Origin of the sequence: Trinickia sp., assembly GCF_051961175.1 — a bacterium.
Taxonomy (GTDB): Bacteria; Pseudomonadota; Gammaproteobacteria; order Burkholderiales; family Burkholderiaceae; genus Trinickia.
Map to the genome: position 1 here is coordinate 1 of NZ_JBQCDN010000145.1, position 40,597 is coordinate 40,597.

Genomic DNA, 40,597 nt, shown 5'->3' on the forward strand with positions numbered 1-40,597 from the left:
GTCATGGCTTCGGCCGCGGCGGTGGCTTCGTCGAGCAAGGACGCATTGGAAATGGCGAGGCCGGTCAGATCGACCACCATCTGCTGAAAGTTCAGCAGCGCTTCCAGACGGCCCTGCGAAATTTCCGGCTGATACGGCGTGTAAGCCGTGTACCAAGCCGGATTTTCCAGCACGTTGCGCAGGATCACCGTCGGCGTGTGTGCGTTGTAATAGCCCTGCCCGATGTACGAGCGGAACACCTGGTTCTTGTCCGCCAGCTCGCGCAGGGCGGCGAGCGCTTCGGCCTCGCTTTTCGGCTGCGCGAACGGGCCGAGCGGCAGCGGCTCGGTGCGGCGGATCGTCTTCGGAATGACGGCGTCGATCAGCGCCGCGCGCGACGCAAAGCCGAGCGCTTCGAGCATGGCTTGCTGGTCGGCCGAATCCGGGCCGATGTGCCGTTCGGCGAAGGCGTCATGCACCTCGAGCGCGGCAAGCGAGAGAGGAGTGCGGTTCATCAGACGATCCGGGTGTTCGAGCTTCATGATAGGGCGGCGTGTGGTGCGCGGCGGCTCGTCACGGAAATGACAGGCAAGCGACAAGCGCCGCGCGGCAAAAACAAAAGGGAAAGATCAGCCGACGAGCTTTTCGTAGGCGGCGGCGTCGAGCAGGCTGTCGATCGAGGCCGGATCGGCCAGCTTCACCTTGAACAGCCAGCCGGCGTAGGCATCCGAATTGACTTCGTCGGGCGCGTCGACGATCGCCTCGTTGACAGCAACGATCTGGCCCGTCACCGGCGCGTAGATATCGGAAGCCGCCTTCACCGATTCGACGACGCCCACGGCGTCACCGGCCTTGATTTCTTTGCCGACTTCCGGCAGTTCGAGGAAGACGATGTCGCCGAGCGTCGCTTGGGCGTGATCGGTGATGCCCACCGATACGGTGCCGTCGCCTTCGGCTTTGACCCACTCATGTTCGTCGGTATATTTCAGATCGGCCGGGACGTTGCTCATGTGTTGCTCCTGGTGAGATAGGAATAAGAGATGCGTTGAATCGAAAGCGTAAGGGTGGACGTCTCGCGCGCGAGGGCCGCGTTCAGGCCACGAGCACCTTGCCGCCCCGCACGAACGGCAGTTTTACCACGCTTGCGGGCAACGCCTTGTCGCGAATCAGCACTTGCACGATATCGCCGGCGCGCACGCCGTTCGGCACGCGGGCGAACGCGATCGATTCCTGCATGGTCGGCGAAAACGTGCCGCTCGTGATTTCGCCGTCGCCGTGGGGCGTCACGACTTTCTGGTGCGCCCGCAGCACGCCGCCAGCCTTGCCGTTTTCCTTTTGCAGGATGAGGCCGACGAACGCCTGCCGGGAGCCGTCGCGCTCCAGGGCGGCGCGGCCGACGAACGCGCGCGGTGCGGTCAGGTCGACCGTCCAGGCCAGCCCGGCATCGAGCGGCGAGACGTTTTCGTCCATGTCCTGGCCATACAAGTTCATGCCGGCTTCAAGCCGCAGCGTGTCGCGCGCGCCGAGCCCGCAGGGGCGCACGCCGGCCGCTTGCAACGCTTGCCAGAGTGCGACGACGTGCTGCGCCGGCACGATGATTTCGAAGCCGTCCTCACCGGTGTAGCCGGTGCGCGCGATGGTCAGCTCGCCGTAGGGGGCCGCCTCCACGCGTGCGGCATTGAACGGCTTGAGCGGTTCGGTGGCTTCGCGCACGGAAGGCAGGACTTGCCAGCACTTCGCACGCGCGTTCGGGCCCTGCACCGCGACGATCGCCAGGTCGCGCCGCGGCGTGATGGCAAGGCCGAAGCCGCGCTCGGCATTCAAGCGGCTGAACCAGGCGATGTCTTTCTCGGCCGTGCCGGCGTTGACGACGACGCGGAAAAAATCATCGGAAAAAAAGTAGACGATCAGATCGTCGATCACGCCGCCGTCTTCGTTCAGCATGCACGAATACAGCGCCCGGCCCGGCGTTTGCAGCTTGCCGACGTTGTTGGCGGTCGCGTATTCGAAGAATGCGCGGGCTTGCGCGCCGGCGAAATCGACCGCGCACATATGCGAGACGTCGAACATGCCGGCATCGGTGCGCACCGCGTGGTGTTCGTCGATTTGCGAGCCGTAGTTGACAGGCATATCCCAGCCGCCGAAATCGACCATGCGGGCATTGAGGGCGCGGTGAGCGGCGTTCAGGGGGGTGTTTTTCAGTTCGGTCATTGGGGGCCTCGGCGCGCAAAGGTGTCGCGAAAACAAAAAAAGGGCCATGCCGACCGACACTCGCGAGGCCCGATGCCTGCGGCGAATGCGATGCATGACCCCTCTGTCCTCGGTACCTGAGAGATTGCGCCTACGGGGACGAATATCGTTTCCCCGATCGCTGCGCGCGCCCCTTCGGTGGGCGGCTTGCCCGCGCGCGCTGCCCTGACTCGGTGCGCCGCTGCGAACTGCCACCACTCTCCAGAGTGCGAAAGACCCGCCTGGCAATGCAGATAAGCCTTTCGACGCGGTCGGTCCTTTTGCCTGAGAGTTTCTGGGTGTGCCCCTTCGGCGGCGTTCCCGGCAGGCGAAAAGCCCTACCGCGAGCGCACTCTCCCGACGCGTGCGCGAAATTTACGCGAGCGTAAGTGCGTTGTCAAATGAGGGGGAGTCGACTTGTGCGTGCAATGCATGCGGCAAGCATGGCCAAGACGCGGTAACGTAGATGCCATGGAGGAAAAAGCTCATGTCGCCTTTGTCGAATCGCTTCAGCCCCACGGATCAAGACATTCGCCTGCTCGCCGCGGGCCGCGTCACCTTCGCCTCGCGCCACGCGCTCGAGCGCGCGATGCCAATGCTGATCGAACGTGCCCATGCCGTGCCCACGGGCACCCTGACTGACGTCTACCGCGACGTCGACCAAAACGCCTTGCTCTTCGTCGCCGCCTGGCGGGTGAGCCGCTTCGAGGCCGCCGAGCGCACGGTTGTCGATGCGATCGCGCACGCGATCGAACCGCTTGCCGGAGAGGCCGTGCCCGAGTGGGTCGATGTGGCTGTGCCGGCCGGCGGCTGGACCTCCGGCCGCAGCGGCCCCGGCGAATGCCTCGTCGTCGTCCGGCAATCGCTCCAAAAGCCGAGCGGCGTCATCCAGGCGAGCTGGATCGATAAGGTCATGCTCGCGCTCAACGGCGATGCCGAACCGCCCGACGGCCACATTTCGGCGAATTTCTTCGCCACACGGGACGAAGCGCACGTGTTGAACTTCGCGCGGTGGACGCAGGCGCAAGCGCACCGTCACGCGGCGGCTCGCGGGCATCACGGGCACGACGGCAACGTCGACGCCTCGCCGCTGTGGGAGGCCACGCGCCGACATCCCGGCGTGCATGCCGAGCACGAGGTCGGGCGTTACGAGTGTGTGTCTTAGCCGCGGCCTTGCGCAACGGCACAACGGCACAACGGCACAACGGCGCAACGGCGCAAAGGCGTAAAGGCGCATGAGCGCGCGCCTTTACCCTTTATGCCTGTTCAAGCTCAGTCGAGCACGCCGACGCGATACTTCGTCACTTGCCGGTACGGCTTGTCGGGCCGCGAGATCACGTCCTCGCGGTCAGCCATGTTGATTTGATTCGGGAACCCGCCCGCTTCGAGACACAGCCCCGCGTGGCGCGCGTACACCGCCCCGTCGCGGCCGCGCACGCCGTCGAGATAGTTGCCGGTGTAGAACTGCAAGCCGCGCTGATCGGTCGAAACCGTCATCGCGCGCCCGCTCGCCGGATCGTACAGCCGCGCCACGTCATACACCGGCCGCTCGCCCTCGCCGCCATGCCCGGCGGCATTAGCCTCGCGCAGCACGTAGCAATGATCGAAGCCGCGCGCGAGCGAAAGCTGTTCGTGCGGCCATTCGAGCCGCGCGCCGATCGGCGCTGCCTCGCGAAAGTCGAACGCGTTGCCCGCAACGGCCGTTTCCCGGATCGGAATCAGCGTCGGATCGACTTCGAAAAACGAATCGGCATCGATCGACAATACGTGCCCCCGGATATCCGCGCCGGCCTGCGCCGTCAGATTGAAGTAGCCGTGGCTCGTGAGGTTCAGCGGTGTGGGCGCGTCGGTTTTCGCCCGGTAGTCGATCGTCAGTTCGCCGTCGTCGTCGAGCGTATAGCGCACTTCGACGTGCACATTGCCGGGGAAACCGGCCTCCCCCTCTTCCGAATCGAGCGTCAGCACCAGGGCGCCTTCGTCCTCGCGCGCCTGCCAGATCGCGCGATGAAAACCCATCGATCCGCCATGCAGCGAGTTCTCGCCCTCATTGCGATCGACCGTATAGGCGATGCCGTCGAGCGTGAAGCGCCCGCCGGCGATCCGGTTCGCCCAGCGGCCGACGAGCGCACCCATGTAGGTTTTCGCTTCCCGGTAGTCCGCAGGCGTATCGTGCCCGAGCAGGATGTCGCCGAGCCGCCCCGCGCGATCGGGCGCATGCCAGGAAACGAGCGTTGCGCCGAGTTCGCTGACGGACACACGCATCCCGTGCGCATTGCGTAGCGTGAAGAGGTGAACGGTGCGTCCGCCGGGCAGCGCGCCCCAGGGTTCGTGCGACAACTTGGCAGTGCTGATCATAGGGTCGTGAGGTAGTGAAAACGAAATTCGAAAAAGTGCCGGAGCTTCGCCGGGTTAAACAGCTTCGCGCGTGCTGGCGCGATCTTGATACTCGCGCGGCGTGCAGCCGAGTTCGCGGCGAAATACCGCATGCAGATACTGGACCGATTTAAAGCCGCAGCGCACGGCAACGTCGGCGCTCGAGACATCGCGTTTGACGAGCAACGCTTTGGCCGCATCGAGTTTCTGCCGAAGAATGTCCTGATGCACGGTGCAACGGAGTTCGCGCCGAAAATGCTCTTCCAGCGACGAACGCGACACCCCGACGTAATCGGCAACCTGCTCCGTCCGAATCCCCTGGCAGGCGTATTGCCGGATAAAGTGACGCGCACGGGCGACATACGGGCTGGCCAGCGGTTGATGCTTCGTCGAATCGAGCACGTTGATGCCCACGGGCGGCACGAGAATCCGCCGGCCCGGAAAGCGCGCGCCATGCAGCATCTGATGAAGCATGTGCGCCGCCGTCCGTCCCATCTCCTCGGTGCCTTGAATCACCGACGACAGCGGAATGCGCGTCAGTGTCCGCGTGAGCGGATCGTTGTCGATGCCGATGATGGCGACGTCTTCCGGCACCGGGATACCGGCGATCAAGCACGCCTGCAAGAGCTGCCGCGCCCGCGCGTCGGTCACCGCGATGATACCGACCGGCTTGGGTAGCGCATGGAGCCACTGGGTCAACTGTTCGATCGCCTGATTCCAGGTGGGCGCGCTTGTGGACAGCCCGCGATAAATCTCGGTATCGATCTGCTCCCGCCCAATGCCGTCCGTCTCGCGCAAACGCGCAAACGCCAATTCGCGCTGCTGCGCCCAACGATGCTCGTTCGACTGCGGCAGGCTATACAGCGCGAAGTGTCGCAGCCCGGCACCGATCAAATGCGTATAAGCCAGCGAGACGAGCTTCACATTGTCGGTGGCGATATACGGCACATTGTCCGGATAGTGGGACGGGTCTTCGAACGAGGAGCCGACAGCCACCACGGGCAGCGGGCAATGCGCCAGCGCCTCGCACACGAGCGGATCGTCGAAGTCGGCAATGATCCCGTCGCCGTCGAAACGCTCGATGCCACCCAGGCGGCAACGGAAATCCTCCTCGAGAAACAGGTTCCAGCTCACGCGCGTCGACAGCAGGTACTGCCCGACGCCCGTGATGATTTCGCGGTCGTACACCTTGTTCGCATTGAACAGCAGGGCGATGCGATGCGCCTTTTGCGGCGCGGGGGCGCCCGCCCTCGTCATCGTCGCACCCCGGAGCGGATTCCCGCCGCGGGTCGCGCGAGTCGCACTTCGCACATGGTGTCGTCTCCTGTCGATCGTGGCGCGCCGCGCTTCATGCGCCTGCTCGCCGGCCGAATTTCACCGCGGGTGTTTCCGCGGTTGTCTCTGCATTCGTTTTCGTGATTCTAGGCGCGAACGGGACGCCTGCCCCTACCTTTGCCACCCTCCGGCAAGAAACGTTAGTCCCGCTGCGCAATTTCGCAATTGTGGCGAGCGCGCCGCCGCTGCACCATGGCCCGTCGGCAAACCCAAGCGACGCACGAAATCCCAACATATAAGACAGGAGTGGAGACATGGCATTCGCAAAACGGCGTTCCATTTTAGGCTCGTTCATCGCAAGCGCGGTTCTGGCAGGCTTGACGCTCGCCGCCCCGCTCGCCCACGCAAGCAAGGACCACCCCGTCATCGGCTTTTGCATCGACGATCTGCGCGTCGAACGCTGGGCGCGCGACCGGGACTACTTCGTCGCCGCGGCCAAGAAGCTCGGTGCGACCGTCTCCGTGCAATCGGCCGATGCCAGCGAAGAGCGGCAGATTTCGCAGATCGAAAACCTGATCTCTCGCGGCGTGGATGTCATCGTCATCGTGCCGTTCAATTCCAAAACGCTCGGCAATGTCGTGGCGGAAGCGAAGAAGGCCGGGATCAAAGTCGTGTCCTACGACCGCCTGATCCTCGACGCCGACGTCGACGCCTACATCTCGTTCGACAACGAGAAGGTCGGCGAGCTGCAAGCCAAGGGCGTGTTCGATGCGCAGCCCAAGGGCAATTACTTCCTGCTCGGCGGGGCCCCCACCGACAACAACGCCAAGATGCTGCGCGAAGGCCAGCTCAAGGTGCTGCAGCCCGCCATCGACCGCGGCGACATCAAGGTCGTGGGCCAACAGTGGGTGCCCGAGTGGAACGCCGCCACGGCGCTGCGCATCGTCGAAGATGCACTGACGGCCAACAGCAACAAGATCGACGCCATCGTCGCGTCGAACGACGGCACGGCCGGCGGCGCCATCCAGGCATTGGCGGCGCAAAAGCTCGCGGGCAAGGTGCCCGTCTCGGGCCAGGACGCCGATCTCGCCGCGGTGAAGCGCGTGATCGCCGGGACGCAGACGATGACGGTCTACAAGCCGATCAAAGTCATCGCGTCGCAGGCGGCGCAACTTGCCGTGGATCTCGCGCAAGGGCACAAGCCGGCCTTCAACGCCCAATACGACAACGGCAAGAAGAAGGTCGATACCGTCCTGCTCCAGCCGATCGTGCTGACCAAGAAGAATGTCGACGTCGTCGTCAAGGACGGCTTCTACACGCAAGCGCAGCTCTCGGGCCAATAACGCCAAGGCGGCGCGCGGCGCTCGCCTGAACAGCGGCACCGCGCGCCAGAGCGTGCATCGAACAAGGAACGAGACGCATGGTGGAGAAGGAACCGTTGCTGTCGCTGCGCGGCATCGTCAAGACGTTCTCGGGCGTCAAGGCGCTCGACGGCATCGATTTGTCGGTCGCCCCCGGCGAATGCCTGGGCCTGTGCGGCGAAAACGGCGCCGGCAAATCGACGTTGATGAAGATCGTCTCGGGTGTCTATCCGCATGGCACCTGGGACGGCGAGATCCTCTGGGATGGCGCCCCGCTGCGCGCCTCGAGCGTGCGCGAGACCGAACGCGCCGGCATCGTCATCATCCATCAGGAACTGATGCTGGTGCCCGAATTATCCGTCGCGGAAAACATCTTCCTCGGCAACGAAATCACGCTGCCCGGCGGCCGGATGAACTACGCGGCGATGCACCAGCGTGCCGACGCATTGCTGCGCGAACTCGGCATCGAAGGGATCAATGTCGCCCAGCCCGTCATGAACTTCGGCGGCGGACATCGACAGTTGATCGAGATCGCCAAGGCGTTGAACAAGCAGGCGCGGCTGTTGATTCTGGACGAACCGTCCTCCTCGCTGACGGCGGCCGAGACACGTGTGCTGCTCGACATCGTGCGCGATTTGAAACGGCGCGGCGTCGCCTGCATCTACATCTCTCACAAGTTGGAAGAAGTCGAAGCCGTCTGCGATACGGTCACCGTCATTCGCGATGGCCGGCCCGTACAAACAGCGCCGCTCGCCGCGATGCCCGCCTCGCGCATCGTCGCGTTGATGGTTGGCCGGGAGATTACCAATCTCTTTCCGCGCGAGCCGCATGAGATCGGCGAAATCGTCCTGGAAGCACGCAACGTCACCTGCTTCGATGTGACGAATCCGCGCCGGAAGCGGGTTGACGACGTCTCGTTCGGCGTTCGACGCGGCGAAATTCTCGGCGTGGCCGGGCTCGTCGGCTCCGGCCGCACCGAACTGATGCAGGCCGTCTTCGGGGCGTATCCAGGCACGTATCGCGCGTCGGTCGTCATGGAAGGGCGTGCCATCGCCGTGCGCTCGCCGGGCGATGCGATCCGGGCGGGCATCGGCATGGTGCCCGAAGACCGCAAGGCGCATGGGATCGTGCCCGACCTCGGCGTCGGCCACAACATCACGCTCGCGGTGCTGCAGCGATTCGTCAAACGCGGCGCCATCGATGCGGCCCTCGAACTCGACACGATTCACCAATCGATGAAGCGGCTCTCGGTGCGTGCCGCGCATCCGTTTCTTCCGATCGCTCACCTGTCGGGCGGCAATCAGCAAAAGGCCGTGCTCACGCGCGTGCTGCTGACCGAACCGAAAGTGCTGATCCTCGACGAGCCCACCCGTGGCGTCGATGTCGGCGCGAAGTACGAGATCTACAAGCTTATCTTCGCGCTGGCCAAGCAAGGCATCGCGATCATCGTCGTGTCGTCGGAACTGCCCGAGGTGCTGGGCCTGTCCGATCGCGTTCTCGTCATGGGCGAGGGCGAGCTGCGCGGCGACTTCGCGGGCGACGGACTCACGCAAGAGGCCATTCTTTCGGCCGCGCTCGAACCCACACAGCGGGCCGCGGCCGTTCACTCCAACGAGACCTTCGAAGCATGACACCGGACCTTTCCCCCGCCCGCGCGGCCGCCAGCGCGTCGCCCGCCGGCGCCGACCGTATTCGCCAATGGTTCGCGCGCTACAAGATCCTGGCGCTGCTGTTGGCCGTCGCGCTGATCTGGCTGTTTTTCACGGTCCTCACGCACGGCGCATTCGCCACACCGCGCAATTTGTCGAATTTACTGCGACAGATGGCGATCAGCGGCATGCTCGCGTGCGGCATGGTATTCGTCATCATCGCCGGCGAAATCGATCTCTCCGTAGGCTCGCTGCTGGGGCTGCTCGGCGGCATCGCCGCGATTCTCGATGCGAATCGCAACTGGCCGATCGAAGCGACGATTCCCGTCGTACTGGTACTCGGCATGGCGGCCGGCTTGTTCAACGGCTGGCTGTCGACGTATCGCCGCGTGCCGTCGTTCATCGTCGGCCTCGGCGGCATGCTCGCCTATCGCGGCATCTTGCTCGGCATCACGGGCGGCTCCACGATCGCCCCCGTCTCCGATCGCTTCGTTTTCCTCGGCCAAGGCTATCTGCCGCGGCTGGCGGGCAACGCGCTGGCGTTGCTGCTGTTCGCCGTCCTGGCCTACGTGACGGCGCGTCAGCGCAGTAACCGCCGCCGCTATGCGCTGCCCGTGCCGCCGCTTTGGCAAGACATCACCAAGATCGTCGGCGCCGGCGCCGTCATCCTCGCCTTCGTCGCGACGCTCGACAACTACGGCGGCATCCCGGTCCCTGTATTGCTCGTCTTGCTGATGCTCGGCATCTTCACGTGGGTGGCCACGCAGACGGTGTTCGGCCGCCGCATCTACTCGGTCGGCTCGAACCTCGAAGCCACGCGCCTCTCAGGCGTCGATACGAATCGCGTCAAGCTCGCGATCTTCGCGCTGATGGGGCTCATGTGCGCGTTCGCCGGCATCGTCAATACGGCGCGGCTCGCGGCCGGCTCGCCGTCCGCCGGCAACATGGGGGAGCTGGACGCGATCGCGGCCTGCTTCATCGGCGGCACGTCGATGCGCGGCGGCTCCGGCACCGTCTATGGCGCGCTGATCGGCGCGCTCGTCATGGCGAGTCTCGATAACGGCATGTCGATGCTCGATGTCGATGCCTACTGGCAGATGATCGCGAAAGGCGCGATCCTGGTGCTGGCCGTCTGGATCGATGTCGTCTCGCGCTCGAACCGCCGCTGACGCGCGGCACGAACGAAAGACCCGTTTCGCACACCCGGCCTGCTGCGGCGCAATACTCAAGGCGCATGCCGCGCAGCCGGCAATTTCTTCAAACTTGGAATTTCGCATGTCGTACGCCATTTTTCCCAGCTTGGTGGACAAGACCGTCGTGGTCACGGGGGGCGGCAGCGGTATCGGCGCCGCGATTGTCGAAGCGTTCGCCGCGCAAGGCGCGCGCGTCTTCTTCCTCGATATCGCCGAGGCCGATTCGCGCGAATTGGCCGAGCGGCTGCGCGATACCCGGCATCCTCCCGTCTTCCATCATTGCGATCTGCGCGATATCGGCGCGATCGAGCGTGTATTCGCCGCGATCTGCGCCGAAGGCGGAACGATCGACGTGCTCGTCAACAATGCCGCCAACGACGACCGCCATCCCTTCGGCTCGATCACGCCGGCTTACTGGGACGAGCGCATCGCCGTGAACTTGCGGCACCAATTTTTCTGCGCGCAATATGCGGCATCCGGCATGAAGGCTGCGGGCCACGGAGTGATTCTGAACCTCGGTTCGATCTCGTGGCACCTCGCGCTCGCGAACCTCTCGATCTACATGACGGCCAAGGCCGGCATCGAAGGGCTCACGCGCGGGCTCGCCCGCGAGCTCGGGGCACATGGGATCCGCGTGAACGCGATCATCCCGGGCGCCGTGCGCACGCCGAGGCAGATGAAGCTGTGGCAATCGCCCGACAGCGAGGCAAAGCTTGTGGCCGACCAATGCCTACCCGAGCGGGTCGAGCCCGAGCATGTGGCCCGCATGGCCTTGTTTCTCGCATCGGACGACGGCTCGCGCTGCTCGGGACGCGAGTACTTCGTCGATGCGGGATGGTACGGAGCATCCTGATGATTTCACCCGAATGTATCTGGCCCTTGGGCGCCGAACTCGGCGAAGGGCCGGTCTGGAGCAAAACCGATAAAGCCGTCTACTTCGTCGACATCAAGCGCAAGCACGTGCACCGCTACGCAGCCGGCACGCGCGAGACGATGACCTGGCCGGCGCCGAGCGAACCTTGCTTCATCGTGCCGGCATCCGATGGCCTGTTCGTCTGCGGACTGCGCAAAGGGCTCTACCGGTTCGACGCCCGCACGGGCTCGTTCGACAAACTGGCGGACGTGGAGCGCGACCGCGCGGGCAACCGCTTGAACGACGGCTTTGCCGATCCGTTGGGTTACTTGTGGTTCGGCTCGATGGACGACGACGAAAGCGAGCCGACCGGCGCGCTCTATCGTGTGGCCGACGACGGCCGGGTCGAGCTGCGCGACGACGGCTACGACATCGCGAACGGTCCCGCGATGAGCCCCGATCGCCGGACGCTCTACCACACCGACACGCGCGGGCGCACGATCTACGCGTCCGATGTCGACGAACAGGGCCGGCTGTCCAACAAACGCGTGTTCATCGAAGTGCAGGGCACGGCCTACCCCGACGGCATGGCTGTCGATGCCGAAGGCTGCCTGTGGGTCGCACTTTTCGGCGGCGGATGCATCGAACGCTATGGGCGCGACGGAAAGCAAATCGATACCGTGGCCTTCCCTTGCTCGAATATCACGAAGCTCGTGTTCGGCGGCGACGATTTACGTACCGCCTACGTGACGACGGCGATGAAGGGATTGAGCGAGGCCAAACGCGAGCGGGAGACGCTGGCGGGCGGCTTGTTCACGTTTCGCGCGCCCGTGCCGGGCCTGCCGCAGAACGTGCTGACGCGCGGCCTCGTCCGCGGACACTGATCAGGAGAACGAAACACCCATGTCACCGACTCCCCCGCGCAGGCTGCGCAGCCAGAACTGGTTCGACGATCCGTCGCATGCCGACATGACGGCGCTCTACGTCGAACGCTTCATGAACTACGGCCTCACGCGCGAGGAACTGCAATCGGGGCGGCCGATCATCGGCATTGCGCAGACGGGCAGCGACCTCGCGCCCTGCAATCGCCATCACATCGAGCTGGCCGCCCGCACGAAAGCCGGTATCCGCGATGCAGGCGGCATTCCGATGGAGTTTCCCGTCCATCCGCTGGCCGAGCAAAGCCGGCGGCCGACGGCCGCGCTCGATCGCAATCTCGCCTATCTCGGGCTGGTCGAAATTCTGCATGGCTATCCGTTGGACGGTGTCGTGCTCACCACGGGCTGCGACAAAACCACCCCAGCTTGTTTGATGGCGGCCGCGACCGTCGATCTGCCCGCCATCGTCCTGTCTGGCGGCCCGATGCTCGACGGCTGGTTCGAGGGCAAGCGCGTGGGATCGGGCACCGTCATCTGGCACGCTCGCAACCTGCTCGCGGCGGGAGACATCGACTACGAAGGCTTCATGCGGCTCACTGCGGCCGCCTCGCCGTCGATCGGGCATTGCAACACGATGGGCACGGCGCTGTCGATGAACAGCCTGGCCGAAGCGCTCGGCATGTCGCTGCCCGGCTGCGCGTCGATTCCCGCCGCCTATCGCGAACGCGGACAGATGGCTTACGCGACGGGCAAGCGCATTGTCGAACTCGTGCGCGACGATGTGCGGCCTTCGTCCATTCTCACCAAAGCGGCATTCGAGAATGCGATTGTCGTCGCGTCCGCGCTTGGGGCATCGACGAATTGTCCGCCGCACTTGATCGCGATCGCGCGCCACATCGGCGTCGAATTGACGCTCGACGATTGGCAACGCCTCGGCGCCGATGTCCCGTTGCTCGCGAACTGTATGCCGGCCGGCGAATACCTGGGGGAAAGCTTTCACCGTTCCGGCGGCGTGCCGGCCGTGTTGCGGCAGCTTTCGCAAGCGGGCCTGCTGCATGGCGAATGTTCGACGGTATCGGGGCGCACGATTTCCGAAATCGTCGAACAGGCGCCCGAGGCGGATGGGGACGTCATTCGTTCGTACGCCGAACCGTTGAAGCATGGCGCGGGTTTCATCGTGCTGTCGGGCAATTTCTTCGATAGCGCGATCATGAAGATGTCGGTCGTCGGGGAGGCATTTCGTCAGGCGTATTTGAGCGAACCCGGTGCCGAGAATGCGTTCGAGGCACGTGCCGTGGTGTTCGACGGCCCGGAGGACTATCGGGCTCGTATCGATGATCCTGCTCTCAACATTGACGAACGCTGCATCCTCGTCATGCGCGGGTGCGGCACGCTGGGATATCCGGGCAGCGCGGAGGTGGTCAACATGGCGCCGCCGGCCGAGCTGGTGAAACGCGGGGTGACGTCGTTGCCTTGCATGGGCGATGGGCGCCAGAGCGGCACCTCGGCGAGCCCGTCGATCCTGAATATGTCGCCCGAATCGGCGGCCGGCGGCGGCCTCGCGCTGATGCGCACCGACGATCGCGTCCGCGTCGATCTGAACGCACGGCGCGTGGAATTGCTCGTCGACGAAGCGGAACTCGCCCGACGACGGGGCGAAGCAGCGCCGAGCGTGCCGCCGTCGCAAACGCCGTGGCAGGAGATCTACCGGCAGTTTGTCGGTCAGCTGTCGACGGGCGGTTGCCTGGAGCCCGCCACGCTTTATCTGAAAGTCATCGAAACGCGCGGCGATCCGCGCCATTCGCATTGACCGCGAATTCACCGAATTCCCCGAATTCATAGAACTCACCGTTTTATTCATCGCGAGACCTGATCGTCATGCCTATCGATTTCGCTGCTTGTCTGCCCTCCGACCTCGATCGCGCGCTGCTCGTCGGGCGCGTTTGGCGCGGCGCGCCCCACAACGGGCCGTCCGTCGTCGTCGTGCGCAATGGCCAAGTGTTCGACATCACGGCCAGCGCGCCGACAACGAGCGACTTGTTCGATCGCGACGACGCCGCAGCCGTTGCCCGGTTAGCACCGGGCGAGCTGCTGGGGCCTGTCGATGCGCTGTTGCGCGGCAGCGCCGAAACGGGCGAGGAGCCGCACGAACCCGGCGCCGTTCGCTTGCTCGCCCCGTGCGACGTGCAGGCGATCAAGGCGTGCGGCGTCACCTTTGCGGTGAGCTTGCTCGAACGCGTGATCGAAGAGCAAGCTGGCGGCGATCCGGGCCGCGCCGCGGATATCCGCGATTCGCTGCACGCGTTGATCGGCACGGACCTCGCCAAGATCCGGCCGGGGTCGGCGGCGGCGATGCGGCTCAAGGAAGAACTGAAACGCCGTGGCGCGTGGTCGCAGTACATGGAAGTTGGGATCGGCGAGGATGCCGAGGTGTTTACGAAGTCGCAGCCGATGTCGGCGGTGGGCTTCGGTGCCCAGGTGGGTTTGTATCCGACGTCGGCATGGAACAATCCTGAGCCCGAGATCGTGCTGGCCGTGAACGCGGCGGGACAGGTCGTGGGTGCGACGCTCGGCAACGATGTCAACTTGCGCGACATCGAAGGGCGTTCCGCCTTGCTGCTCGGCAAAGCGAAGGACAACAACGGTTCGTGCGCGATCGGCCCGTTTATTCGGTTGTTCGACGGCGATTTCACGCTCGACACGATCCGCGAGGCGAGCGTTTCGCTGCTGATCAAGGGCGAAGACGGCTTCGTGCTCGAGGGTGTGAGCCATATGCGCGAGATCAGCCGTGATCCGCTCGATCTCGTTTCGCAAACCTGCGGCGCGCATCATCAGTATCCGGACGGCTTCATGCTGTTTCTCGGGACGATGTTCTCGCCGATCAAAGACCGCGATGCGGCGGGCGGCGGGTTCACGCACCATCTCGGCGATACCGTGACGATCTCGACGCCGGCGTTGGGGGCGCTCGTCAATACGGTGCGGTTGTCGACGGAGATCGCGCCGTGGCATTTCGGCGTGCGGGCGTTATATCGGAATCTGGCGCGGCGGGGGGTGTTGGCTTGACGAGCGGGGTAACCGTATGCGCCCGACTCCCCGTCGATTGTGACGGGAGAACCCGCCGCCCGAACATCTCGCGGTGCCGGACGGCCTGAACCGCAACTTCTAAGCTCGGAGCACTGCCCGCCTGCTCCGTGGCGCGACTCCTTGTCGCCACGGGCAGACAGCTATCCGCTCTGATTCACGGCAAGTGGGGCACTGCGGTCTTCCCACGCTGTTCAAAATGCATTTGTCTTGTTCTTCCGGACCCGCACCGTTGGGGCAACCGCTGCTCCACCAGCGCCAAGCCGATTTCGTCCTGCCCGGCACCAAGCAGTTCGTCGAGCCTGCCAAGCTCGCCGAAAAGGTGTAGCACCCGCGCCAGAACGTGAAGTTGCATGCGCGGGTCGCCAGCTTCCAACCGCTTCACGGTACTCAAATCCCACGCCCTCCCGTTCAGCGAGCGACTGCTGAGTCAGCTCCCGCAAACGTCGAGCACGATTGATGTCTGCGCCGAGCTTTTTGAGCGCTCGCTAAGCCAGCCAAGGTCACTCAGACCACCGGAAGGTCATGAGAGGCCACTTCAGGTCCATTTAATGCCACTTGAATACCAATCAAAGACCACCTAAGATCCTCCAGTGACCGGGCCGTAGCTCATCTATCGCCCAGTCGCCCAGAGGCGCCTCGCCACGCGAGCCGCCCCTTCTCAGCACGAAAGCTTCCTTGAAAGACCCGATAGCAGCGACGTAACCCTGCGGCGTCGTATCGCCGTTTTTTTCCGAGGAGCATGGAATGAATCGAATCGCGCATGTCTTGCGCGTCGGCTTGTTAGCCGCGGCGGCGACCGTCGTGTCGACCGCGGCCAAGCCGGCACCGCTTGCCGCATCGAACTCAGCCGCCCTGGCGGCCGACGCCACTACCAAGAGCCCAGCCGCACTCACCGCCTTCCTCGCCAGCAGCCTCGCGCTGCGCGTGGCCATCGACAACAATCACGCGAACGCAGCCGGCCTGCCGTGCGCCGATCTCGGCGCCGACGGCGCCGCCTGCGCCACCGGACATCTGATCCTCACGAATCAGGGCAAGAAAACGATCTGGGCCGGCGGCTGGAAGCTTTACTTGCACAGCATTCGCCGCCTGCTCAGGCTCGATAATCCCAACTTCGCCCTCCAGCATCTGACGGGCGATCTCTACTCGCTCACACCGCTGCCGGGCAAAGTGTTTCTCGCGCCCGGGCAAAGCGTGACGCTGCCGTTCGTCGCCGAGTACTGGTACCTGCGCTATAGCGATTTGCTGCCGCGCCCGTTCGTCGCGGTGGACGGCGCGCCGCCTGAAATCCTGCAATTCGACGACACCGACGACGAAACACGCTATGTCGTGTCGCTCCCGGCCGACGCCCAGAACAATTCCACGGGCAACGCCCCGCCCGTCTCCGCGCAGCCCATCGCCACTCGCGCGCTACCGAGCGTGAAACGCGAGCGCGCACTCGGCGGCTCGCTCGACCTGCACGGCGTGCAGTTCCAGCTGGCGGGCCTATCGCCCGGACAAACCGATGCGCTGCGCGATCGCGCGCAGACGCTCGGGCTCGACGATTCGCGTACGCCCGTCGTCGGCGTCGTCGCGCCGCAGCGGCTCCCCGCCGACATCGCGACCCCGGGCGGCTACCGCCTGACGATCACGCCGCGCGGCGCATTCATCGAAGGCGACGATCCGGCGGGCGTGTACTACGGCGTCCAGACGCTCTTCTCCCTGACGCCCGTCGGCGGCGGACGCATTCCGGCGATGCGCATCGAAGACGCGCCGCGCTTCCCGTACCGCGGCATGCATGTGGACCTCGCGCGCAACTTCAAGCATCCGCCCACGCTGCGCCGGTTGATCGATCAAATGAGCGCGTACAAACTCAACCGCTTGCACATCCATCTCTCCGACGACGAAGGTTGGCGCATCGAAATTCCCGGTCTGCCCGAGCTGACGGAAGTCGGCGGACGCCGCTGTTTCGATCCGAGCGAGACGCATTGCCTGCTGCCGCAGCTTGCCTCGGGCCCCGAGAATCAATCGGGTGGCGGCTATCTCACGCGCGACGAATTCGTCAAACTGCTCCGCTACGCGGCCGATCATTTCGTCGAAACGACTCCCGAGATCGACATGCCCGGGCACGCGCGCGCGGCCGTCATGTCGATGGAGGCGCGCTATCGGCGTCTGCATGCCGAGGGGCGCGAATCGGAGGCGACGCAGTACCGCCTGCTCGATCCACAAGATGCGACGAACGTCACGACGGTGCAGTTCTACGACCGCCATAGTCACATCAACCCGTGCGTGCCAGGCACGCTGAACTTCACGGGCAAGGTGATCCACGAGATTGCGTCGATGTACGCGGACGCGCAGGTCCCGCTGCGCACGTGGCAGTTCGGCGGCGACGAGGCGAAGAACATCTTCCTCGGCGGCGGCTTCCAGCCGCTGAACGGCACCGATCCGAACAAGGGCCGCGTCAATCTGGCCATTCAGGACAAACCATGGGGACGCTCGCCGGCCTGCATGGCGCTGTTGCAGCGAGGGGAAATCAAATCGATCGACGAGCTGCCGACGCGTTTGGCCAAGCAAGTCAGCGCGCAAGCCGCCGCGAACGGCGTCGATACGATGGGGGCATGGGAAGACGGCTTGAGCGGTGCTAACGGCGCGTCCGATTTCGCCACGCGTCCCGTCATCGCATCGATCTGGGATACGGTGTTCTGGGGCGCGACAGACAGTGCACGCAACTACGGCGCAAAGGGATTCGAACCGGTGCTCGCGCTGCCCGATTACCTGTACTTCGATTTCCCCTACACCCTGAACCCGCATGAACGCGGCTACTACTGGGGCTCGCACGCGACCGACGAGTACAAGGTCTTCTCGTTCGCACCCGAGAACCTGCCGCAAAACGCCGAGGTATTCGGCGATCGCGACGGCAATCCGTTCTCGGTAACGAGCACGGGCGCCGCGCCGCCTATCCATGGCATGCAGGGACAAGCCTGGGGCGAAGTGATGCGCAACGATCGCTTGCTCGAATACATGGTGTATCCGCGCTTGCTGGCACTCGCCGAACGCGCCTGGCACGAGGCGGACTGGGAGCTCCCGTACACGGCCGGCGTGACCTATGAGTTGGGTGTGACGCACCATGTCGATATCGCTGCGCTCAATCGTGATTGGGCGGGCTTTGCGACCGTGCTGAAAGAACGCGAACTGCCGAAGCTCGCGCGTGCCGGTGTCGGCTACCGGCAGCCGACGTTCACGTTGACGGGAGACTAAACGTCTCCGATGACCGCGGTGAGCGATCGCCCGATCGCTCACCCTGTGCCCCGCGCCACTGATCGAGCCAGGCTTCGAGCTGCTCCGGCGGCAACGGCCGGCTCAAATGAAAGCCTTGCGCTAGATCGCAGTGAAGATCCGCCAGTCGCGTCAGGGTGGCCTGCGTTTCCACGCCTTCCGCGACCACCTTCAGCCCCATGTTGTGCGCGAGGTCGATCGTCGAGCGCACGATCATCTCGTCGTCGCTGTTCTCGGTCATGCCCATGACGAACGACTTGTCGATCTTCAATTCGTCGACCGGCATGCGCTTCAGGTACGACAACGACGAGTAGCCGGTCCCGAAGTCGTCGACGGCAAGCCGGATACCGAGCGCATGCAATCGATCGAGCGTTTCGATCGCATGATTCGGATCGTCCATGATCGCGCTTTCGGTGATCTCGATCCACAGCATGTCCGCCGGGACATCGTATTTGCGCAGCAGCGCCGCGAAGGTGTCGGGCAGCGAAGACTGAATCAACTCTCTCGCCGACACGTTGACGGAGATGGCCAATTCGATCCCCGCGTTACGCCATATCGCGCACTGCCGGATAGCCTTGTCGGCCACCCAATAAGAGATGGCTTTGATGTAGCCCGTCTGTTCGGCGAACGGAATGAACTGATCGGGCGAGACGTAGCCGCGCGCCGGATGATCCCATCGAACCAACGCCTCGACGTATTTCACCGTACGCGTCGAGAGATCGACTTTCGGCTGGTAGAACAGCAGCAGCTGGTCCTGTTCGACCGCACGCCGCAATTCACTCATCAACGAGAGCCGCTCGGCGCTGCTGTTATCGTGCCGCTCCTCGTAACGCGCCACACCGAGATTCGAACGTTTCGCGACATACATCGCGATATCCGCCCGCCGCAGCAGCACGTTCATGTCGGTGCCGTTATCGGGGAACGTGACGATGCCGATACTGGCACCGACGTCGACGGGCTGCCCCTCGATCGAGATCGGCTGTTCGAGCGCCTTCAGGATACGGACGGCCACGCGCTCGGCGCCGACGATATCGTCGTCCGGCAACAGCACGGCGAATTCATCGCCGCCCAGGCGAGCGACCAACCCGGCATGATGCGCCAGTGTCTCGCGCAGCCGCTGCGCCACCTCGCACAGCAGCAGATCGCCGATCGGATGACCGAGCGTATCGTTGACGTACTTGAACCGGTCCAGGTCCATCATCATGACGCCGAACGCCCGCTTCTCCGGCAATGCCTCGGCAATACTCTGCTGCAATCGATCGCTGAACATAGCGCGGTTGGGCAGGCCTGTCAGCCGATCGGTGTAGGCGAGTTCAGTGATCCGATGCTCGCGCCGCGAGATGCCCTCCTGCATGCGATTGAACGCCTGCGCAAGCTCGCCGATCTCGTCCTCGTGCCGCACGGCGATCGGCTCCGCGTAGTCGCCCGAGCCCACCCGGCGCGCGAAAATCATCAGCGCCGCGATCGGCCGCGTCACGCTTCTCGCGGTCACAATGCTGCCGGCGATCGACAACAACACGCCGAATAAGGTGATCGCCAGCAGCGCAGACTGCAGCCGATGAAACGGCGCCAAGGCAGCCGTCAACGAACGCTGGAGCACGACGACCACCTGCGCGCCCGTCGACGTCAGCGAGATCACGCGCGTGGCGTAGCGATCGTCGACACCGTCTTCCGGGCTCGCCCGCTCGGCCCATTTTGTCGGCAGCGTGCTAGCCAGCGTGAGCCAGCGTCCGTCGGGCAGTCGATCGAGAAAGGAAACGTCGAGCGACGTCAGGCTCGCCATGTCATGCGCCATCCGGTCGTCGATCAGGAAACCCATCGCGACCCAAGCCACCGGCAGCGGCGCCTTGACGGGGACGGCGACGAGTTGATACAGCCGGCCGTCGATGACGCCGATAGCGGCACGCTCGCGCCCGTGCGTCGCCGTCTGCATCAACTCTTGAAACGGGAATGCCTCGCGCCCATGCACGTAGCCGCGGCTATCGGCGATGAGCTTACCGTCGAGATCGGCCAGGATGACGATATCGGCATCGATGCGGCTGCCGTGGTTCCTCAGCGCCGAAACGACCGTGCTCTCGTGGTGCGTGGCGACGGCTTCGCGGAATCCAAAATCGGCCGCCACGACGGTGGCCGCCTGCGTCAGCTTTTCGCCGTTGGTGCGCAGCACTGCCCGGAAGACACGTTCGGCCACGGCAAGCTGCTGCTCGGCGTTACTGACAGCATTGCGCTCGATCACCGAGCTGATGACGACATACGCGGCCGCTTGTGCCGCCAGCATCAGCAGCACGACGACGAACGCGATCCTGGCACGCAAGCTTTTGAATCGCATGGCGCTCACCTATTCGCTCCTGAGTTGCAGCGAGAACGACGCAACCTCGCCGCGCCCGGCCGAGACGATCTGCGACGGTGGAGGCTCGGGCTCGGCCATCCGGTAGTGCCAAACCGACAGCCGGTAGGCACCGTCCCGGATGTTCCCGATCGACGCCTGGCCTCGCGCATCGGTCTTGGCGAACCAAGGCGTGTCGACGACAAGCAAATACGCGATCATTTGATCGTGGATGTTGCAGCCCATCACCACCAGCCCCGGCTTGTCGAAGACAACAGGCTTGGCCGGCATCCCGTGATAGAGATGCAGCTCGAAGCGCTTCGCCGGCGAGAACGAATAGACGTCGTGTTCGATGTTGTCGCGGTTCGGAAACGAAACCGCGGTGCCTGTCTGCACGACCGATACCAACGGCACAAAGCGCCGCTTGATTTGATCGATGACGGCTTGGGGCTGTTTCGCCGGGGGCGCTTTGGCATTGACGTCGACCGGCACGGCATAGACGACGGCATCGGCAACCGGAGCGCCCGCTTGATCGACTACCGACACGCGCAACGGCTCGGCGCGCGCGCTGGCGACGTGCAAGCCGACGACGGCGAGTAACCCGGCGAGCCAGGCTCGCATCACTATGCTCATCTCGTTCCCCCGTGCGGGCGACACGCATTCGCGCACCCCGCGTCACCGCACAACCGCCTCGGACTCGTCACGGGCGATCTTGAATATCGCGGGCCATCGGCATGAGCTTGGCCAGCAGCTTATTTTGCGCATCGATCGGGATATGGTTCTTGTTCATCGCCAGCTTCAGATCTTCGATGCCCGCGGCGAATGCTTTACCGTCGATACCCAATCCCTCATGCGCCCGTTTCATCGAGCGGCCGGTATAGGCACAAGGCCCGCCCGTCAGCGCACAGAATTGCTCGTTGAGCAGCTTCTCGATACGGGGAATCGAAGCGCCGTCGAAAAACGATTTCGTCCGGGGATCGTCGAGCATCCGGTCGTAGAAATCGTCGATGACGTGTTCGATGCCCTCTTTACCGCCGAATTGCCGATAAAGCGAATCGTCGGCGACTGCGGGGGCTGAGAAGGTCGCGGTCAGCGCCGATACCGCCAATGCATAACCGGCATAGCGGGCATAGCGGGCATAGCGGGCGGAACGGATCGAAAAACGGGAGAGCGTGAGCATGGGCGCGTCTCGCTGAAAAATTGACGTCGACGTCTTGCAAACGGCGACGCACTGAAACATCGTCCGGCACGACATTTCAGAAGGGATCGTTCCTGGGCCTACCGGCGGCCTCGGTTGCAAAGCGCCATATCGATTTTTGTGTCGCGCATTCGCGCGGGCGTTGTTATGCGATATGGGTGCGACAATAAAGCGTGGTCGATGCCTGATCGAGCCAATCTGCGCTATCCAAGATAGAACGACTTGCGCATAGCCGGCGTCCTTTTGCTTTATCGGCGGCGCGCTCATGACCTTGAAGACGGGGAAAGCCCTGAATCGGAACTCATCGACGAGCAAACAATGCGCCGTCGCTGGCACGAAAACGATTTCATCCATTAAGGCGCGCAGGGATGGCGCGAATTGACCCCGAGCGTCTGAGCGGCCGCATTGCCTGCGCCAAGCGCTTGGTTACCCTTTGCGAAAATACCGCCACGCCGCATCGCGTCTGGCGGCGCGGCCGAACGACAGAGGGCGTCTCAGTTCGCCCCCTCCTTCATCATCTTCAAATGTTTATAGACGGTGGCCCGCCCCATGCCCAGCACATTCGCGACATAATTGGCCGCACTCTTTCCGCGGAAGGCGCCCTCGGCATAGAGGGCTTCGACGATTTCCCGCCGATGTTCGCGCGTGAGCCCGTTCAAGCCCAACTGCCGCTCCTGCAGCCAGGCGTGCAAAAAGGTGTTGATGCGCTCTTGCCAATCGTCGCGAAACAATTCTTCCGGCTGCGCCACGAGGCCCGCGCCCTTGATGAACAGGTCGAGCGCCGAGCGCACGTCCTCGAACACGGCGATGTTGAAGTTGATGCATATCATGCCGGCAGGCTTGCCTTCGTCGTCGAACAATATGTTGCTGACGCAGCGCATCCGGCGCCCGTCCCAATTGAGCTTTTCGTAAGGCCCGATCACGCGCTCGCGCGCGGCCTGTTCGATCTCCTCGAGCGCCGAATCGTCGCCGATCTCGCGCTTGGACAAATTGTTCGCGAGATAGAGCACCGTTTGATCATGCAGATCGTGGATGACGACTTCCGCGTAGGGGAAAAATAGCGCGGCGATGCCGTCCGCAATCGGGGCGTAGCGGGACAGCAGCAAGTCTTTGACCGGGGACGTTTTCTTCTTGCGCATCGTCATGAAAGCGATTCGAGCCTTAACCGCCGTCTCGCGGGAAAACTGGACGGCGCGGCGTCATTGTAGCGACTGCTTATCGCTCAGATGCCGATAAAGTGCGTGAGCAATCGCGACATCCTCGAGCCCGAGGCCGATGGACCGGAAGAACGCGTGCCGTTCATACGCCGGCTTGCGGCACGTCCCGCTCACGAGCGCGGGCAAATCGCCCTCGATCCGCTCCGGCGACCACCCAAGCTGCGCGGCCAGTTTCATCTCGCCGGCGCTGGCCGGCGTCGTCTTCCAGTAATCGCAGTAGACATCCATGTCGAGCAGCCATGCCGGCTCGATCTCGTGCGCATTCGGGACGTTCGTGCTGATCGAAGTGACAAGGGCGGGCTTCGTCAAGGACTCGCGCTTCAGCACGGGGCGACCTGACGACGTACAAAGCATGACCACATCGGCGTCTTCCACACAGGCGTCGACGCTCGCGCACGCCTGCGCGCGTGAATCCACGGCAAGCACGGCGTTGCGTTTGGCTTCATCGCGCATGAGATCCGGGGAGAAGACGCGGATCGACTGCCAAGCCCGCAGCGGCAACGCGTGCCGCAGGTGCGCAAGCGCGACCGCTCCCGCCCCGACAACGGCAAGCCGCGCAGCATCGGCTCGCGCCAATTGATCGATGGCAACGGCGGTCGTGGCGGCCGTGCGCTCCGTCGTCAGCAAGCCGGCGTCGCACAGCATCAGCGGATGGCCCGTTTCCATCGACATCAGCGTCGTCCACGCCGTGACGATCGGCGCGGCGCCCGTCACCAGATAGGGCGAGAGCTTGGCGCCGAACACCTTCTCACCGGCCAACGCACCGAGATAGGTAATGAAATCGCCCGCATCGTGAGGGAACAGCGTCAGCGTTTGTGGCGGTTGCACGGCCTGTTCGAGCGCCAACGCGCGAAACATCGCGCTGAGCGCGCCTTTGATGTCGAGCGCGGGCAGCATCTCGCGAATCGTCTGCTCATCGACGACGAGTGGCAAAGCAGGCTTCATGACTTCGATCTCCTTAATTTCGGCGACTGGACCGATCGATCCAAAATAGTCTATATTGGACTTGCCGTCTACACTATACGGCAAAATCCGGTGTCGTCCGCTGCCGCCGTACCGATCATCCACGACAGGAATTCCCGCCATGAAGCTGAAGCACACCCTGCTTGCCGCCGTCATTGCCGTGACGGCCGGCACCGCGTTCGCGCAGTCGTCGCAGTCGTCCGATACCTTGCGCTTCGGCATCGAGGCCGCGTACCCCCCGTTCGAGAGCAAGACGCCGTCGGGCGCACTCGTCGGCTTCGACGTGGACGTCGGCAACGCGATGTGCGCGAGGATGAAGGTCAAATGCGCGTGGGTGGAAAACGCGTTCGACGGGTTGATCCCGGCGCTGCAGGCGCGCAAGTTCGATGTCATCAATTCGGCGATGAACATCACCGAAAAGCGCAAGGACAGCATCGCCTTCACGCGGCCGATCTACGTCGTTCCGATCGTCATGATCGCCAAGCGCGGCTCGGGCTTGCTGCCCGACACGAAGCGGCTGCAAGGCAAGCATGTGGGCGTGTTGCAAGGTTCGTCGCAGGAGGATTTCCTGAAAAAACATTGGGCGGGCGCCGGTGTAGACGTCGTGTCGTACCAGGACCAGGATCAGGTCTACTCGGATCTCGCGTCGGGGCGCCTCGATGCCGCGGTTCAGGAAGCGCAGACAGCGCAGGAAGGATTTCTCGACAAGCCCAGCGGCGCGGGCTTCGACATTGTCGGCGAGCCGCTGCGCGATCCGTCGACGCTCGGTGAAGGCACGGGCTTCGGCTTGCGCAAGCACGACGCAGCATTGCTGGCGAAGATCAACGCGGCGCTCGATTCGCTGAAGCGCGACGGTACGCTCACGCAGCTCTCGCAAAAGTATTTCAAGCGCGACATCATCGCGAAGTAACACCGTGCCGGGATCGTCCGGCACGCTGAATCGAAGGGCATGAAAGCCATGGATTTTGACGTCGTGGTGTTGGGCGCGGGGATCGTCGGCGTGTCCGCCGCCTTGCATCTGCAAGCGCGCGGCCGCCGGGTCGCGCTGATCGACCGTCGCGCGCCCGGCGAGGAAACGAGCTTCGGCAATGCGGGGCTGATCGAACGTTCGTCGGTCGTGCCGTATGGCTTTCCGCGCGATCTCGGGACGCTTTTGCGCTATGCGCGCAATCGTTCGACCGACCTGTACTGGGACTATAAAGCGCTGCCGGGCTATGCGGCCTGGCTCGCGCGATTCTGGTGGGAATCGTCGCCGCGCCGGCTCGACGCCGCCGCGCGCGACATGCAGCCGCTGATCGGCCGATGCGTGGCGGAGCATGACGCGCTCATCGCGCGCGCGGGGCTGGCCGAGTTGGTCCATGCGCGCGGATGGATGGAAGCGTTCCGGACCCCGGCCGCCTTCGCGCGAGCCCTCAAGGACGCGCAGGCCGCAGCGAGCGAGCACGGCTTGCGAGCGACTATCCTGGACGCTGCCGCGCTCCGTGCGCGCGAGCCCGCGGTCGGCAGCGATATTTGCGGCGCGGTGCATTGGGAGGATCCGAAGAGCGTGCTCGATCCGGGCGCGCTCGTCAAAGGCTATGCCGCCCTGTTCGAGCGCGACGGCGGCAGTAGCTTGATCGGCGATGCAACGACCTTACGCGCCTCGGATCGAACCTGGACCGTGCGAACGGAGCACGGAGTGCTCAGCGCGAAGGAGGCGGTCGTTGCGCTCGGGCCGTGGTCCGATGTCGTGTTCGGGCCGCTGGGCTATCGTATCCCGCTGCGCGCCAAGCGCGGTTACCACATGCATTACCGGGCCACGCGTCCGATGCTATCGATGCCCATCGTCGACAGCGAACGAGGCTATGTGGTGGCGCCGATGCGCGGCGATCGGCTGCGGCTTACGACGGGCGTCGAGATCGCCAACCGAAACGCACCGCCGACGCCGGTCCAGCTCGAACGCGTGGAACCGCTGGCGCGCGACACGTTCGGGATTGGGGAGCGAGTCGATCCGGCGCCCTGGCTCGGGATGCGTCCATGCACGCCCGATATGCGTCCGGTGATCGGGCCGGCCATGCGGCATCGCGGTTTATGGTTTGCGTTCGGCCACAATCATCACGGGCTGACGCTCGGCCCCGTAACGGGCCGCTTGCTGGCCGAGATGATGACGGGCGAAGCGCCCTTCACCGATCCGACGCCGTATCGGCCCGACCGATTCCGTTGATAAGCGCCGGCGCTTGAATATGGGCAAGGATTGTTGTCGCCATCCGCGCGTCGGTCTTCCTGTTCTTTCCGTCCTGTTCGAAATGGGATGGTATTTGCTCCCTTAGAGCCCTTAGAGCCCTTAGAGTCCACTAATCGCGCACCGGCGCGATGGCCAAGTGCAGCGGCTGGTCGGGACGCAGCGTCACCCTCCATACCGGGCGCGGTGCCGTCCTCCCTTCGGGAATGGACAATTCGAAGCGCTGCAACAGCATCGCAGCGATCACCGTCATCTCGGCCATGGCCAGATGTTGCCCGAGACACACACGCGGCCCCGTCCCGAACGGCATATAAGCACCGCGCGGCAGCTCGGGCGCATCCGGGGCAAACCGCTCGGGGCGGAATGCCTCCGGCTCGGGAAACCAGCGTGAATCGCGATGCATCAATTGAACGGGCAGCATGAAGAGCGTGCGCGCCGGCAATTGCCATCCTCCCAAGCTCAAGGGCCTCGTGCTCCGGCGGCTGATGAGCACCGGCGCGACGGGGTAGAGCCGCAGCGTCTCTTTGATCGTCTGCGTCAGATAACCCAACGACGCCAGCGCCTGCGCCGTAGGCGCGCGGCCTTGCAACATACGCCTGACCTCATTGCGCGCAGCGCTTTGCGCGACCGGATTCGACGCCATGCACCAAGCCCACCAGCTGAGCGTCGCGGCGGTGGTTTCGTGTCCGGCCAGGAACGTCGTCATGCATTCATCGCGCACAGCTTGTAGCGTCCATGCCGACGGATCGCCATCGTGCAGACGAAGCAGCCGGCTCAGCAGATCGTCGGGCCAGTGCTCGCGCGGTAGGCTCAAGCGCGCTTGCATATGCCGTTCGATCAGGCCGTTCAGATCGGCCAGCGCCCGGCGTTTCGCGCGCTTCCAGGGCACCCAGTCCGGCCAACTGGCCGGCCAATAGAACTCGGCGTTCGCCGCCGCGCTCGTCACGCGGATCGCCTCTTCCGCCACCTTCGCATCGCTGCCTACGCCGCTCGAAAACGTCATTTGCAAGATGACTTCCATCGTCAGCGACGTCAACGTGCTCTCAATCGGCCACTGTGCGTCACGGGCGGGCCAATCCGCCAGCGCCTGTTCGGTGGCCGCGGCGATCGTCGGCGAAAAGCTTTGCACGGCCTTCGGCAAAAAATTCGGCTGTAACGCGTGGCGCTTGCTGCGCCATGCATCGTGCTCCGCAATGAGCACGCTGTTGCCATGTATCTGGGCGAACACGCCGATAGCCCGTTCCCAACGAATCAACGCGTCGCCGTGCGTGACGAGCAATTCGCGCACGAATTCGGGATCGGCGACGATGACGTCATGTTCGGGCCAAAAGCGCAGGTGCACGATATCGCCGAACTGCCGTTGCCATTGCGACAGCGTACCGAACATATCGCGCGACATCCGGCTCAAATGGACCCAGCCTGTGAAGCTGCGCGGCCCGGGCGGCCACGCGCCGGGCGGCTGCTGCGCTGTAGCTGTAGCTGTAGCCGCAGCCGTGCCCGCAACGGACAACGCAGCATCGTCGTGAAACGGGCAGCGGTTGGAAGATGGCGAGTTCATGGGCATATAGCGGTCCGGTGGCCTCAAGGGTCGTGAGTCGCGCTTCCCGGCGCGACGTCATTTGCCTCGAATCATTCTCGATCGGCCTTCGCGTGTCTTGAACGCAAACGACATCGACAGATTGGCCGCCCCTTGCCTATACTCGGCGCTCATGCTCCCAGCCGCCTCGCAAAACCTGCCGTCGTGCCCCGATCCATTGATGCGCGCACCGCTTGCATCGAATGACGGACGGCGCCCGCATTCGCGGCTTTATCTTGCGCCGCCCGCTTTGCAAGGCGCGATCGTGGCGATGATCTGCCGCGATACCAGGGGGTTCGCGCTGACCGACGCCCAGCGCCTGTCACACTTTCCCGCCTCCCCGCTCGTGTGCCTTTCCTGGTTCGATGGGGCGGATGCGGGCATCGTCGAGGGCGCAGCAGGAAATGCCGTTTGGCGCCCCTACGGGACGGCATTCACGTTATCGGGCAGCCAGGCCCGGCCGATGGTGAGCTGGGGCCGCCATAGTGGCCGCGGCGGCATGATCTGTTTCGAAGCGGATGCTGCGCGTGCGTTGTTCGAGATCGATCTCCGTGCGATCCAAGACCGCATCGTGCCGGCGGAACCGCTACTGGGGCCCATGTGGCGCCCCTTTCTCGACGCACTCCTCGCCGCCGACAGCGATGCGATGTCGCTGTCCGTGCTGGAACAGCATCTGGCCGCGCGGTGGCGCACGCTCAACGGCCGCGGCTCGGCGCTTTCGGTGCGGAATGTTGGCCGCTATTGGGTCGGACGTCTGGCCTGGCAGGCTCACGAATGGCGCCGCACGCACGGTTCGCGACAAGTCGAGCGCCGGATCAAAGCGTATAGCGGGCGCTCATTGCGCGAATGGCAATCCCTCATCAAAACCGAAAGCTTGTTTTTCGCCGCACGCGATCGCTACGAGACCGGGGAAACATTGGATTGGGCAGCCCTGGCTCAAGACGAAGGCTTTGCCGATCAGGCGCACTTGAGCCGCGCCGTCAAACGCACCACCGGTTTTTCGCCAAGCGAGTTCACTCAGCGCTTTATTGAAGACGAATCGTTCTGGGCGTATCGGCTATGGGTGTGAGCGCCCGGATGTGAGCGCCCAGGTGCGATCGTGCAGGTGCTGACCGCGGGATCCGGCGCGCTGCCCCACCGAGGGAGGCGACGCGCCCCCACACCCAAGGTCCTTTCGCTACGCGGATTCCACCGTCGGAGCGTCCTCGTCCAGCAGCGCAGGCAACTGCGTCTGCAGCCACGCCACGACTGCGGCGGTCTTCGCCGGCACGCGGCGCGACGCCGGATAGATCGCGTGCACGGGCAAGTCCGGCAGCCGATGACCGGCCAGCACAGGCACGAGCCGCCCCGTCGCCAGTTCGTCCCGGCACACCGGCCGATGCAGGACGCCGATCCCATTGCCCTCGAGCAACGCGGCGAGCAGAGGCCGCCAATGATTGCAGCGCCACGCCGACCGTACTGACGCCGTGACGGGCGCACCATCGGGCCCACCGAGATGCAGCTTGCCGTCCCGCGCGAGGCCGTCGATATGGACGAACGGATGGGCTGCCAATGCCGCGGGCGACGCGGGCGCACCGGCCCGGGCCAGATAGCCGGGCGATGCGAGCAGCAGCCTGCGCACGCGGCCGAGCGGCCGCGCAACGAACCCGCCCTCGCCCAGTCGGCCCACCCGGATCGATACATCGACGCCCTCGATGACGGGATCGACGAAGCGGTCGTTCAAAATCAGGTCGATTGATAACTCGGGGTGCCGTTGCTGCAGCGTAGCCAGCAGCGGCGGCACCACGATTTCGCCGAGTGCATGAGGTGCGGCGACGCGCAACGTGCCGCGTAGCTGGCGGCTGAACGTCGCCACGCTCGCCGCCGCCTCGTCGGCTGCTTCGAGCGCTGTCTTGGCACGAGCGTAGAACACCGCGCCGATGTCGGTCACATTGACGGAGCGCGTATTGCGATCGAGCAGCCGCGCGCCGAGATGCCGCTCGAGTTGACGCAGCCGTTCGCTGACGGCGGGTTGCCCGAGGCCGAGATCGCGGCCGGCGGCCGAGAGCCCGCCGCATTCGACGACACGCACGAATACGCGCATGGCAAGAAGGAGGTCCATGCCCGCGAATCTATCAAATAATTCGATGACGATCATCGAATTCGCGGCAGTTCTGCTGACTCAGGATCCCAGCCACCATGGCGGCTCCTCTTTTCATCGATCGGAGAATGTGATGAGCGAAGCCATCGCCGGCCATACGGCCGGAACAAAGACGCCGACAACGGCGAGTGCCACGGTAGCCATGACAGGGGCGATGCATGCCCCCCTCGCAGGGCGCCACGTGACTGTCGTCGGCGGCACTTCCGGCATCGGCCTCGCGGTCGCTCGACGCGCCGCCCGCGAAGGCGCGGAAGTCACCCTCGTCGGACGAGATTCCGCGCGCTTGCGCCGAGCGGCGGACGAGATCGGCGGCGCCCGGCAATGCATCGGCGACTTGCACGATGCCTCATCGTTCACGGCGCTATTCGACACGCTGCCGGACATCGATCATCTGGTCGTGACGGCCGGTACCGCATCGCTGAAAACGCTGCGTGAGAGCACGCCCGACGATCTGCGCCGGGTCGTCGAGGAGCGGCTGGTCGGGCCGCTATCGATGGTGCGCGCGGCCCTGGGCCGGCTGCGCCCGACTGGATCGATCGTGCTGACCTCCGGGCTGCTGGCCGAGCGGCCGATTCGCACCGGAGCGATTCTCGCCGGCGCGGTGGCGGCGATCGAAGCGATCGTGCGTTCGCTCGCGCTCGAACTCACGCCGATCCGCGTGAATGCCGTGTCGCCCGGGCTGGTCGATACGCCACTGCTCGACAGCTTCTTCGGCGAGACGAAGACCGAGACGCTGACATCGGCAGCTGCGGCGCTGCCTGCGGGACGCATCGGCCGTCCCGACGATATCGCGCAAGCCGTGTACTTGCTGCTGACCAGCGGCTTCATCACGGGCGAAGTCCTGCATGTGGACGGGGGCGGACGCCTCGTTTAGCGAGGGGCCGGCGGGGCTCGACGGCGGCGAGCGTCGTGGGGCCTTTCCGTCCGCGGACACCGAACGCGCCATCGCCCGCTATTGCTCCGGATCGTGGCAGCAAATAGCGATCTTGTTACCCTCCGGATCGCGGAAATACGCGCCGTAGTAGTCGGGATGATATTGAGGCCTGAGGCCGGGCGCGCCCTCAGACGTGCCGCCGTTCGCCAGTGCGCTGTGGTAGACAGCGTCAACCGCCTTCCGGCTGGGTGCCAGCAAGCCCACCATCTGCCCGTTCCCGGCTTGCGCGGCATTGCCGTCGTAGGGCCGGTTAATGATGAAGAGCGGCCGCGGCTGGTCCTTTGCCTTCCAGCCGGCCCAATGTGCGCTTTCCTCGCAGAACTTCAGCTCGTGTCCCAACGCAGCCATGACGGCCGAGTAAAAGGCAAAGGCACGATCGAACTCGTTCACTCCGACGCAAACGTGTGAAATCATTTCGTTTTCCTCGAATGTCCCAAACGGGAATCAATCAGTATGAACAAAATCGTCATTGCTTTGGCCATCGCATCGGGTCTGCTGAGCGGATGCGCACTGTATGTCCCGGACGATTCGGGCGTTGTCGTTCATCGGCAAGGCGGCCCGGGCAACGGCTTCTGTCCGCCGGGACAAGCCAAGAAGGGCAACTGCTGATAGGCCCTGTGGATCGCTTGGGCGTGCCCTACGTACCCCAAGCTATTCCGTTCGCCACTTACCCCTTCGTTCCATAGCGAAGGGGAACGCGCTTGCCCTCGCACTCATTTACGCCTCGCCGATCATCGATACGATCGTTTCCAACACGCTCCTCACGACCGCCGGCAACCGCCTTTCGCGCATCGTCGTCACCTGCAGCACTCTCTGATTCAGGATCGGCTCGTCGATCGGCCGCCATACCAGCGACAGGTCATTCATCAGCCCTTTGAGCGCGACCGAACTGCCTAGCGTGATCGCGCCGGTCAGTGCGGCAAAGGCGTGCAGCGCTGCCGAGTTATTGCTGCTCAAAATCGGTTCGATTTTCACCGCGCGCGTCGAGCAACACAGATCGAACAATTGCCGTACCGTTGTCCCGCGCTCGAGCAAGGCGATCGGATAGGTCTGCAGATCCGCGAGCGTGAGACACGCGTGCGATGCCAGCGGATGCTCAACACCGAGCAACGCACGCACAGGCATCGCCACCGAATAGGCGACGTTCGGCGCCGAATGACTGCCGCTTTGACTGCCGCTTGAAAATGCCACGCCGATATCGACTTCGCCCACCGTCACCCAATGTTCCACCTGGGCCGGCGTGCCCGAGCGCAGCACATAACGTGTGCCCGGCGCCGTTTGCAGATGGCGCGCGAGCGAGGCGGGCAGGAGCGACCGCGTGAAACCCTCGGTACAGCCGATCCGCACGAGCCGTCCTCCGCGCGCTTCGCTCGCCGAGATATTGCCGAGCACCGCCTCGGCTTCGAGCAGCGTGCGCCGCGCGTGTTCGGCCAGCAGCTCGCCCGATTCGGTTAGCACCATCCCGCGCGGCAGGCGCTCGAACAAGGGTGCGCCGACATCTTCTTCGAGCTTGCTGATTTGCCGGCTGATCGCCGATACGGCGACATGCAAGTTTTCCGATGCGGCCGCCAGCGAACCCGTGCGTGCGACCTCGACGAAGTAACGCAGGGCGATTCCGTGCAGCATGAGGCCGTCCTTGGTCAGCGTTGCCATTCAGGCAAGCCTAATCGACAAAATTGAAATTGTTGCGAATTTTTGGTGCTCATAAGCTGGCTCACAGCCCTATCCGAGGACGCCATGATGCCCAGCCACACCAGCGATAACGCTCGCCAGCGCCAAGAAGCGATCGATCGTGCCCATGCCATCTACGATTCAGGCCGCCTGCTCGATGATCTTGCCCGACGTCTGTCGTTCCGGACGGAAAGCCAAAACGAAGCGCAAGCGGCGGCATTGCATGCCTACCTCACCGAAGAAATCGCGCCGACGCTCTCGCGGCTCGGCTTTACGAGTCGAATCGTCGCGAATAGTGCCGTCGAGCGTGCGCCGTTTTTGATTGCCGAGCGAATCGAAGATCCGGCGCTGCCGACCGTGTTGACTTACGGGCATGGCGACGTCGTGCGCGGCTACGACGACCAATGGCGCGCAAGCCTGGCGCCCTGGCGCGTCACGGTACAAAAGGATCGGTGGTACGGCCGCGGCAGCGCCGACAACAAAGGCCAGCACTCGATCAACTTCGCCGCGCTCGGCGCGGTGCTCCAAGCGCGCCGCGGCAAACTCGGCTACAACGTCAAAGTCATCTTCGAAATGGGCGAGGAAATCGGCTCGCCCGGACTCGACGAGATCTGCGCAGCGGAACGAGAAGCCCTGTCAGCCGACGTATTCATCGCCTCCGACGGACCGCGCGTCAGCGCCGAACGCCCAACCGTGTTCCTTGGCTCGCGCGGCGGGGTGAACTTCGATCTCACCGTCGATCTGCGCGAAGGCGCGCATCACTCGGGCAACTGGGGTGGCGTGCTGCGCAACCCGGCGATCGTCCTCGCCCATGCGATTGCGAGCCTCGTCGATCATCGCGGCGCGATCGTTGTCGACGGGCTTCGCCCGCCACCGATTTCCGATGCCGTGCGCCATGCGCTGTCCGACATCGAACTCGGCGGCGACGAAAACGCGCCGGCCATCGATCCGGAGTGGGGCGAGCCGGGGCTCACGCCGACCGAACGCGTCATCGCGTGGAATTCACTGGAAGTGCTGGCGTTCAAGGCCGGCAATCCCGATGCACCGGTCAACGCGATTCCGCCCGTCGCCCGCGCCACGTGCCAATTGCGTTTCGTTGTCGGGACCGATAGTGCACGGGCCGCCGAACATCTTTCTGCGCACCTCGCGCGTCATGGTTTCGCGGACGTGCAGGTGTCCGTCACTCGGACCGCCGCGGCAACGCGGCTGGACCCGGAAGACCCGTGGGTAGATTGGGTGCTGTCATCGATTGCCACGACGAGCGGAAAGAAGCCGGCCTTGCTGCCGAACCTGGGGGGCACCGTTCCGAACGATGTCTTCGCCGACACGTTGGGCTTGCCGACGCTTTGGGTGCCGCACTCCTATCCCGCCTGCTCACAGCATGCGCCGAACGAACATCTGCTCGGTTCGGTCGCGAGGGAAGCGCTCGGCCTGATGGCGGGGATTTGGTGGGATCTGGGCGAAGACGCTCACCGCATTGCGGCGCTGCGGTCTGCGCGCGGCACGCATGTCGCGCACGTCTGTGCCTCGGCCACCGCTTCGGCTGCGGCGGCTTCCTTTGCCGCTGCCGCGCTCAGTCATTGAGTTGAAATGCAACGGGCGCTGCGGCGTCCGGTTAGTTGTCGTTCGTCCATCGATCGAGGATTGCGATGAATCACCGCCTATCTTCCGGCTCGCCGGCACACAAGCCGCTGAGCCTTGTGCAAATCGTCATCGCAACCTCGGCCGGCAATGCGCTGGAATGGTTCGACATTGCGATTTACGGATTCTTCGCGATCTACATCGGCAAGCATTTCTTCCCCACGACGAATCAAACCGCCTCGTTGCTGCTGACGTTCGGGACGTTCGGCGCGTCGTACCTCGTGCGGCCGGTCGGTGGCGTCGTGCTGGGCGCCTATGCGGACAAGCGCGGGCGTAAAGCGGCATTGATGATGTCTGTCAGCCTCATGATGGCGGGGACAGCGATCATCGCGTTTATTCCGACTTATGCGAGCATCGGGCTTGCGGCACCCATCGGCGTATTCGCGGCGCGCTTGATCCAAGGGTTTTCGGCGGGGGGCGAGTTCGGCGCATCGACGGCCATGTTGATCGAACATGCGCCGCATCGGCGCGGCTTTCTCGCGAGCTGGCAGTTCGCCACGCAGGGGCTGGCGACGCTGATGGCGGCAACCTGCGGCTTTGCGCTGGCAAGGCTGCTGTCTCATGAGGCGCTGGCATCATGGGGATGGCGTGTGCCGTTTTTTATCGGCTTGCTGATTGGCCCGGTGGGGCTGTATTTGCGGCGCTTTCTTGAAGATGCGCCGGAGTTCACGGAAGCCGCGCGGACGGAGACACCGGTGAGTGACGTGTTCCGCTTGCAGAAGCGGATGGTCATCGTGGCGACGGGTGCGCTGGCTGTGTCGACGTCGGTCAACTATCTGTTGCAATACCTGCCGACGTTTGCGATCCGAGAGCTGCAGTTGCCTGCTTCGACGAGTTTCGCGGCAACGATGCTAGGCGGGGTCATTCTGACTTGCGTGACGCCATTGGCGGGGCATCTGTCGGATCGAATCGGCCGGCTCGTGCAGATGGCCACCGTGGGAATACTGCTCGCCGTCACGGTCTATCCGGCGTTTTCTTATACGGTTGGGCATCTGTCGGCCTTCACCTTGTTCGCGCTCGTGGCTTGGCTCGCGTTGTTGAAGTCGGTCTATTTCGGCGCATTGCCCGCGTTGATGTCGGAGATGTTTCCCTCGGCCACGCGCTCGACGGGGATGTCCGTCGCCTACAACATCGGCGTGACGGTGTTCGGCGGATTTACACCGGCGGTTGTGACGTGGCTCATCAGCGCGACGGCGAATCGAAGCGCGCCGAGCTTTTATTTGATGGTCACGGCGATGGTGAGTCTTGCGGCGCTGGCGTCGGTTAGCCGGGTGCGGCCGGGGGCGATGGAGCGGCGGGTGGTGGCGTAGGGTGTTTCACGCTGCACCGAGCGCCAACCGCAGCGCGACGTCGTCGAGCGTCATGCACTTTCAGCCGGCGCATCATTCATAGCATCGTCCATGAACATAGATCGTGCTCACAACGCCCCCAGGCTCTCGTCTTGCCGATCAGAAATGATCAGCCCAACGGTCCCAGAAGCCGGGCTCATCGTGGTGCGCGTTCTTCATGGCAAGCGCCAATGAAACAACGAAGAACCGGACATCGTCGAAACGGCTGGTGCCGTCCGCATGCTCGAGAAATGCCTGAAGCTTTCGGTACTGGCTGTCGGTTTCGTCGAACGGCACATCGATAAAAATCTCCCCGGCATAGGAGCGCATCACAGTCTCGGACGCGACTTGTGCGCACTCGCGCCACCCGATGCCTTCGCTGTCGAGCCATTGCATGATGCGCTGGCGACTGTTCAGATTCCGGTAGTCCGCACGGCGAAGACGTTGTGCCTTGGGAAACTCGAGATAAAGCACATCCCGCTTGAGCTTCCGGGCAATCGCATCAACGTGTTCGATAAGTTTCGGCATGGGATGTCATCCGTAGGTACATGGCGAATCGTCTTGTTGCGGCTGCGTCATTCCACGACGTAGCCCATCTTCGTGGCGCAGGTTGGGCAGAGCGTGCGCACCCGGCCATCCTCGTGTCCACGCAGCGTCGCCGGCTGCCCGCATCGCTCGCAGGCGCGCTGGCTCAAGCGCGTAGCTTCAGCAAGCCAGCTATCCACCGCGGTTGTTATCTCGCCTCGAAGACGGAAGCGCAGACTGCCCAGCTTCTCCCGCACCTCGATTGCGACCAGATGCGACGTGCGCGATTCGGCTTCGAGCTTGCGCGAAAGCTCGTCGATGATGCGATACCAACCATCGTCGCACTCGAACAGGCAGCCACCGGAAAAGCGCGGCTGCAAGGACCGGTAGATGGCCGGATAGCTCCCGACCAAAGCATGCTCGAATTCGCGGTTCATCGCGGCACTCGCTCAGTGAAGCACCGACAGACATTCGTTGTTGATACCGTACGGCACGTGCCCGGTCGCCACGAGCCGGGAAGCCGACTCGCAGTTAGGCACATGGTCATCAAAGAAGATGTCGGGCCGGAATTCCGCAAGAAAGGGCGTCTTGTCCTTGCCGCCAAGGAACATCGCCTCATCGACCGCAACGCCCCATGCCATCAACGTGCGAATCGCCCGCTCGTGTGCCGGTGCGCTACGGGCTGTCACCAATGCCGTTCTTACCGGGACCCGCGACCGGCACCTGCCACGAAGGGCGCACAGGGCAGCGAAGAAGGGCTTTAGCGGCCCCGGCGGCAGCGGCAGGCGCGCATTGCGTACCTCATGGGCGTTGAACTCCTGCAACCGCTGCTGCCGAAAAACGCGCTCGGCTTCGTCGCTGAAAAGGACCGAGTCCCCGTCGAACGCAATACGCAGTTCTGCTTCGTCGGCCGTCATCGACATGCCCGGAGCCGGGTAGACCCGCGCGGCGGCAAATCCCGCCGCCATCGCTTCGCAAACATCCGGCGCGTGCGCGGACAGAAACAGCTGGGCCTCGAGCGGTGCCAGGTAACGATGCGGCTTTGCGCCGCTCGTAAAGATGGCCCGGCTGATGGCGAGCCCGTGGTGCCGGGCCGAGGTGAAGACCCGCAGCCCGGTGACCGGATCGTTGCGGGACAGGATGGCAACCTCGACATCGGTGCTTTCTCCGGTGTTGAACGCAAGGAGCTTTCTCACCAACGGGAAGGCCACGCCCGGGCTCGCCGGGACATCCAGACGCGTGGCCTGAAGCGCGCAATATGCCGATGGGTCGTCCTCGCGAAACAGCCGGTTTTCCGCTTCGAAGTCGAACAGCGCCCGTGCGGAAACAGCGATGGTGATTTTTGTGGTCGAAGTCATAGGTCTCTCCAGTGGCCGGAAACGATGATGCGGGACACGAGGGACAAAAAGTGTCCCCTTCGTTTTGTAGAATCACGACCAATCCGAAAGCGGACTCACACACCCTCGACCGGCGGCCAGACTGATGACTTCCAGCCTTGATGAAGCGATTCTTCGAATCCTGCCGACGGACAGGGAATCGGAAGCGTGGATGCCCACTTCACGGGTTATCCAACTGCTGACCGACCGGGGCCACCAAGTGGACTATCCGCGGCAGGTTCGACGCCGGCTTGCCAGGCTGGAGCAGGAGAAGCTTGTCCTCGCTGCGATGGATGGGCGGCAGCTTGTCTGGCAGCGCAAATCGTGGCTGCACGGTGCCAACCAGATGGCCGGCCTGATGAGTGCTTCCGAGGCCGTAGCGTTCCACGTGCTGCGTCGCTTTGTGGCGGACAAGCTGCCTGCGGCGGTGACGATGGACGTCGAGCCGCTGTTCAAGGCCGCCGATACCCGGCTTTCGCAAGACGGGGAGGACAGCCGGCTGTATCGGGCGTGGGTCAACAAGATTGGTTCGGTGGAGCCCACCTATTTGCTGGGGCGGCCGCCCATTGATCCGGAAGTCTTCCAGACGGTTGTGACCGCGACCTTCTTCGAGCGCGAACTCCTTGTCCGGTATCGGCCGGCCTACAAGGAGACAAGGGACGAAGACATCAAGCCGAAGCGGCTTTGGCCGCTCGCACTGGTCGAATCGGCGGGGCTCATGTACATGGTCGCCCAGAGTCCGGACCATCCGCCGCGACCGGAGAAAGGCAAGCCGAACTGGCTACGGATTATGTATCGACTGGACCGATGCATGTCGGCGGTCGATTCCGGGGCCGCGTTTGCCTATCCAGGGGATTTCAATCTGCAAGCTACGATTGAAAAGGAGCAGGTGTTCGACTTTCTTCCGGAGGCGCCTGTCGTGCTTGAGCTCGCGCTGGAGCCATTCGAGGCCAAGCGACTTGAGGAACGGCGCATGTCGGACGACCAACGGCACGCGCCGATGCCCGACGGGCGGATAAAGGTGACCGGGACGGTGGTCCCGAGCGTCAAGCTGCGATGGTGGCTTCGCTCGCTCGGTGCAGCAGCAGAGATTCTGGCGCCACCCGCACTTCGGGACGAGTTCGCGCGCGAGGCGGCCGAACTGGTTAAGCGTTACGGCACCGCCGTTTGAAAGGTGTATCGACAAACTAGACAGTGTGATCGGGGGAGTACGTGGAAAGCGATATCGCAATCAAGCAGGCGGCCGCGTGGATCCGCGATGCGGAGGGCCTGCTCATCACTGCGGGCGCCGGCATGGGCGTGGATTCCGGGCTGCCCGATTTCCGGGGAACGGAAGGCTTCTGGCGTGCATACCCGGCGCTGCGCCACCATGGATTTTCGTTCGAGGATATCGCCAACCCCGCGGGCTTTGCGAGTCATCCGCGCCTGAGTTGGGGATTCTATGGGCACCGCCTCGCTCTCTATCGCGCGACCGTTCCCCATGCGGGTTTCAGCATTCTGCGCAGGTGGGCATCGACGATGAAGCATGGCGCTTTCGTTTTCACCAGCAACGTCGATGGGCAATTCCAGAAAGCGGGATTTGATGCTGAGCGCATTGTGGAATGCCACGGAACCATCCACCGGCTGCAATGCGTCGAGGCTTGTACCGATGCGACTTGGCCGGCGGACGATTTCACGCCGGTTGTCGACGAGACGACATGTCTGCTTCAGAACGTAATGCCGAGGTGTCCGCATTGCGGTGGTCTCGCCCGGCCGAACATTCTGATGTTCGGGGACTGGCAATGGGTAGAGAGGAACGTGGACAGGCAGGAGAGACGACTTGCTGCATGGCTTCGGTCCGTCGAGCGTCCCCTCGTCATCGAACTGGGTGCAGGCAGGGCCGTGCCGACCGTGCGGCGCTTCAGCGAACAGCATGACTTCCGCTTCATCCGCGTCAATCCGCGCGATTACTCGGTTTCGCCTGCCGTGGGAGTAGGAATAGCGGGTGGTGCGTTGGAGACGTTGCAACGGCTAGTCGACGTCGTCGATGGAAGTCTATGAGAGAGCCTTGTGCCGAGCAGAGCGATGATGCGGCTCGCTCAAGCACATAGGAATGTTGAAATCACGGCGGCACTTCAATGCGCGATGCGGCTCCAAGACGAAGTGGCAACGAACGTGGTGTGTCGCAAGATGTTATCCCGCCGCGCTCGAATCGAAAGTCCAAGCGGCGCTACAGCCGCACGCTGTACCGGACACGGAACATTGTCGAACGCTTTTTTAATCGCATCAAACATTTTCGTCGCGTCTCGACTCGGTACGACAAGCTCGCCGGCAACTATCTCGCTTTGGCGGTGCTTGCCTGCACCTTCGGCCCACTCGTAAGAATGTGAGTGGCAACTATACCTTTGTAGAACGTGGTTGGCGCATGTAGTAAATATCCCACTCCGATTCGTCCGTCTGCTCGAACCCGTGTCGTTGATAGAAACGGTTCGATTCGCTGCCACGCAATGCGCCCAGGCGGATCGGCATGCATTGTAAATCGGCATCTGCAATTATCTGCTGCAGCACTGCTGTTCCGATTCCCCGTGCCTGATGTTCAGGCAAGATGTACAGGTGGTCCAGGTGCCAGTGGTCTGGTTGAGGGCGAACCAATAAAAAGCCCACCCGAGCGTCATCGGTTTCGATGAAGCGGCACAGCGCCGGCTCAAAAGATGCCAGGAAACGTTCCCGCGCACGCTGTGGGTTAAAGCGTCCAAGACGCTCCAGGCTCTCGCGCATCGCCGCGATGCGAATGCTCACCAACAGATCAGCGTCAGATTGCGTAGTAGGTGAGAAAGTCAGATTCATTCGAAAGCAGGTTATGTCGGGCCCGGAGAAGTCGTCCAGCATAGCAGGCCTCCCGATCTCGTCGATTCGCTGGCGAAGACGTGTGCGAGGAGCCTTCGGCGAAATGTAAACAGACCCTGGTCACGCCTCTTGACTTCGGCATGGCGTCCAAAAAGCAGCTCCGCGTGAACCCGCAACGCTGTTCTGCTGGGCGTCGGGTGCGACCGATGCCTCCCGGCAAGCGGGACTGCACTCAAAGGGCCAGCACTGGTAGTCGACAGTCCGCCCTGGATTGACTCCGGCGCCGATAAAGGCTTCGCCATACCGGGCGACGCTGAACTCCTGCCCCTTCTGCAGGGCGACCGGGGCGATGAAACGTCGGCGCATAGCGCCCCCGTACGAGGCGCCTGAGGCTTCACGCGCAGTCCTCCTATCCGTATGGCACGCGCGACCAGCACGACGCCGCCGGTGGCCTGGGTAACTTCCCGATAGGGAAGAATTGTCTTGCCAAGCCCTCCTGCCGGGTCTAATCTTCCCGAACGGGAATATT

35 protein-coding genes, 2 pseudogenes and 2 riboswitches are annotated in these 40,597 nt (G+C 63.8%); of the genes and pseudogenes, 19 read left to right on the plus strand and 18 right to left on the minus strand.

From position 1 onward, the window contains the following. From ACTHL0_RS08230 to gcvT, 3 genes and pseudogenes are all read right to left on the minus strand, one after another. Window positions 1-521 (minus strand): annotated as a pseudogene (locus ACTHL0_RS08230) (glycine dehydrogenase (aminomethyl-transferring)); the annotation flags it as partial. Window positions 522-608: 87 nt separating this feature from the next. Next, window positions 609-989: a glycine cleavage system protein GcvH gene (gene gcvH, locus ACTHL0_RS08235; RefSeq protein ID WP_440566226.1), complete on the minus strand. Its 381-nt coding sequence runs from the start codon at window positions 987-989 to the stop codon at window positions 609-611. Window positions 990-1,071: 82 nt separating this feature from the next. After that, a complete protein-coding gene (gcvT, locus tag ACTHL0_RS08240) occupies window positions 1,072-2,190 on the minus strand; it encodes a glycine cleavage system aminomethyltransferase GcvT (RefSeq protein WP_440566227.1) in 1,119 nt (372 codons plus the stop codon). Between the two features lie 93 nt (window positions 2,191-2,283). Then, a riboswitch (glycine riboswitch) is annotated at window positions 2,284-2,444 on the minus strand. A gap of 26 nt (window positions 2,445-2,470) precedes the next feature. Further along, window positions 2,471-2,578: riboswitch (glycine riboswitch) on the minus strand. A 117-nt stretch (window positions 2,579-2,695) separates the two neighbouring features. Here gcvT and ACTHL0_RS08245 point away from each other — a divergent pair. Further along, window positions 2,696-3,373: a hypothetical protein gene (locus ACTHL0_RS08245; protein ID WP_440566228.1), complete on the plus strand. Its 678-nt coding sequence runs from the start codon at window positions 2,696-2,698 to the stop codon at window positions 3,371-3,373. Window positions 3,374-3,480: 107 nt separating this feature from the next. Here ACTHL0_RS08245 and ACTHL0_RS08250 read toward each other — a convergent pair whose 3' ends face one another. After that, complete coding sequence (locus ACTHL0_RS08250; protein WP_440566229.1) at window positions 3,481-4,563, minus strand: aldose epimerase family protein; 1,083 nt, start codon at window positions 4,561-4,563, stop codon at window positions 3,481-3,483. Window positions 4,564-4,617: 54 nt separating this feature from the next. After that, entirely contained in the window at window positions 4,618-5,838 is a 1,221-nt protein-coding gene (locus ACTHL0_RS08255; protein WP_440566230.1) for a XylR family transcriptional regulator, read from the minus strand. A 332-nt stretch (window positions 5,839-6,170) separates the two neighbouring features. Between ACTHL0_RS08255 and xylF the strand changes: the two genes are divergently transcribed. The 8 genes from xylF (at window position 6,171) to ACTHL0_RS08295 (ending at window position 18,108) form a co-directional block, all read left to right on the plus strand. After that, window positions 6,171-7,199: a D-xylose ABC transporter substrate-binding protein gene (gene xylF / locus ACTHL0_RS08260; protein WP_440566231.1), complete on the plus strand. Its 1,029-nt coding sequence runs from the start codon at window positions 6,171-6,173 to the stop codon at window positions 7,197-7,199. Between the two features lie 77 nt (window positions 7,200-7,276). After that, a complete protein-coding gene (gene xylG / locus ACTHL0_RS08265) occupies window positions 7,277-8,848 on the plus strand; it encodes a D-xylose ABC transporter ATP-binding protein (protein WP_440566232.1) in 1,572 nt (523 codons plus the stop codon). Next, complete coding sequence (locus ACTHL0_RS08270) at window positions 8,845-10,035, plus strand: sugar ABC transporter permease (RefSeq protein WP_440566233.1); 1,191 nt, start codon at window positions 8,845-8,847, stop codon at window positions 10,033-10,035. Before xylG ends, ACTHL0_RS08270 begins: the two co-directional genes overlap by 4 nt. 106 nt (window positions 10,036-10,141) lie before the next feature. Continuing rightward, complete coding sequence (locus ACTHL0_RS08275) at window positions 10,142-10,912, plus strand: SDR family NAD(P)-dependent oxidoreductase (protein WP_440566234.1); 771 nt, start codon at window positions 10,142-10,144, stop codon at window positions 10,910-10,912. After that, a complete protein-coding gene (locus ACTHL0_RS08280; protein WP_440566235.1) occupies window positions 10,912-11,796 on the plus strand; it encodes an SMP-30/gluconolactonase/LRE family protein in 885 nt (294 codons plus the stop codon). Before ACTHL0_RS08275 ends, ACTHL0_RS08280 begins: the two co-directional genes overlap by 1 nt. 19 nt (window positions 11,797-11,815) lie before the next feature. After that, entirely contained in the window at window positions 11,816-13,600 is a 1,785-nt protein-coding gene (locus ACTHL0_RS08285) for an IlvD/Edd family dehydratase (protein ID WP_440566236.1), read from the plus strand. 68 nt (window positions 13,601-13,668) lie between these two features. Beyond that, the gene (locus ACTHL0_RS08290; protein WP_440566237.1) at window positions 13,669-14,853 is read left to right on the plus strand and encodes a fumarylacetoacetate hydrolase family protein; all 1,185 of its coding nucleotides are present in this window, start codon (window positions 13,669-13,671) and stop codon (window positions 14,851-14,853) included. A 765-nt stretch (window positions 14,854-15,618) separates the two neighbouring features. Continuing rightward, entirely contained in the window at window positions 15,619-18,108 is a 2,490-nt protein-coding gene (locus tag ACTHL0_RS08295) for a family 20 glycosylhydrolase (protein ID WP_440566238.1), read from the plus strand. Here the strand turns inward: ACTHL0_RS08295 and ACTHL0_RS08300 are convergent. The 5 genes from ACTHL0_RS08300 to ACTHL0_RS08320 all read right to left on the minus strand — a co-directional run bounded on the left by ACTHL0_RS08300 (window position 18,089) and on the right by ACTHL0_RS08320 (window position 23,812). Beyond that, window positions 18,089-20,455 (minus strand): putative bifunctional diguanylate cyclase/phosphodiesterase, encoded by a 2,367-nt coding sequence (locus tag ACTHL0_RS08300; protein ID WP_440566240.1) that lies wholly within the window; start codon window positions 20,453-20,455, stop codon window positions 18,089-18,091. The two genes, ACTHL0_RS08295 and ACTHL0_RS08300, sit on opposite strands and share 20 nt — an antisense overlap. A gap of 9 nt (window positions 20,456-20,464) precedes the next feature. Beyond that, window positions 20,465-21,073 carry a methylamine utilization protein gene (locus ACTHL0_RS08305; RefSeq protein ID WP_440566241.1) on the minus strand — a complete coding sequence of 203 codons (609 nt, stop codon included), beginning with the start codon at window positions 21,071-21,073 and terminating at the stop codon, window positions 20,465-20,467. Between the two features lie 79 nt (window positions 21,074-21,152). Then, window positions 21,153-21,632 (minus strand): group I truncated hemoglobin, encoded by a 480-nt coding sequence (locus ACTHL0_RS08310; RefSeq protein ID WP_440566242.1) that lies wholly within the window; start codon window positions 21,630-21,632, stop codon window positions 21,153-21,155. A gap of 512 nt (window positions 21,633-22,144) precedes the next feature. Beyond that, window positions 22,145-22,789, minus strand: a complete 645-nt coding sequence (locus ACTHL0_RS08315) for a helix-turn-helix transcriptional regulator (RefSeq protein ID WP_440566267.1) — start codon at window positions 22,787-22,789, stop codon at window positions 22,145-22,147. A 60-nt stretch (window positions 22,790-22,849) separates the two neighbouring features. Continuing rightward, window positions 22,850-23,812 carry an ornithine cyclodeaminase family protein gene (locus ACTHL0_RS08320; protein WP_440566243.1) on the minus strand — a complete coding sequence of 321 codons (963 nt, stop codon included), beginning with the start codon at window positions 23,810-23,812 and terminating at the stop codon, window positions 22,850-22,852. A 139-nt stretch (window positions 23,813-23,951) separates the two neighbouring features. Here ACTHL0_RS08320 and ACTHL0_RS08325 point away from each other — a divergent pair, with 139 nt between their 5' ends. Continuing rightward, the gene (locus ACTHL0_RS08325; protein WP_440566244.1) at window positions 23,952-24,740 is read left to right on the plus strand and encodes an ABC transporter substrate-binding protein; all 789 of its coding nucleotides are present in this window, start codon (window positions 23,952-23,954) and stop codon (window positions 24,738-24,740) included. Between the two features lie 48 nt (window positions 24,741-24,788). Further along, a complete protein-coding gene (locus tag ACTHL0_RS08330) occupies window positions 24,789-26,033 on the plus strand; it encodes an NAD(P)/FAD-dependent oxidoreductase (RefSeq protein WP_440566269.1) in 1,245 nt (414 codons plus the stop codon). A gap of 130 nt (window positions 26,034-26,163) precedes the next feature. On the opposite strand, the gene ACTHL0_RS08335 is transcribed toward ACTHL0_RS08330, so the two are convergent. After that, a complete protein-coding gene (locus tag ACTHL0_RS08335; protein WP_440566245.1) occupies window positions 26,164-27,609 on the minus strand; it encodes a cytochrome P450 in 1,446 nt (481 codons plus the stop codon). Between the two features lie 199 nt (window positions 27,610-27,808). Here ACTHL0_RS08335 and ACTHL0_RS08340 point away from each other — a divergent pair, with 199 nt between their 5' ends. Next, on the plus strand, window positions 27,809-28,696 hold the full coding sequence (locus ACTHL0_RS08340; protein ID WP_440566247.1) for a helix-turn-helix domain-containing protein: 888 nt from the start codon (window positions 27,809-27,811) through the stop codon (window positions 28,694-28,696). A 108-nt stretch (window positions 28,697-28,804) separates the two neighbouring features. Here the strand turns inward: ACTHL0_RS08340 and ACTHL0_RS08345 are convergent, their stop codons facing one another. After that, complete coding sequence (locus ACTHL0_RS08345; RefSeq protein ID WP_440566249.1) at window positions 28,805-29,728, minus strand: LysR substrate-binding domain-containing protein; 924 nt, start codon at window positions 29,726-29,728, stop codon at window positions 28,805-28,807. Between the two features lie 112 nt (window positions 29,729-29,840). Here ACTHL0_RS08345 and ACTHL0_RS08350 point away from each other — a divergent pair, with 112 nt between their 5' ends. Further along, window positions 29,841-30,641 carry an SDR family oxidoreductase gene (locus ACTHL0_RS08350; RefSeq protein ID WP_440566251.1) on the plus strand — a complete coding sequence of 267 codons (801 nt, stop codon included), beginning with the start codon at window positions 29,841-29,843 and terminating at the stop codon, window positions 30,639-30,641. 78 nt (window positions 30,642-30,719) lie between these two features. Here ACTHL0_RS08350 and ACTHL0_RS08355 read toward each other — a convergent pair whose 3' ends face one another. Beyond that, window positions 30,720-31,115, minus strand: a complete 396-nt coding sequence (locus tag ACTHL0_RS08355) for a VOC family protein (protein WP_440566252.1) — start codon at window positions 31,113-31,115, stop codon at window positions 30,720-30,722. 39 nt (window positions 31,116-31,154) lie between these two features. On the opposite strand from ACTHL0_RS08355, the gene ACTHL0_RS08360 reads away from it, so the two are divergent. Continuing rightward, a complete protein-coding gene (locus tag ACTHL0_RS08360; RefSeq protein WP_440566254.1) occupies window positions 31,155-31,310 on the plus strand; it encodes a hypothetical protein in 156 nt (51 codons plus the stop codon). Between the two features lie 108 nt (window positions 31,311-31,418). Here ACTHL0_RS08360 and ACTHL0_RS08365 read toward each other — a convergent pair whose 3' ends face one another. After that, the gene (locus ACTHL0_RS08365; protein WP_440566270.1) at window positions 31,419-32,345 is read right to left on the minus strand and encodes a LysR family transcriptional regulator; all 927 of its coding nucleotides are present in this window, start codon (window positions 32,343-32,345) and stop codon (window positions 31,419-31,421) included. A 96-nt stretch (window positions 32,346-32,441) separates the two neighbouring features. Here ACTHL0_RS08365 and ACTHL0_RS08370 point away from each other — a divergent pair, with 96 nt between their 5' ends. Both ACTHL0_RS08370 and ACTHL0_RS08375 read left to right on the plus strand, forming a co-directional pair. After that, window positions 32,442-33,956 (plus strand): M20 family metallopeptidase, encoded by a 1,515-nt coding sequence (locus ACTHL0_RS08370; RefSeq protein WP_440566271.1) that lies wholly within the window; start codon window positions 32,442-32,444, stop codon window positions 33,954-33,956. Window positions 33,957-34,021: 65 nt separating this feature from the next. Next, complete coding sequence (locus ACTHL0_RS08375; protein WP_440566256.1) at window positions 34,022-35,323, plus strand: MFS transporter; 1,302 nt, start codon at window positions 34,022-34,024, stop codon at window positions 35,321-35,323. Between the two features lie 138 nt (window positions 35,324-35,461). Here ACTHL0_RS08375 and ACTHL0_RS08380 read toward each other — a convergent pair whose 3' ends face one another. The 3 genes from ACTHL0_RS08380 to ACTHL0_RS08390 are packed head-to-tail and all read right to left on the minus strand — an operon-like array spanning window position 35,462 to window position 37,224. Then, window positions 35,462-35,869 (minus strand): hypothetical protein, encoded by a 408-nt coding sequence (locus ACTHL0_RS08380; RefSeq protein ID WP_440566258.1) that lies wholly within the window; start codon window positions 35,867-35,869, stop codon window positions 35,462-35,464. 47 nt (window positions 35,870-35,916) lie between these two features. Further along, a complete protein-coding gene (locus ACTHL0_RS08385) occupies window positions 35,917-36,303 on the minus strand; it encodes a hypothetical protein (RefSeq protein ID WP_440566260.1) in 387 nt (128 codons plus the stop codon). A 12-nt stretch (window positions 36,304-36,315) separates the two neighbouring features. Next, window positions 36,316-37,224, minus strand: a complete 909-nt coding sequence (locus ACTHL0_RS08390) for a 5'-nucleotidase (RefSeq protein ID WP_440566262.1) — start codon at window positions 37,222-37,224, stop codon at window positions 36,316-36,318. A gap of 124 nt (window positions 37,225-37,348) precedes the next feature. On the opposite strand from ACTHL0_RS08390, the gene ACTHL0_RS08395 reads away from it, so the two are divergent. The 3 genes and pseudogenes from ACTHL0_RS08395 to ACTHL0_RS08405 all read left to right on the plus strand — a co-directional run. Further along, window positions 37,349-38,413: a helix-turn-helix transcriptional regulator gene (locus ACTHL0_RS08395; RefSeq protein WP_440566264.1), complete on the plus strand. Its 1,065-nt coding sequence runs from the start codon at window positions 37,349-37,351 to the stop codon at window positions 38,411-38,413. 41 nt (window positions 38,414-38,454) lie between these two features. Further along, window positions 38,455-39,282, plus strand: coding sequence for an SIR2 family NAD-dependent protein deacylase (locus tag ACTHL0_RS08400; RefSeq protein WP_440566266.1), 828 nt, complete (start codon window positions 38,455-38,457; stop codon window positions 39,280-39,282). Window positions 39,283-39,413: 131 nt separating this feature from the next. Next, window positions 39,414-39,611 (plus strand): annotated as a pseudogene (locus tag ACTHL0_RS08405) (transposase); the annotation flags it as partial. A gap of 7 nt (window positions 39,612-39,618) precedes the next feature. Here the strand turns inward: ACTHL0_RS08405 and ACTHL0_RS08410 are convergent. Further along, the gene (locus tag ACTHL0_RS08410) at window positions 39,619-40,068 is read right to left on the minus strand and encodes a GNAT family N-acetyltransferase (RefSeq protein ID WP_440566272.1); all 450 of its coding nucleotides are present in this window, start codon (window positions 40,066-40,068) and stop codon (window positions 39,619-39,621) included. Between the last annotated feature and the right edge of the window lie 529 nt (window positions 40,069-40,597).

What these genes read in the sequence shown, in the direction of transcription:
- gcvT (WP_440566227.1), bottom strand. Translation starts at nt 2,190, where the DNA reads ATGACCGAACTGAAAAACACCCCCCTGAACGCCGCTCACCGCGCCCTC.
- ACTHL0_RS08270 (WP_440566233.1), top strand. Translation starts at nt 8,845, where the DNA reads ATGACACCGGACCTTTCCCCCGCCCGCGCGGCCGCCAGCGCGTCGCCC.
- ACTHL0_RS08305 (WP_440566241.1), bottom strand. Translation starts at nt 21,073, where the DNA reads ATGCGAGCCTGGCTCGCCGGGTTACTCGCCGTCGTCGGCTTGCACGTC.
- ACTHL0_RS08280 (WP_440566235.1), top strand. Translation starts at nt 10,912, where the DNA reads ATGATTTCACCCGAATGTATCTGGCCCTTGGGCGCCGAACTCGGCGAA.
- xylF (WP_440566231.1), top strand. Translation starts at nt 6,171, where the DNA reads ATGGCATTCGCAAAACGGCGTTCCATTTTAGGCTCGTTCATCGCAAGC.
- ACTHL0_RS08255 (WP_440566230.1), bottom strand. Translation starts at nt 5,838, where the DNA reads ATGACGAGGGCGGGCGCCCCCGCGCCGCAAAAGGCGCATCGCATCGCC.
- ACTHL0_RS08290 (WP_440566237.1), top strand. Translation starts at nt 13,669, where the DNA reads ATGCCTATCGATTTCGCTGCTTGTCTGCCCTCCGACCTCGATCGCGCG.
- gcvH (WP_440566226.1), bottom strand. Translation starts at nt 989, where the DNA reads ATGAGCAACGTCCCGGCCGATCTGAAATATACCGACGAACATGAGTGG.
- ACTHL0_RS08335 (WP_440566245.1), bottom strand. Translation starts at nt 27,609, where the DNA reads ATGAACTCGCCATCTTCCAACCGCTGCCCGTTTCACGACGATGCTGCG.
- ACTHL0_RS08325 (WP_440566244.1), top strand. Translation starts at nt 23,952, where the DNA reads ATGAAGCTGAAGCACACCCTGCTTGCCGCCGTCATTGCCGTGACGGCC.
- ACTHL0_RS08385 (WP_440566260.1), bottom strand. Translation starts at nt 36,303, where the DNA reads ATGAACCGCGAATTCGAGCATGCTTTGGTCGGGAGCTATCCGGCCATC.
- ACTHL0_RS08310 (WP_440566242.1), bottom strand. Translation starts at nt 21,632, where the DNA reads ATGCTCACGCTCTCCCGTTTTTCGATCCGTTCCGCCCGCTATGCCCGC.
- ACTHL0_RS08375 (WP_440566256.1), top strand. Translation starts at nt 34,022, where the DNA reads ATGAATCACCGCCTATCTTCCGGCTCGCCGGCACACAAGCCGCTGAGC.
- ACTHL0_RS08330 (WP_440566269.1), top strand. Translation starts at nt 24,789, where the DNA reads ATGGATTTTGACGTCGTGGTGTTGGGCGCGGGGATCGTCGGCGTGTCC.
- ACTHL0_RS08355 (WP_440566252.1), bottom strand. Translation starts at nt 31,115, where the DNA reads ATGATTTCACACGTTTGCGTCGGAGTGAACGAGTTCGATCGTGCCTTT.
- ACTHL0_RS08315 (WP_440566267.1), bottom strand. Translation starts at nt 22,789, where the DNA reads ATGCGCAAGAAGAAAACGTCCCCGGTCAAAGACTTGCTGCTGTCCCGC.
- ACTHL0_RS08410 (WP_440566272.1), bottom strand. Translation starts at nt 40,068, where the DNA reads ATGAATCTGACTTTCTCACCTACTACGCAATCTGACGCTGATCTGTTG.
- ACTHL0_RS08345 (WP_440566249.1), bottom strand. Translation starts at nt 29,728, where the DNA reads ATGGACCTCCTTCTTGCCATGCGCGTATTCGTGCGTGTCGTCGAATGC.
- ACTHL0_RS08360 (WP_440566254.1), top strand. Translation starts at nt 31,155, where the DNA reads ATGAACAAAATCGTCATTGCTTTGGCCATCGCATCGGGTCTGCTGAGC.
- ACTHL0_RS08275 (WP_440566234.1), top strand. Translation starts at nt 10,142, where the DNA reads ATGTCGTACGCCATTTTTCCCAGCTTGGTGGACAAGACCGTCGTGGTC.
- ACTHL0_RS08390 (WP_440566262.1), bottom strand. Translation starts at nt 37,224, where the DNA reads ATGACTTCGACCACAAAAATCACCATCGCTGTTTCCGCACGGGCGCTG.
- ACTHL0_RS08380 (WP_440566258.1), bottom strand. Translation starts at nt 35,869, where the DNA reads ATGCCGAAACTTATCGAACACGTTGATGCGATTGCCCGGAAGCTCAAG.
- ACTHL0_RS08320 (WP_440566243.1), bottom strand. Translation starts at nt 23,812, where the DNA reads ATGAAGCCTGCTTTGCCACTCGTCGTCGATGAGCAGACGATTCGCGAG.
- ACTHL0_RS08300 (WP_440566240.1), bottom strand. Translation starts at nt 20,455, where the DNA reads ATGCGATTCAAAAGCTTGCGTGCCAGGATCGCGTTCGTCGTCGTGCTG.
- ACTHL0_RS08395 (WP_440566264.1), top strand. Translation starts at nt 37,349, where the DNA reads ATGACTTCCAGCCTTGATGAAGCGATTCTTCGAATCCTGCCGACGGAC.
- ACTHL0_RS08245 (WP_440566228.1), top strand. Translation starts at nt 2,696, where the DNA reads ATGTCGCCTTTGTCGAATCGCTTCAGCCCCACGGATCAAGACATTCGC.
- ACTHL0_RS08350 (WP_440566251.1), top strand. Translation starts at nt 29,841, where the DNA reads ATGAGCGAAGCCATCGCCGGCCATACGGCCGGAACAAAGACGCCGACA.
- ACTHL0_RS08295 (WP_440566238.1), top strand. Translation starts at nt 15,619, where the DNA reads ATGAATCGAATCGCGCATGTCTTGCGCGTCGGCTTGTTAGCCGCGGCG.
- ACTHL0_RS08340 (WP_440566247.1), top strand. Translation starts at nt 27,809, where the DNA reads ATGCGCGCACCGCTTGCATCGAATGACGGACGGCGCCCGCATTCGCGG.
- ACTHL0_RS08250 (WP_440566229.1), bottom strand. Translation starts at nt 4,563, where the DNA reads ATGATCAGCACTGCCAAGTTGTCGCACGAACCCTGGGGCGCGCTGCCC.
- ACTHL0_RS08370 (WP_440566271.1), top strand. Translation starts at nt 32,442, where the DNA reads ATGCCCAGCCACACCAGCGATAACGCTCGCCAGCGCCAAGAAGCGATC.
- xylG (WP_440566232.1), top strand. Translation starts at nt 7,277, where the DNA reads ATGGTGGAGAAGGAACCGTTGCTGTCGCTGCGCGGCATCGTCAAGACG.
- ACTHL0_RS08285 (WP_440566236.1), top strand. Translation starts at nt 11,816, where the DNA reads ATGTCACCGACTCCCCCGCGCAGGCTGCGCAGCCAGAACTGGTTCGAC.